Origin of the sequence: Aeromicrobium sp. Root344, from assembly GCF_001425755.1 — a bacterium.
Classification (GTDB): Bacteria; Actinomycetota; Actinomycetes; order Propionibacteriales; family Nocardioidaceae; genus Aeromicrobium.
On the sequence record NZ_LMDH01000001.1, the window covers coordinates 136 to 57180 of the forward strand.

The 57045-nt window shown below is 69.4% G+C and carries 53 protein-coding genes and 1 pseudogene (1 of these 54 only partly in view); 20 read left to right on the plus strand and 34 right to left on the minus strand.

Annotation, left to right across the window (positions count from 1 at the left end):
• From ASC61_RS00005 to nagA, 14 genes and pseudogenes are all read right to left on the minus strand, one after another.
• Window positions 1–1725, minus strand: a pseudogene (locus ASC61_RS00005) (ABC transporter ATP-binding protein); the annotation flags it as partial.
• A 59-nt stretch (window positions 1726–1784) separates the two neighbouring features.
• Window positions 1785–3170, minus strand: a complete 1386-nt coding sequence (locus ASC61_RS00010) for a GntP family permease (RefSeq protein ID WP_056207557.1) — start codon at window positions 3168–3170, stop codon at window positions 1785–1787.
• Window positions 3167–3682 (minus strand): gluconokinase, encoded by a 516-nt coding sequence (locus ASC61_RS00015; protein ID WP_056207558.1) that lies wholly within the window; start codon window positions 3680–3682, stop codon window positions 3167–3169. Before ASC61_RS00015 ends, ASC61_RS00010 begins: the two co-directional genes overlap by 4 nt.
• Window positions 3683–3730: 48 nt before the next feature.
• Window positions 3731–5263, minus strand: a complete 1533-nt coding sequence (gene ffh, locus ASC61_RS00020; RefSeq protein WP_056207561.1) for a signal recognition particle protein — start codon at window positions 5261–5263, stop codon at window positions 3731–3733.
• An 83-nt stretch (window positions 5264–5346) separates the two neighbouring features.
• Entirely contained in the window at window positions 5347–7635 is a 2289-nt protein-coding gene (locus tag ASC61_RS00025) for a [protein-PII] uridylyltransferase (protein ID WP_082530778.1), read from the minus strand.
• A 111-nt stretch (window positions 7636–7746) separates the two neighbouring features.
• Window positions 7747–8085 (minus strand): P-II family nitrogen regulator, encoded by a 339-nt coding sequence (locus ASC61_RS00030; RefSeq protein WP_056207567.1) that lies wholly within the window; start codon window positions 8083–8085, stop codon window positions 7747–7749.
• Window positions 8086–8087: 2 nt separating this feature from the next.
• Window positions 8088–9371 carry an ammonium transporter gene (locus tag ASC61_RS00035; RefSeq protein ID WP_056207571.1) on the minus strand — a complete coding sequence of 428 codons (1284 nt, stop codon included), beginning with the start codon at window positions 9369–9371 and terminating at the stop codon, window positions 8088–8090.
• A gap of 196 nt (window positions 9372–9567) precedes the next feature.
• Window positions 9568–10701: a signal recognition particle-docking protein FtsY gene (ftsY, locus tag ASC61_RS00040; protein ID WP_056207575.1), complete on the minus strand. Its 1134-nt coding sequence runs from the start codon at window positions 10699–10701 to the stop codon at window positions 9568–9570.
• A 171-nt stretch (window positions 10702–10872) separates the two neighbouring features.
• Window positions 10873–11307: an acyl-CoA thioesterase gene (locus tag ASC61_RS00045; protein ID WP_056207578.1), complete on the minus strand. Its 435-nt coding sequence runs from the start codon at window positions 11305–11307 to the stop codon at window positions 10873–10875.
• Window positions 11304–14858 (minus strand): chromosome segregation protein SMC, encoded by a 3555-nt coding sequence (smc, locus tag ASC61_RS00050; protein ID WP_056207582.1) that lies wholly within the window; start codon window positions 14856–14858, stop codon window positions 11304–11306. The genes ASC61_RS00045 and smc overlap by 4 nt, the downstream gene beginning before the upstream one ends.
• Before the next feature lie 52 nt (window positions 14859–14910).
• Window positions 14911–15111, minus strand: coding sequence for a hypothetical protein (locus tag ASC61_RS00055; protein WP_056207586.1), 201 nt, complete (start codon window positions 15109–15111; stop codon window positions 14911–14913).
• Between the two features lie 115 nt (window positions 15112–15226).
• A complete protein-coding gene (locus ASC61_RS00060; protein WP_056207589.1) occupies window positions 15227–15670 on the minus strand; it encodes a PTS sugar transporter subunit IIA in 444 nt (147 codons plus the stop codon).
• Window positions 15667–15897: a glucose PTS transporter subunit EIIB gene (locus ASC61_RS00065; protein WP_056207592.1), complete on the minus strand. Its 231-nt coding sequence runs from the start codon at window positions 15895–15897 to the stop codon at window positions 15667–15669. The genes ASC61_RS00060 and ASC61_RS00065 overlap by 4 nt, the downstream gene beginning before the upstream one ends.
• An 11-nt stretch (window positions 15898–15908) precedes the next feature.
• Window positions 15909–17111 carry an N-acetylglucosamine-6-phosphate deacetylase gene (nagA, locus tag ASC61_RS00070; protein WP_056207595.1) on the minus strand — a complete coding sequence of 401 codons (1203 nt, stop codon included), beginning with the start codon at window positions 17109–17111 and terminating at the stop codon, window positions 15909–15911.
• Window positions 17112–17226: 115 nt separating this feature from the next.
• On the opposite strand from nagA, the gene ASC61_RS00075 reads away from it, so the two are divergent.
• Genes ASC61_RS00075 through ASC61_RS00090 form a run of 4 tightly spaced genes read left to right on the plus strand, consistent with a single transcriptional unit; the run spans window position 17227 to window position 21144 of the window.
• Complete coding sequence (locus tag ASC61_RS00075) at window positions 17227–17952, plus strand: GntR family transcriptional regulator (protein WP_056207598.1); 726 nt, start codon at window positions 17227–17229, stop codon at window positions 17950–17952.
• Window positions 17953–17990: 38 nt separating this feature from the next.
• A complete protein-coding gene (locus ASC61_RS00080; RefSeq protein ID WP_056207601.1) occupies window positions 17991–19298 on the plus strand; it encodes a PTS transporter subunit EIIC in 1308 nt (435 codons plus the stop codon).
• Window positions 19299–19355: 57 nt separating this feature from the next.
• On the plus strand, window positions 19356–19847 hold the full coding sequence (locus ASC61_RS00085) for a PH domain-containing protein (protein WP_056207604.1): 492 nt from the start codon (window positions 19356–19358) through the stop codon (window positions 19845–19847).
• The gene (locus ASC61_RS00090) at window positions 19831–21144 is read left to right on the plus strand and encodes a PH domain-containing protein (protein ID WP_056207607.1); all 1314 of its coding nucleotides are present in this window, start codon (window positions 19831–19833) and stop codon (window positions 21142–21144) included. The genes ASC61_RS00085 and ASC61_RS00090 overlap by 17 nt, the downstream gene beginning before the upstream one ends.
• On the opposite strand, the gene dusB is transcribed toward ASC61_RS00090, so the two are convergent.
• The 9 genes from dusB to ASC61_RS00135 all read right to left on the minus strand — a co-directional run bounded on the left by dusB (window position 21141) and on the right by ASC61_RS00135 (window position 29800).
• Window positions 21141–22292, minus strand: coding sequence for a tRNA dihydrouridine synthase DusB (gene dusB, locus ASC61_RS00095; RefSeq protein ID WP_056207610.1), 1152 nt, complete (start codon window positions 22290–22292; stop codon window positions 21141–21143). The two genes, ASC61_RS00090 and dusB, sit on opposite strands and share 4 nt — an antisense overlap.
• A 119-nt stretch (window positions 22293–22411) precedes the next feature.
• Window positions 22412–23026 carry a response regulator transcription factor gene (locus ASC61_RS00100; protein ID WP_056207613.1) on the minus strand — a complete coding sequence of 205 codons (615 nt, stop codon included), beginning with the start codon at window positions 23024–23026 and terminating at the stop codon, window positions 22412–22414.
• A complete protein-coding gene (locus ASC61_RS00105) occupies window positions 23023–24123 on the minus strand; it encodes a sensor histidine kinase (RefSeq protein ID WP_200935356.1) in 1101 nt (366 codons plus the stop codon). The genes ASC61_RS00100 and ASC61_RS00105 overlap by 4 nt, the downstream gene beginning before the upstream one ends.
• Window positions 24124–24140: 17 nt before the next feature.
• Window positions 24141–24920 (minus strand): ABC transporter permease, encoded by a 780-nt coding sequence (locus tag ASC61_RS00110; RefSeq protein WP_056207616.1) that lies wholly within the window; start codon window positions 24918–24920, stop codon window positions 24141–24143.
• Window positions 24917–25834: an ABC transporter ATP-binding protein gene (locus ASC61_RS00115; protein ID WP_056207619.1), complete on the minus strand. Its 918-nt coding sequence runs from the start codon at window positions 25832–25834 to the stop codon at window positions 24917–24919. The genes ASC61_RS00110 and ASC61_RS00115 overlap by 4 nt, the downstream gene beginning before the upstream one ends.
• A 157-nt stretch (window positions 25835–25991) precedes the next feature.
• Window positions 25992–26576 carry a hypothetical protein gene (locus tag ASC61_RS00120; protein WP_157439320.1) on the minus strand — a complete coding sequence of 195 codons (585 nt, stop codon included), beginning with the start codon at window positions 26574–26576 and terminating at the stop codon, window positions 25992–25994.
• 25 nt (window positions 26577–26601) lie between these two features.
• The gene (locus tag ASC61_RS00125; RefSeq protein WP_056207625.1) at window positions 26602–27987 is read right to left on the minus strand and encodes a glycine--tRNA ligase; all 1386 of its coding nucleotides are present in this window, start codon (window positions 27985–27987) and stop codon (window positions 26602–26604) included.
• A 107-nt stretch (window positions 27988–28094) separates the two neighbouring features.
• Window positions 28095–28679: a hypothetical protein gene (locus ASC61_RS00130; RefSeq protein WP_056207629.1), complete on the minus strand. Its 585-nt coding sequence runs from the start codon at window positions 28677–28679 to the stop codon at window positions 28095–28097.
• Window positions 28676–29800, minus strand: a complete 1125-nt coding sequence (locus ASC61_RS00135; protein ID WP_157439321.1) for a PEP/pyruvate-binding domain-containing protein — start codon at window positions 29798–29800, stop codon at window positions 28676–28678. Before ASC61_RS00135 ends, ASC61_RS00130 begins: the two co-directional genes overlap by 4 nt.
• Before the next feature lie 120 nt (window positions 29801–29920).
• On the opposite strand from ASC61_RS00135, the gene ASC61_RS00140 reads away from it, so the two are divergent.
• The 7 genes from ASC61_RS00140 to nagB all read left to right on the plus strand — a co-directional run bounded on the left by ASC61_RS00140 (window position 29921) and on the right by nagB (window position 37308).
• Window positions 29921–31039: an ROK family protein gene (locus tag ASC61_RS00140; protein ID WP_235503435.1), complete on the plus strand. Its 1119-nt coding sequence runs from the start codon at window positions 29921–29923 to the stop codon at window positions 31037–31039.
• A 67-nt stretch (window positions 31040–31106) separates the two neighbouring features.
• Window positions 31107–32360 (plus strand): extracellular solute-binding protein, encoded by a 1254-nt coding sequence (locus tag ASC61_RS00145; RefSeq protein WP_056207636.1) that lies wholly within the window; start codon window positions 31107–31109, stop codon window positions 32358–32360.
• Between the two features lie 110 nt (window positions 32361–32470).
• Entirely contained in the window at window positions 32471–33373 is a 903-nt protein-coding gene (locus ASC61_RS00150; RefSeq protein ID WP_056207638.1) for a carbohydrate ABC transporter permease, read from the plus strand.
• Complete coding sequence (locus ASC61_RS00155) at window positions 33370–34188, plus strand: carbohydrate ABC transporter permease (RefSeq protein ID WP_056207641.1); 819 nt, start codon at window positions 33370–33372, stop codon at window positions 34186–34188. Before ASC61_RS00150 ends, ASC61_RS00155 begins: the two co-directional genes overlap by 4 nt.
• Window positions 34185–35621: a glycoside hydrolase family 3 N-terminal domain-containing protein gene (locus ASC61_RS00160; RefSeq protein WP_056207644.1), complete on the plus strand. Its 1437-nt coding sequence runs from the start codon at window positions 34185–34187 to the stop codon at window positions 35619–35621. The genes ASC61_RS00155 and ASC61_RS00160 overlap by 4 nt, the downstream gene beginning before the upstream one ends.
• Window positions 35618–36550 (plus strand): ROK family protein, encoded by a 933-nt coding sequence (locus tag ASC61_RS00165; RefSeq protein ID WP_056207647.1) that lies wholly within the window; start codon window positions 35618–35620, stop codon window positions 36548–36550. Before ASC61_RS00160 ends, ASC61_RS00165 begins: the two co-directional genes overlap by 4 nt.
• On the plus strand, window positions 36538–37308 hold the full coding sequence (gene nagB / locus ASC61_RS00170) for a glucosamine-6-phosphate deaminase (RefSeq protein WP_056207650.1): 771 nt from the start codon (window positions 36538–36540) through the stop codon (window positions 37306–37308). Before ASC61_RS00165 ends, nagB begins: the two co-directional genes overlap by 13 nt.
• Before the next feature lie 64 nt (window positions 37309–37372).
• Here nagB and ASC61_RS00175 read toward each other — a convergent pair whose 3' ends face one another.
• Window positions 37373–38449, minus strand: a complete 1077-nt coding sequence (locus ASC61_RS00175; protein ID WP_056215070.1) for an ABC transporter ATP-binding protein — start codon at window positions 38447–38449, stop codon at window positions 37373–37375.
• Window positions 38450–38600: 151 nt separating this feature from the next.
• On the opposite strand from ASC61_RS00175, the gene ASC61_RS00180 reads away from it, so the two are divergent.
• Genes ASC61_RS00180 through ASC61_RS00195 form a run of 4 tightly spaced genes read left to right on the plus strand, consistent with a single transcriptional unit; the run spans window position 38601 to window position 41542 of the window.
• Window positions 38601–39515, plus strand: a complete 915-nt coding sequence (locus tag ASC61_RS00180; RefSeq protein WP_082530351.1) for a metal ABC transporter substrate-binding protein — start codon at window positions 38601–38603, stop codon at window positions 39513–39515.
• Complete coding sequence (locus ASC61_RS00185) at window positions 39512–40288, plus strand: metal ABC transporter ATP-binding protein (RefSeq protein ID WP_056207659.1); 777 nt, start codon at window positions 39512–39514, stop codon at window positions 40286–40288. Before ASC61_RS00180 ends, ASC61_RS00185 begins: the two co-directional genes overlap by 4 nt.
• Before the next feature lie 4 nt (window positions 40289–40292).
• A complete protein-coding gene (locus ASC61_RS00190; RefSeq protein ID WP_056207662.1) occupies window positions 40293–41144 on the plus strand; it encodes a metal ABC transporter permease in 852 nt (283 codons plus the stop codon).
• Window positions 41144–41542, plus strand: coding sequence for a Fur family transcriptional regulator (locus ASC61_RS00195; protein WP_056207665.1), 399 nt, complete (start codon window positions 41144–41146; stop codon window positions 41540–41542). The genes ASC61_RS00190 and ASC61_RS00195 overlap by 1 nt, the downstream gene beginning before the upstream one ends.
• 1 nt (window position 41543) lies before the next feature.
• On the opposite strand, the gene ASC61_RS00200 is transcribed toward ASC61_RS00195, so the two are convergent.
• The gene (locus ASC61_RS00200) at window positions 41544–42104 is read right to left on the minus strand and encodes a protein-L-isoaspartate O-methyltransferase family protein (RefSeq protein ID WP_056207668.1); all 561 of its coding nucleotides are present in this window, start codon (window positions 42102–42104) and stop codon (window positions 41544–41546) included.
• 30 nt (window positions 42105–42134) lie between these two features.
• Between ASC61_RS00200 and ASC61_RS00205 the strand changes: the two genes are divergently transcribed.
• Window positions 42135–42578: a GNAT family N-acetyltransferase gene (locus ASC61_RS00205; RefSeq protein ID WP_082530352.1), complete on the plus strand. Its 444-nt coding sequence runs from the start codon at window positions 42135–42137 to the stop codon at window positions 42576–42578.
• Here ASC61_RS00205 and ASC61_RS00210 read toward each other — a convergent pair.
• The 3 genes from ASC61_RS00210 to cimA are packed head-to-tail and all read right to left on the minus strand — an operon-like array spanning window position 42547 to window position 45756.
• Window positions 42547–43341, minus strand: a complete 795-nt coding sequence (locus tag ASC61_RS00210; RefSeq protein WP_056207674.1) for a hypothetical protein — start codon at window positions 43339–43341, stop codon at window positions 42547–42549. The genes ASC61_RS00205 and ASC61_RS00210 overlap by 32 nt on opposite strands.
• Before the next feature lie 27 nt (window positions 43342–43368).
• Window positions 43369–44127: a hypothetical protein gene (locus ASC61_RS00215; protein WP_056207677.1), complete on the minus strand. Its 759-nt coding sequence runs from the start codon at window positions 44125–44127 to the stop codon at window positions 43369–43371.
• A gap of 39 nt (window positions 44128–44166) precedes the next feature.
• Complete coding sequence (gene cimA / locus ASC61_RS00220; RefSeq protein WP_268750594.1) at window positions 44167–45756, minus strand: citramalate synthase; 1590 nt, start codon at window positions 45754–45756, stop codon at window positions 44167–44169.
• Between the two features lie 195 nt (window positions 45757–45951).
• On the opposite strand from cimA, the gene ASC61_RS00225 reads away from it, so the two are divergent.
• On the plus strand, window positions 45952–46647 hold the full coding sequence (locus ASC61_RS00225) for a hypothetical protein (protein WP_056207682.1): 696 nt from the start codon (window positions 45952–45954) through the stop codon (window positions 46645–46647).
• Window position 46648: 1 nt separating this feature from the next.
• Here the strand turns inward: ASC61_RS00225 and ASC61_RS00230 are convergent, their stop codons facing one another.
• From ASC61_RS00230 to ASC61_RS00240, 3 genes are all read right to left on the minus strand, one after another.
• Entirely contained in the window at window positions 46649–48079 is a 1431-nt protein-coding gene (locus ASC61_RS00230) for an aspartate ammonia-lyase (protein ID WP_056207685.1), read from the minus strand.
• A gap of 125 nt (window positions 48080–48204) precedes the next feature.
• Window positions 48205–49305 carry a branched-chain amino acid aminotransferase gene (locus tag ASC61_RS00235; RefSeq protein WP_056207688.1) on the minus strand — a complete coding sequence of 367 codons (1101 nt, stop codon included), beginning with the start codon at window positions 49303–49305 and terminating at the stop codon, window positions 48205–48207.
• A 43-nt stretch (window positions 49306–49348) separates the two neighbouring features.
• Window positions 49349–50407, minus strand: a complete 1059-nt coding sequence (locus ASC61_RS00240) for a 3-isopropylmalate dehydrogenase (protein WP_056207691.1) — start codon at window positions 50405–50407, stop codon at window positions 49349–49351.
• Between the two features lie 491 nt (window positions 50408–50898).
• On the opposite strand from ASC61_RS00240, the gene ASC61_RS00245 reads away from it, so the two are divergent.
• The gene (locus ASC61_RS00245; RefSeq protein ID WP_056207695.1) at window positions 50899–51462 is read left to right on the plus strand and encodes an O-methyltransferase; all 564 of its coding nucleotides are present in this window, start codon (window positions 50899–50901) and stop codon (window positions 51460–51462) included.
• On the opposite strand, the gene ASC61_RS00250 is transcribed toward ASC61_RS00245, so the two are convergent.
• The gene (locus tag ASC61_RS00250) at window positions 51459–53009 is read right to left on the minus strand and encodes an amino acid permease (RefSeq protein WP_082530353.1); all 1551 of its coding nucleotides are present in this window, start codon (window positions 53007–53009) and stop codon (window positions 51459–51461) included. The two genes, ASC61_RS00245 and ASC61_RS00250, sit on opposite strands and share 4 nt — an antisense overlap.
• A 227-nt stretch (window positions 53010–53236) precedes the next feature.
• Between ASC61_RS00250 and ASC61_RS00255 the strand changes: the two genes are divergently transcribed.
• Entirely contained in the window at window positions 53237–55489 is a 2253-nt protein-coding gene (locus ASC61_RS00255; RefSeq protein WP_056207698.1) for a putative bifunctional diguanylate cyclase/phosphodiesterase, read from the plus strand.
• Here ASC61_RS00255 and yczE read toward each other — a convergent pair.
• Together yczE and ASC61_RS19515 are read right to left on the minus strand one after the other, a co-directional pair.
• Entirely contained in the window at window positions 55396–56094 is a 699-nt protein-coding gene (gene yczE, locus ASC61_RS00260) for a membrane protein YczE (RefSeq protein ID WP_082530355.1), read from the minus strand. The two genes, ASC61_RS00255 and yczE, sit on opposite strands and share 94 nt — an antisense overlap.
• Window positions 56094–56255, minus strand: a complete 162-nt coding sequence (locus ASC61_RS19515) for a hypothetical protein (RefSeq protein WP_157439322.1) — start codon at window positions 56253–56255, stop codon at window positions 56094–56096. The genes yczE and ASC61_RS19515 overlap by 1 nt, the downstream gene beginning before the upstream one ends.
• Window positions 56256–56315: 60 nt before the next feature.
• On the opposite strand from ASC61_RS19515, the gene yczR reads away from it, so the two are divergent.
• Window positions 56316–57045: the 5' portion of a MocR-like transcription factor YczR gene (yczR, locus tag ASC61_RS00265; RefSeq protein WP_056207700.1), read on the plus strand. 722 nt of this gene lie beyond the right edge of the window; 730 of the gene's 1452 nt are visible here — the first part of the coding sequence; its start codon is at window positions 56316–56318; its stop codon lies beyond the right edge, outside the window.

Below are 57045 nucleotides of genomic sequence, written 5' to 3' on the forward strand. Positions count from 1 at the left end.
TTCCTCCTCAGTCAGCTGGGACAGCACGATCTCGCGGTAGACCTCGCAGGACCGCATCAGGTCGGTGTGCGTGCCGGTGCCGACGACGCGTCCCTCGTCGAGCACGACAATGCGATCGGCGTTGCGGATCGTCGAGACGCGCTGGGCCACGATGACGACCGTCGCCTGCGCCGTGGCCGTACGCATGGCAGCGCGCAGCGCGGCGTCCGTCGCGTAGTCGAGCGCCGAGAACGAGTCGTCGAACAGGTAGATCGGCGGGCGCTTGACGATCGCGCGGGCGATCGCGAGCCGCTGCCGCTGGCCGCCCGAGACGTTGGTTCCGCCCTGCGAGATCGGCGCATCCAGCTGCTCGGGCATGCGCGAGACGAAGTCACGAGCCTGGGCGATCTCGAGGGCGTCCCACAGCTCCTCGTCGGTGGCGTCCGGCCGGCCGTAGCGCAGGTTGGACGCCACGGTGCCGCTGAACAGGAACGGGCGCTGTGGCACGAGCCCGATGGATGCCCACACGTCCTCAGGATGCAGCGTGCGTACGTCGTGGCCGTCGATGCGGATCGTGCCGGCCGTCGCGTCGAACAACCGCGGGATCAGGCCGAGCAGCGTCGACTTGCCGCTGCCGGTGGACCCGATGATCGCGGTCGTCTCGCCCGGCCGGGCCACCATGTCGATCTCGTGCAGGACGTCCTGCTCGGCGCCCGGGAACGCGAACGACGCCCCCACGATGTCGATCTCGCCGCGGTCGAGGGTGACCTGCACGGCGTCGTCTGGCGCCAGCACGCTGGGCTCGGTGTCGAGCACCTCGGTGATGCGCTCGGCAGAGACCTCCGCGCGGGGCCACAGCATCAGCATGAACGTCGCCATCATGACCGACATCAGGATCTGGACGAGGTAGTTCTGGAACGCCGTCAGGGTGCCGACCTCGAGGTCGCCGCTGCCGATGCGATAGCCGCCGAACCACGTCGCCAGGACCACCGAGACGTTCATGATCAGCATGACGATCGGGAACATCATCGAGGTCAGGCGCCCGACGGCGATCGCGACCTCCATCGTCTCGCGGTTGGCGTCGGCGAACCGCTCGGTCTCGTAGCGCTCCTTGACGAACGCCCGGATGACCCTGATGCCCATGATCTGCTCGCGCATGATGCCGTTGATGCCGTCGATCTTGACCTGCATGACCCGGAAGAGCGGACGCATCTGGCGGATCACGAGCCCGATGCTGATGATCAGGGCCGGCATGACGAGCAGCAGCAGCCCCGACAGCTCGACGTCCTGGCGCAGCGCCATGAAGATGCCACCGAAGCACATGATCGGTGCGGCCACGAGCAGGGTCAGGGCCAGGAACACGATGAGCTGGACCTGCTGCACGTCGTTGGTCGTGCGGGTGATGAGCGTGGGCGCGCCGAGCTGAGCCATCTCGCGGGCCGCGAACGTCTCGACCTTGCCGAACACCCCGGCTCGCAGGTCGCGGCCGAGTGCCATCGCCGTGCGCGCCCCGTAGTAGACCGCGACGATCGTGCAGACCACCTGGATGACCGTGACCATCAGCATCATGCCGCCGGTGCGGACGATGTAGCCGGTGTCGCCTTGGACGACTCCCTTGTCGATGATGTCGGCGTTGAGCCCGGGCAGCCAGAGGTTGGCCAGGGTCTGGACCAGCTGGAAGATCAGGACGACAGCGATGGGCCGCTTGTAGGGCGCAAGATACGTCCGCAGGAGCGGAAGGAGCATTGCTTCACCGTATCTCGCCGCCCTGTCACAAACTCACGACAGATGTCATGTCCTTGCGGCTACACCACTGCGTTGAGGCCCAGCACGACGACCAGGCCGGTCACCGACAGGACCGTCTCCATGATCGACCAGCTCTTGATCGTCTGGACGACCGAGAGTCCGAAGAACTCCTTGACCAGCCAGAACCCTGCGTCGTTGACGTGCGAGAAGAACACCGAGCCAGCACCGATCGCGAGCACCAGGAGCGACACCTCGGTGCTCCCCAGGTCCTGGGCGATCGGCGACATGATGCCCGCCGCCGTGACGGTCGCAACGGTCGCCGAGCCCGTGGCCACGCGGATCAGCACCGCGACCAGCCAGGCGAGCAGCAGCACCGAGAATCCGGAGTCCTCGACGAAGTCTGCGACGACCTGCGCGATGCCGGTGTCGATCAAGGTCTGCTTGAAGCCGCCACCGGCGCCGACGATCAGCAGGATGCCCGCGATCGGCGGCAGCGACTTGTTGAGGACGTCGCTGATGTCGTCCTTGTCCATGCCCGACGTGCGGCCGAGGGTGAAGATCGCCACGACGACCGAGATGAGCAGAGCGACGAACGGCTCACCGATGAAGTCCAGCGTCTTGCGCGCACCGGTGCCCTCGTCGAGGGCGATGTCGGAGTAGGCCTTGCCCATCATCAGCACGACAGGGAGCAGCACCGTGGCCAGCGTGATGCCGAAGCTGGGGCGGACCTCTCGCTTCTCGGTGGTCGCGTCGTAGAGGTCGCCAGCGGGGACGGGTACCCAGCGCTCTGCGAACCGGGCGAACAGCGGTCCCGCGACGACGATCGTGGGGATCGCGACCAGGATGCCGAGCGCCAGCGTGCGCCCGAGGTCGGCATCCATCTGGTCGATCGCCGCCAGGGGTCCGGGGTGCGGCGGCACGAACCCGTGCATCGCGGACAGGCCGGCCAGCGCCGGGATGCCGAGCGCGATGATCGAGCGCTCGGCACGCTTCGCGACGAGGAAGATCACCGGCATGAGCAGCACGAGGCCGATCTCGAAGAACATCGGCAGGCCGATGATCGCGCCGATCGCCGCCATCGACCACGGCAGCATCCGCGGGCTCGACTTGCCGACGATCGTGTCGACGATCTGGTCTGCGCCGCCGGAGTCCGCCAGCAGCCTGCCGAACATCGCCCCGAGCGCGATCAGGACACCGACGCCCTTGACGGTGTCGCCGACGCCGGTGCTGAAGCTGCCGACGACGTCGAGCATGTTGCGGCCGGCGATCGCACCGACCGTGAGCGAGCCGAGGATCAGGGCGAGGAACGGGTGCAGCTTGAAGAACGTGATGAGCACGACGAGCACCGCGATGCCGACGAGGGCCGCGGTGATGAGCTGCCCGGTCCCCGCGACGGCCTTGACCGGCTCGGGCGGGGCGGCGGCGATGAGTGTGCTGGCGATCATGCGGTGTCCTCCTGGGAGAGGCCGGCGCGGGCGACGAAGGCGTCCACGATCTCGGCAGGTGACGGGGTGATGTCGAAGGCCCAGCCGTTCTCGTCCTCCTGCAACGGCTCGAGCGTGCGCTCCTGCGACTCCAGCAGCGACGTGGGCATGAAGTGGTCGCGATGCTCCATCCGGGACTTGATCAGCTCGTGGTCGCCCGTGAGGTGCAGGAAGGTCGTGCGCGACGCGGCAGCGACCAGGACGTCGCGATAGGCGCGCTTGAGCGCGGAGCAGCTGATGACGCCGCCCGTGGCGTCGTGCTCGTGGAGCCAGGTGCCGATGTCGGCCAACCACGGCCAACGGTCCTCGTCGGTCAGCGGCGTGCCGGCAGACATCTTGGCGATGTTGGCCTCGGAGTGGAAGTCGTCACCGTCGGCGTAGGCCAGCGAGAACCGGTCGGCGAGCTCGTGCCCGATCGCGGACTTGCCGACACCGGAGATGCCCATGACGACGACCAGCGGCGCTTCCCCCATGACTCGACCGTATGCCCGGCAGCGCCTGCACGCCACGCGGAGGATGGGTCAGAGCAGGTCCTTGAGCTCCTTGGGCAGCTCGAACTCGTCGTTGCCGCCGGCCGGGAAGCCGAAGGCGCTCGCGCCGTCCTGCTTGGTCGCGCCGGCGGCCTCGGCGGCGCGCTTGGCCGGATTGCCGGAGACGCGCTTGCCCTTCTTCTTCTGCTGCGGCTTCTGCTTCGCACCGGCACGCTTGCCGACGCCCGGCATGCCCGGGATGCCGGGCATGCCCGGCACGCCGCCGCCCTTGGACATCTGCTGCATCATCTTGCGCATCGCGAAGAACTGGTCGACGACGTTGTTGACGTCCTTGACCTGGGTGCCCGATCCCTTGGAGATGCGGGTGCGGCGGGAGCCGTCGATCAGCTTGGGGTTGTCGCGCTCGGCCGGCGTCATCGACTTGATGATGGCCTTGATGCGGTCGAACTCGCGCTCGTCGAAGTTGTTGATCTGGTCCTTGTACTGCCCCATGCCGGGGATCATGCCCATGATCTTGGACATCGAGCCGAGCTTGGCGATGCCCTCGAGCTGGGTCAGCAGGTCGTCCATCGTGAACCTGCCGCCGAGCATGCGCTCGGCGTCCTTGGCGGCCTGCTCGGTGTCGAGCGCCTTCTCGGCCTGCTCGATCAGCGTGAGCATGTCGCCCATGTCGAGGATGCGCGACGCCATGCGATCGGGGTGGAACGCGTCGAAGTCGGTGAGCTTCTCACCGGTCGAGGCGAACATGATGGGCCGGCCGGTGATGGAGCGCACGGACAGCGCGGCGCCGCCGCGGGCGTCGCCGTCGAGCTTGGTCAGCACGACACCGGTGAAGTCGACGCCTTCGAGGAACGCCTCGGCGGTGACGACGGCGTCCTGGCCGATCATCGCGTCGATGACGAACAGCACTTCGTCGGGATCCACTGCTGCGCGGATGTCAGCGGCCTGCTGCATGAGCTCGGCGTCGATGCCGAGGCGGCCGGCGGTGTCGACGATGACGACGTCGTGCAGCGTGCGCCGAGCCTCGGCGAGACCGTCGGTGGCGACCTTGACCGGGTCACCCACGCCATTGCCCGGCTCAGGGGCGTAGACCGTGACGCCGGCCTGACCGCCGACGACCTGGAGCTGGTTGACGGCGTTGGGGCGCTGGAGGTCAGCCGCGACGAGCATCGGCGACTTGCCCTGGCCCTTGAGCCACAGGCCGAGCTTGCCGGCGAGGGTCGTCTTGCCGGCACCCTGGAGGCCCGCGAGCATGATGACGGTCGGCGGGTTCTTGGCGTACTGGATGCGCCGGGTCTCGCCGCCAAGGATCGTGACGAGCTCGTCGTTGACGATCTTGATGACCTGCTGAGCGGGGTTGAGCGCCTGGCTCACCTCGGAGCCGCGGGCGCGCTCCTTGACGTTGGCGATGAACTCGCGCACGACGGGCACGGCGACGTCGGCGTCGAGCAGCGCGACCCGGATCTCACGCGCGACGGCGTCGATGTCCGCTTCGGAGAGCCGACCCTTGCCGCGCAGGCTCTTGAACGCTGACTGCAGGCGATCTTGCAGGGTGTCGAACATACGTCGGTCGTCATCCTCGAGTGGGAGAAAGGGGTTCGGTCAACTCTAACCGAGTCGTCATGGCCGCTCCCCTCACGGGAGGTCTAGGCGAGGGCGGTGGCCAGGCCGTCGCGCAGGGTCGTGGCGGTGGCGTCGTCGAGCGGCTGGCCGTCACCGTCGACGACGTAGAAGACGTCACGCACCTCGTCCCCGTACGTCGACATGTGCGCCGAGCGGATCGACAGCCCCAGCGAGGCGATGTGGTCGCACACGGTCCACACCAGGCCGCGTCGGTCCTGGACGCGTACCTCCACCAGCGTCGCGGTCTCCGACAGCCGGTCGAGCAGGCGTACGCGCGCGTCGGGCGCGTCCGGGATCGAGGTCAGCTCGAGGCGCCCCGAGAGGTCGAGCTCGCCGGCCATCGCCGGCCGCAGGCGGTCGGTGAGCCGCGCCGCGTCGACGTCAGCGCGCGACACCTCCCAGAGCGACACCGCGGCGTCGCCGAGCGTGACGGTGCGTGCCGAGCGGATGGCGAGACCAGCGAGCGCCAAACCGCCGGCGAGGTCGGCCATGACGCCCCGCCTGTCGGACGTCACGATCGTCAGCAGCGAGCCGCCTTGGTGCGGCTCGACGGTGAGGGTGAAGTCGGCCGGCCCCATGGCGCCGTGGTCCGGGATCGGGACGTCGGCCGGCCAGCCCTCGTAGTCCTCAGCGGTCGGCGACGTGACGGACTCGTCGAGCACACCGCGCACCTTCTCGACCAGACCCTCGGTCAGCCCCTGCCGCCAGGGCGACCACGCAGCCGGGCTCGTGGCCTGCGCGTCCGATGCCGTCAGCGCGGCCAGGAGGTCGAGGAAGTCCTCGGTCTCGACGATCTCTGCGACATTGGCGGCCGTGGACGGGTCCTCGATGTCGCGCCGCGTCGCAATCGTCGGCAGCAGCAGGTGCCACCGCACGAGCTTGCCGACGACCGCCGCGTCGTCGTCGCTGAAGCCCCAGCGGCGGGCGATCTGCACGGCCATCGGCTCGCCGACCTCGGAGTGGTCGCCCTCGGCACCCTTGCCGATGTCGTGCAGCAGCGCCGCGACCGCCAGCAGGTCCGGGCGTGCCACGTCACGCTTGACCTTCGCGGCGTACACACACGTCTCGAGGCTGTGCCGGTCGACCGTGAACCGGTGGACCGGCGAGGACGAGCCCCGCAGGCGGATCGCGACCCACTCGGGCAGGAGCAGGTCGACGACTCCGGCGAAGTCGAGCTCGTCCCACACGCGTACGAGGCCCTGCCCCGAGCTCAGCAGGTCGACCATGAGCCGCGAGGACGAGGGCGACCAGGGGTCCGGCAGCTCACCCATCGACCCGGCGAGGCGCGCCGCCGAGCCGGGGCTCAGCGGAAGCCCGGCGCGTGCGGCTGCTGCGGCGGCCCTGAGCGCGACCTCGGGGTCCGTCGTCGGATCGGCCCTGCCCGTGACGATGACCTCGCCGTCGAGGATGCCGACCCCTTCAGCCAGCGGAGCGACCGCGGGCCCGGTCGGCGTGATGCTGCGCTTGGCCGGCGGGGCCAGCGCCTCGTCGATCTTGTGCCACGACAACGACGCGAGGTGGGCGATGCGGCGGCCGAGCTGGCGCGCGTGCAGGTCGAGCTCCTCGGCGCCCATGCCGAGGAATCGTGCGACGTCAGGGATGACCTCGGCGTCGAGCCGCTCCATCCGGCGGCCCACGGTCTGGTGCAGCGCATCGCGGACGTCGAGCAGATCGGACCGCAGCGACTCGGACTCGCCGTGCGGTACGTCGATCAGCCACGTCGCCACGAGTGCCCGCAGGATGACGCTGTCGCGCAGCCCTCCCCCGGACTCCTTGAGGTCGGGAACCGCAGCGTGTGCGAGCCAGCCGGCGCGTTCGATCCGAGCGTTGCGAGCTTGGCGGACCTCCTCGACACGCGTGCGGGCGTCGCGTCGCCAGTCGGCGAGCACCTGCGAGCGCAATGCCATCACGAGTCCCGAGTCGCCGGCCACCGTACGAGCGTCGAGCATGCCCATCGCGGCGCGGTGATCCGTCGCTGCGGCGTCGCGCATCTGAACCGTGTCGCGTACCGAGTGGTCGAGCGCGACGCCGTCGTTCCAGAGCGGGTACCAGATCGCCTCGGCCACCTCACGGACCACGGCCTCGTCGACGGACGGGTCGTGGAGCAGCACGACGTCGAGGTCGCTGAACGGGGAGAGCTCCGAGCGGCCATAGCCACCAACCGCGACGAGCGCCAGTCCGGGACCTTCCCGGGGATCACTGCCGTCGGTCGGCACGGCCTCGGCGAACAGCTGGCGGAGCCGGCGATCGGCCTCGAGCGCTCGGTCGCTTCGCTGCTGGGCGAGAGCGGCCTTGTCGAACTCGTGGGTCACGGTGGTGATCGTACGCAGCGTGCCGTGCACCGGTGGCGCCGGACACACAGCACAGAGCCGCCGCAACACCCGGTGAGGCGTTGCGGCGGCTCCGTTGATGGTCGTCAGCCCTCAGAGAGCTGCCTCGTCCGTCTCACCCGTGCGCACCCGCACGACCGAGTCGACCGGGATGACCCAGACCTTGCCGTCACCGATCTTGCCGGTCTGTGCCGAGCCGGTGATCGTGCTGACCACGCTGTCGACGTCGGCGTCGTCGACGACGACCTCGAGGCGGATCTTGGGGACCAGGGAGACGTCGTACTCAGCACCGCGGTAGACCTCGGTGTGTCCCTTCTGCTGGCCGTAGCCGCTCGCCTCGGTCACCGTCATGCCGGCGACACCCGCTGCGGCGAGGGCCTCGCGGACCTCTTCCCACTTGTGCGGCTTGATGACCGCAGTAACCAGCTTCATGTTCAGACTCCCGTCTTCAGGGCGGACCCACCGATGATTCCGGCTTCGTCGTACGCGGTCTCCAGGTGCTCGACCTGGTCGATGCCGAGGACCTCATCCTCTTCGCTGATGCGGAACCCGATCGTCACGTCGATCAACTTACCGATGATGTACGTGAGGACGAACGAGTAGACGAGGACGACGCCGGCAGCAGCGACCTGCTTGCCGAGCTGGCTGAAGTCTCCGCCGTAGAACAGTCCGGCATTCGCCTTGCCGCCAACCGTGGCGAACGAGCCCTGGGCGAACAGGCCGATCAGGACGGTGCCGGTGATGCCGCCGACGAGGTGGACACCCACGACGTCGAGCGAGTCGTCGTAGCCGAACTTGTACTTCAGGCCGACGGCCAGCGCGCACAGGATGCCAGCGATGATGCCGACCGCGATGGCGCCGAGCGGCGAGACCGTGCCACAGGCCGGGGTGATGGCGACGAGGCCGGCAACGGCACCCGAGGCACCACCGAGGCTCGTGGCCTTCTTGTCGCGGACGACCTCGACGAGCAGCCAGCCCAGCATGGCGGCGGCAGTGGCGACGCCCGTGTTGACGAACGCCAGGCCGGCGATTCCGTTGGCAGCGACGGCCGAGCCGGAGTTGAAGCCGAACCAGCCGAACCACAGGAGGCCGGTGCCGAGCAGGACGAACGGCAGGTTGTGGGGACGCATCGGGTCGCGCTTCCAGCCGACGCGCTTGCCGAGCACCAGCGCGAGGGCGAGACCGGCAGCACCGGCGTTGATGTGGACCGCGGTACCACCCGCGAAGTCGAACGCCTTGAGGTTGTTGGCGATCCACCCGCCGGGACCTCCGCTGACACCGAAGTCGAAGACCCAGTGCGCGACCGGGAAGTAGACGATCGTCATCCAGACGACGATGAAGACCGCCCAGGCGCCGAACTTGGCACGATCGGCGATCGCACCGCTGATCAGGGCGACTGTGATGATCGCGAACATCAGCTGGAACGCCACGAAGACGTACTCAGGCAGCGTGCCGTATGCGGTGTTGAGACCGATGTTGTTGAGACCGACGCGGTCGAATCCGCCGAGCCACTTGCTCCCGCCGGGACCGAATGTCATCGAGTAGCCGTAGAGGACCCACAGCACCGGCACGATCGCCAGGGCGAGGAAGCTCATCATCATCATGTTGAGCACGGTCTTGGAGCGGACCATGCCGCCATAGAAGAACGCCAGTCCTGGCGTCATGAGCAGGACCAAGGCCGAGCTGGCCAGAATCCACGCGGTATCGCCGGTATCCATGAAACCTCCGAAAGAAGTGTGTTTCGCTGCAGGGCGAGATACGACCTGTTGCGACACAGACTGGTGTCAGGGGATTTCGGTATGCGCCCACCAATGTTGCATCTGGATCACGAATGCCATCGCTGTGTAAACAGCGTGTTACGCCCAGCGTGGAGCCCGGATCGGGGCCCTGTGAGATCTTCCGGCCAGGACGCGGTCAGGCCAGCAGCGCGTCGACGAACTCCTCGGCGTCGAACGGCGCCAGGTCGTCCGCTCCCTCGCCCAGTCCGACGAACTTGACCGGCACACCGAGCTCACGCTGCACCGCGATCACGATGCCGCCCTTGGCGGTGCCGTCGAGCTTGGTCAGCACGATGCCGGTGACGTCGACGACCTCGCCGAACACGCGCGCCTGGGTCAGTCCGTTCTGGCCCGTGGTGGCATCGATGACGAGCAGCACCTCGGTGACGGGCGCCTGCTTCTCGATGACGCGCTTGACCTTGCCGAGCTCGTCCATGAGCCCCGACTTGGTGTGCAGGCGACCGGCGGTGTCGACCAGCACGACGTCGAGGCCGTCGGCGATGCCGCGCTGCACGGCCTCGAAGCCCACGCTTGCCGGGTCGCCGCCCTCAGGCCCCCGCACGGTCGGCACGCCGACGCGTTCGCCCCAGGTCTGCAGCTGGTCCGCGGCCGCCGCGCGGAACGTGTCGGCGGCGCCGAGCACGACGGTCTTGTCCTCGGCGACCAGCACACGCGCCAGCCGGCCGACGGTCGTGGTCTTGCCGGTGCCGTTGACCCCGACGACCAGCACGACGCCGGGCTTGCCGTCTGAACCGGTGTCGACGAGCGTACGGTCGAACGAGGGGTTGATCAGTGCGACGAGCTCCTCACGGAGCGCAGCCTTGGCGGCGGCCGGGTCGTCGATGCCCTCGACGCGTACGCGGGTCTTGAGGTTGGCGACGAGCTCGTCGGTCGCGGTGACGCCGACGTCGGCGGCGAGCAGGGTGTCCTCGAGCTCCTCCCACGCGTCGTCGTCGAGCGTCGACCGGCTGAGCACGGCCAGCAGTCCCTTGCCGAGCGTGCCCTGCGAACGGGCGAGGCGGGCGCGCAGGCGTACGAGACGGCCCTGCGGTGCCTCGGGACGCTCGATCGTGCTGACGGGTGCGACCGACTGCTCGTCCTCGAGGTGTGGCTCGGGATGCTCCGGGTGCTCGATGACCTCCTCGGTGATGCGGTCGAGCTCAGACGGCGGCGGCAGCTCCTTGCGGCCCCGGCCGACGACGAGCGCGATGCCGGCGCCGAGCACGACGACGACGGCAAGGATGATCAGGAGCAGCACAGGCGTGGTCACGCCCTGATCCTATGCAGAACGCCGCCGCATGCACTCGCTCCGCCCCGCGTCGCCCCGCCCTCGGCGCGGGCTCGGCGCGCCGTCGGCGGTGGATCTTCCACCGTATGAGCGGTCATACGGTGGAGAACCCACCGCTCAGAGGCTTTAGGTGGAACATCCACCGCCCGAGGGTCAGGGGAGGACGAGCGGGGAGACCGCGGCGCGGATCGAGTCGGGGATCGGCGTGACCTTGCGGGTGGCCGCGTCGACATAGACGTGGACGAAGTGGCCGATCGCGGCGGGCTCGTCGCTGTCGCCCTGGAAGAGCCCGATGCGATAGACGATGCTCGACGTGCCGAGCTTGGTCACCGCGAGCCCGGCCTGCACGTCACCGGGGAAGCCCAGCTCACGCAGGAACTCGCACTGCGTCTCCGCGACGAGGCCTACGGCGTCGAGCCGGCGGATGTCGGTGCCGGTCGCCTCGATCAGGAAGCCATTGACCGCGGTGTCGAAGAACGAGTAGTAGACGACGTTGTTGACGTGGCCGTAGACGTCCTCGTCGGCCCACCGTGTCGTGATGGTCCGCAGGACACCGAAGTCAGTACGCAGCCGGGGCTCCGGCGTCAAGACGCGGTCTCTTCCTCGCGCAGGCGCTGGCTGATGACCGCCGAGACGCCGTCACCGCGCATCGAGACGCCGTAGAGCGCGTCGGCGACCTCCATCGTGCGCTTCTGGTGCGTGATGACGATGAGCTGGGAGTTGGCGCGCAGCTCCTCGTAGAGGTCGAGCAACCGGCCGAGGTTGGCGTCGTCGAGCGCCGCCTCGACCTCGTCGAGGATGTAGAACGGGCTGGGGCGAGCCTTGAACAGCGCGACGAGGAACGCGACGGCGACCAGCGACCGCTCACCGCCGGACAGCAGCGACAGCCGCTTGACCTTCTTGCCCGGCGGACGGGCCTCGACGTCGATGCCGGTCGTCAGCATGTTCTGCGGATCGGTGAGGATCAGCGAGCCCTCGCCGCCCGGGAACAGGCGGGAGAACACGTCCTGGAACTCGCGCTCGACGTCGTACCAGGCCTCGGTGAAGACCTGCTCGACCTTGGCGTCGACCTCCTCGACGATCTCGAGCAGGTCCTGACGCGTCTTGCGCAGGTCGTCGAGCTGCTCGGACAGGAACTGGTGCCGCTCCTCGAGCGCCGTGAACTCCTCGAGGGCGAGCGGGTTGACCTTGCCCAGCATCGCCATCGACCGCTCCGCGTTGCGCAGCCGCTTGACCTGGGCCTCGCGCTCGTACGGGATCGGCTCCGCCGGCAACGAGTCGTCCTCGCCCTCGACCGTGATCGGCGGGACGAGCTGGTCGGGTCCGTAGTCGGCGACCAACGTGTCGACCTCGAGGCCCAGCTCTTCGAGTGCCCGGCCCTCGAGCCCCTCGAGGCGCAGTCGCATCTCGGCGCGCGCCATCTCGTCCTTATGCACGGAGTCGGTCAGCCCGTCGAGCTCGGCGATCTGCTCACGGAGCTGGACGCGTACGGTCCGCAGCGTCTCCTCACGACCCGTGCGGGACGCCTCGATCTCGGCGCGCAGCGCGGCAGCCTGGGCGATCGACTGCTCGAGCCGGGCCAGCACCTGGTCGCTCGCGAGGATGACTGCCTTGGCCGTCTCGGCCTCGCGCAGCTGGCGCTCACGACGCTCCTTGGCCTTGACCCGTGCCTCGCGCTCGGCCTCGGCCGCCTCGAACAGCGCGGTGACCTGCCCCTCGAGTGCCCTGGCGCGCTCCTCGTTGGTGCGCAGGGCGAGTCGGGCGTCGGTCTCGGCCCGGCGGGCCCCGGAAGCCTTGTCGGCCAGCTCCTCGAGCAGTGCGGTGTCGGGCTCCTCCTCAGGGGCCGCCTCGGCCTGAGCCAGTCGGTCCTCGAGCTCGGCGAGGCCCGAGAGGTCACCGGCCTGCGACTCCTCGGCCTTGGCGATCGCGGCGGCGAGGCGGTCAGCCTCCCCACGTGCAGCGCGGGCGGTGGCGCCGAGGTGGCCGAGGTTCTCCGCGACAGCGGCCATCGTGGCGTCGGACTCGTGCAGCCTGCCGAGGGCGGCGTCGACGCGCTCCTGGGCGACGACACGCTTGGCGTCAGCCGCCTCGTGCTCGAAGCGCAGCCGTTCGAGCGTGTGGCGGGCCCGCTCGAGATCGCTCTCGGCCTGCGAGATCGCGGCCTGCACCTCGATCAGGCTCTGCTTGGACGTCGATCCACCGGCCGCGAAGTGGGCGCCCAGGACATCGCCGTCGCGGGTCACCGCGGTGACGTCGGGCGCGTGCCGGATCAGCTCTTGCGCCTGCTCAAGGGTGTCGACGACGGCGAACTTGAACAGCAGCCGGCGCAGCGCACCTTGCAGCGGTGCCGGCCCGTCGACGGTGTCGATCGCGTACGTCGCAAAGTCCGGCAGGCCGGGCCACGTCGAGTCGTCGACCTCGCCGCCGCCGAGCAGCATGCCGGCGCGGCCGAGGTCCTCGGACTTGAGCTTCTCCATCGCCGACACAGCGGTGTCGAGGTGGTCGACGGCGACGGCATCGGCGGCTGAGCCGAGTGCGGAGGCGATCGCCGTCTCGAATCCGGCGCGTACGGTCAACAGTGCGGCCACCGAGCCCAACAACCCGTTGATCTCGTCGGTCGCCGCGAGCAGGGCCCCGGCACCGTCCTTGCGGGCCAGGCCGAGCTCGAGGGCTTCCTTGCGGGCGGCGAACCCGGCCTGCTGGCGCTCGGCCTCCTGCGACTGCGCGCTCAGCGAGGCGAGGTGCTCGGTGACCTCGGCGAGCTCGTCCTCGGCCGCCTCGAGCTCCTGGTCGAGCCCGGACTCCCCCGCGTTGAGCCCGGCGATCTGGTTCTCCAGGTTGGTGAACTCACGGTGCGCCTCGACCGCGCGGTTCTCGGCCTCCTCGCGCGCGGCGGTGAGTCGGCCGATCTCCTCGCCGGCGGCCGTGGCGCGACTCTTGAGGGCGTTGACCTGGCCGTGGAGGCGGGCCAGTCCCTCGCGCTGGTCGGCAGCGGCGCGCAGCAGACCGGCGACCCGGCGCTCCTCGGCGGTGTAGGCGGCCTCGGCCTCGTTGCGCTCGGAGATGACGGCCTCGAGGGCCTCGGTGGCCGCGGTCACGCCGGCGCTGAGCTGCTCGAGCTGTTCCTGGGCCCGGCGGGCGTCCGCCTCGAGCTCTTCGGGCTCCCGCCCGACGCGCCGGTCCTCGGCCTCGACGGCCGCAAGGCGTACGCGCTCGTTGGCGAGCCCCGCCGTGCCGCGGATGCGTTCGCGCAGGCCCGAGAGGCTGTACCAGGTCTCCTGGGCCGCGGACAGCCGTGGCGAGTCCTCGCGGAGCTGGTCCTCGAGCTCGGTCTCCTGCTCGCGGGCCGCGGCGATCGCCTGCTCGACGGCCTGGCGGCGCTCCTTGAGTGCGGTCTCGTCGGCGAGCTCCTCGGCGATGACCGAGCGGGCGCTGACGATGTCGTCGGCCAGGATGCGGGCCCGCGCGTCGCGGACGTCGGCCTGGATCACGGCGGCACGACGAGCCACCTCGGCCTGCCGCCCCAGCGGCTTGAGCTGTCGGCGCAGCTCGGTCAGCACGTCGTTGAGCCGGGTCAGGTTGCCCTGGGTCGCATCGAGCTTGCGGAGCGCCTTCTCCTTGCGCTTGCGGTGCTTGAGGACACCGGCGGCCTCCTCGATGAAGCCACGGCGTTCCTCGGGCGTCGCGCGCAGGACGCCGTCGAGCTGGCCCTGGCCGACGATGACGTGCATCTCGCGGCCGATGCCGGAGTCGCTCAACAGGTCCTGGACGTCGAGGAGCCGGCAGGTGTTGCCGTTGATGGCGTACTCGGAGCCGCCGTTGCGGAACATCGTCCGCGAGATCGTGACCTCGGTGTACTCGATCGGGAGCGCGCCGTCGGTGTTGTCGATCGTGAGGACGACCTCAGCACGACCCAGGGGCGGACGGCCGGACGTACCGGCGAAGATGACGTCCTCCATCTTGCCGCCACGCAGCGACTTGGCGCCTTGCTCGCCCATGACCCACGACAACGCGTCGACGACGTTGGACTTGCCCGATCCGTTGGGGCCCACGACGCACGTGATGCCGGGCTCCAGCTGGAGGGTCGTCGAGGACGCAAAGGACTTGAACCCACGCAACGTGAGGCTCTTGAGGTACAACGCTGACTCCTACGACGACGACCGGTTGGGGTCAGACTAGACCGCTGGGACTTCAGTGAGCGGCAGGCTCCATCAAGTCGCCGGCGGTCACGTTGTCGACACGCTCACGGATGGTCCGGAGCAGTCCGTCGTTCTCGACCTTGAGGCGCATGATCTCGGCCTCGAGGTCGGCGATGCGACGGTGGAGTGCGGCGGTTTCGCGCAGCTGATCGGAGGTGGGGCCTCCGATGTAGCCGATGAGTGCTTTGGCCATGAAGAATCTCCGCGGAAATGGAACTGAGGGGAAGGGGCAGATGAGGCTGATCTGCGTCTGCCAGTCTCCCACCGCAGCCCATTCGGGTCAACTTCGAGGCACCCGTTCACAGCCCTCAGACAGTGAAGATCTCGTCGCCCACGCGTACGGCTCCCGTGGCGCCCGCCTGCACACTGTCGGGCGCCGAGTCCATCACGACGACCGGCACGACCGGCGAGCGTCCACCGGCCTCGATCTCCGCGGGATTCCAGCGCACGATCGGCGTACCGGCGGTCACCTCGTCACCCTCGGCGACAAGCAGCTCGAAACCTTCGCCGTCGAGCTGGACCGTGTCGATGCCGAGGTGCACGAGCAGGCCCTTGCCGTCGGCGGTGAGGAGCACGAACGCGTGCGGGTGCAGCTTGAGCAGGCGGCCGTCAGCCGGAGCGACGACAGTCGACTCCGTGCGCTCGGGATCGATCGCGACCCCCGACCCGACGATCTGCTGCGCGAAGACCGGATCGGGCACCTCCGCGAGTGCGACGACGGTGCCGGACACGGGCGCTGAGACGGAGGTCAATCGAGGTCCTCGATGTCGCTCGCCAGCGTGTCGGCGACGGGGCCGACCACGACCTGCACGACGTTGCCCGACACGACCACGCCGTATGCACCGGCGGCCTTGAGCGCGGCCTGGTCGACGAGCGAGGCGTCCTCGACCTCGGTGCGCAGCCGCGTGATGCACGGCTCGATCTCGACGATGTTGTCGCGTCCGCCGAGTCCGGCGACGATCTCTTCGGCTGTGACCATGGGAAACCCTCCTAGAGCTGCCCGGACGCCACGGTGGCGTCCGGTCCTTCGTGGATCGTGTCATCGGCGGACCAGGCACGCGCCCCGCCGAGCCACGTCGTCCGGGCTCGCAGGTCGTCACCCAGGAGCACGAGGTCCGCACGCGCTCCCGGTTCGAGCCGGCCGAGATCGGCGAGTCCGAGCGCATCGGCGGGCGTACGCGTCGCTGCCCTGATCGCGTCGACCATCGTGATTCCGGAGTCGACGGCGTGGCCGAGGTTGGCGTCGAGCGGTTCGTCGGCGCCGGCGATCGTGCCGTCGGCGCGCAGCGGCGGGCTGCCGGCGATGACCTCGAGCTGGTCGCCGCCGAGCTCATAGACGCCCGGCGGCATGCCGAGCGCGGCCACGGCATCGGTCACGAGCATGACCCGGCCGGCCGCCGCTACGAAGGCCAGCCGTACGGCTGCTGGTTCGACGTGGTGGCCGTCGACGATCATCCCCACCGTGAGCCGGGGGTCCGTGAGCGCGGCGCCGACGACGCCCGGCGCGCGGTGGTGGAACGGGCTCTGCGCGTTGTAGAGGTGCGTCACGAGGGTGGCGCCGGCGTCGGCGGCGGCGCGGACCTGGTCGTCGGTGGCGTCGCTGTGGCCCACGGCGACCCTGATACCGGCAGCCACGAACGCTTCGATCGCCTCGCGGGCGCCCTCACGCTCAGGCGCCAGCGTGACGTACGAGATCGCGTCGCGGAGCTCGAGCAGCGGGGCGATGCGCCCGGGCGTGGGATCGACGAGCAATGCCTCGCGGTGAGCCCCGCGCCGCCTGGGCGACAGGAACGGACCCTCGACGTGTGCCCCGAGGAGGCGGGTCGCTCGGCCGTCGGCGTTGCTGGTCCTGCGGGCCGCTTCGTAGCGAGTCACCTGCGCGACGAGCTGGTCGACCGTCGCCGTGATGAACGTGGGGACCATGGCCGTGACGCCCGTCGACAACATCCGCACCGCGACCTCACGAACCTGGTCGGCACCGGCGTCCGCGAAGTCGACCGAGAACGCGCCGTTGATCTGCGCATCGATCAGGCCCGGCGCGAGGATCCCCTCGTCGAGGACGACCTCGGGCGTACGAGATGGCGCACCGCGTCCGACATCGCTGATCCGGTCGCCGTCGACCTCGATCCACCCCTCACCAGACTCCTCGTCCGGCAGCCCGACGAGTCGCTGGGCGTGTACGAGTGTCGTCACCGTCGAGCCTCGATTCGTCTGCGTAGGGGTTGACATACCGGGCGATATCCATCCATTCTCACTGGTACGTACCGGATCGTACCAGCGGTTCGGACGCTCGTCGAGGGAGTTGCACATGCTGAACGACAGCCTGCTGCCGAAGCACGTACAGCTCCGCGCCGCACTCCTCAAGACCATCGAGGAGGACCTCCAGCCGGGTGCGATGATCCCGTCCGAGCGCGATCTCACGACGCGCTACGACGTCAGCCGGGCGACCGTCCGGGCTGCGATCAGCAGCCTCGTCAACGAGGGTCGGCTGACGACCGTGCCGGGTCGCGGCACCGTCGTGACCCGTCCACGCGTGGAGAGCAACCTGCACCTCGCGTCGTTCACGCAGGACATGCGCCAGCGCGGTCACCGGCCCAGCACCGAGGTGCTCTCCGCGGCCGTGGTCGAGGCCGGCGAGGCGACCGCGAAGGCGCTCGGCATCGGTGCGGGCGACCCCGTCTGGGAGATCGAGCGGCTCCGACTGGCCGACGACGAGCCGATGGCGCACGAGGTCAGCTGGTACCCGGAGGCCATCGTCCCCGCACTGGGCGACGAGGACCTGAGCGGCTCCATCTACGCGATCCTCGAGGCGACGTACGGCGTCGTGATCACCGACGCGCAGCAGACCACATGGGCCGAGCAGGCCGGGCACACGTACGCCCATCTGCTCGAGGTCGCCGAGACCGCACCCGTCATGGTCTTCGACCGCGTCGGTTCCTCCAACGATGGACCCGTCGAGCAGACCATCAGCCGCTACCGCGGCGATCGCTACCAGTTGTCGATGAGCCTCCAGCGGGGCCCGTCCGCACGTTGAGTCCGAAGCATCACCAACACACCGAGGGGAACTGCAAGATGACTGCCATTTCCACCGGGCGACGAGGCTTCAACCTCGCGCCCATCCAGAAGTTCGGCCGCAGCCTGATGCTGCCGATCGCTGCCCTGCCGGCAGCTGCGCTGCTGCTCCGTCTCGGCCAGCCGGACCTGCTCGGCGCAGACGGCTGGGGCTGGGTCAAGGTCGCCGCGGTGGTGGGGGCAGCCGGCAACGCCCTGTTCGCCAACCTCCCGCTGCTCTTCGCGGTCGGCGTGGCCATCGGCCTGGCCAAGAAGGCCGACGGCTCGACCGCACTGGCGGCCGTCGTCGGCTATCTGGTGTTCAAGGGCGTCGGGGACGCCGTCTCACCGTTCGTCCTCGACCCGCCCGCGAAGGGCGGCACCCAGGAGCTGGTCAACTACGGCGTGCTGGGCGGCATCGTGATGGGCATCGTCACGGCCTTGCTGTGGCAGCGCTACTACCGGATCAAGCTGCCCGACTACCTGGCGTTCTTCGGCGGCCGGCGCTTCGTCCCGATGATCACGGCCGTCGCCGCGATCCTGATCTCGGTGCTGTTCAGCCTGGTCTACCCGGCGTTCAACGAGGGGCTCAAGAACGTGTCCGACTGGGTCGCCGACAACGACGTCATCGGCGGTTTCGTCTACGGCACGCTCAACCGCCTGCTGATCCCGCTCGGGCTGCACCACATCCTCAACTCCGGCCCGTGGTTCCTGTTCGGTGACTACAAGGACGCCACTGGCGCGGTGAGCCACGGCGACATCTACCGCTTCCTTGCGGGTGACCCAGAGGCCGGGTCGTTCATGACCGGGTTCTTCCCGATCATGATGTTCGCCCTGCCGGCTGCTGCGCTGGCGATCTGGCAGGAGGCCAAGCCGGCACAGAAGAAGGCCGTCGGCGGCATCATGATCAGCGCCGCGCTGACCAGCTTCCTCACCGGCGTGACCGAACCGCTCGAGTTCTCGTTCATGTTCGTGGCGTGGCCGCTGTACGTCATCCACGCGGTCTTGACCGGCACGTCGATCGCCTTGACCAACGCGTTGGACATCCACGACGGGTTCGGGTTCTCCGCCGGCCTGTTCGACTTCCTGCTCAACTGGAACATTGCGACGAAGCCGGGGCTGCTGATCCTGATCGGGCTGGGCTATGCGGCCATCTATTACTTCCTGTTCCGGTTCGTGATCCGCAAGTGGAACCTGCGGACACCCGGCCGGGACGAGGACGGCGACAACTCCTCGATGGAGGGTCTGATCGACCAGCCGATGGACCGGCCGGCGACCTCCGAGGCGCCGCCCGCGACGAGCACGTCGGCACCACCGCCGACGACCTGACCGACCGGAGCGCCCGCCGTGCACACGTACGGCGGGCGCTCCGCGTAGGGTCGCGATGTGGATGACCTCTTCACGCCCCCGTCAGGTGACTGGCAGCGGGTCTCACCCAAGCTCGCCACGATCCGCCGCATCCTGATCCTGATCCCCTCGAGCGTGCTCGTGATCGCCGGCGTGCTGCTGTCGCTCCTGCTCGCCGACTTCCAGTGGATCGGTGGACTGCTGAGCGTGCTCGCCCTCGGCGGTGCCGTCTGGGGCTGGCTGTGGGCGGGGCGCAACCAGCGGAGCTGGGGCTATGCCGAGAACGCCGACGACCTGCTCGTGACCCGCGGCGTCATGTTCAAGCGGCTCGTCGCGATCCCGTACGGCCGCATGCAGTTCGTCGATGTCGAGGCCGGCCCGCTCGCCCGGGCGTACGGCGTCGCCACCGTCACGCTGCACACCGCGAGCCCGGAGACGGCGGCGGACATACCGGGACTGCCGGCCGCCGAGGCGACCCGGCTGCGCAACCGGCTGACCGAGCTCGGAGAGGCCCATGGCGCCGGAGTCTGACGTCGCCACCGAGGCGGTCGGCCTCCGCACGCATCCGCTGACGTCGGTCGTGCAGGGCGCGCTGTGGGCTGCTGCCGCATCCGTCGGCCTGATCGGCTCGATCTTCACCGGCGACGGCTGGGGCGACATGAGCGCCGTGCTCAGCCTGGTGATCTCGCTCGTGGGCGGCCTGCTCCTCGGCATGGGCTTCGGGTTCCTGACCTGGCTGTTCACCCGGTACGTCATCGACGGCTCCGAGCTGCGGATCAACAGCGGCATCGTCACCAAGGCATCGCGGCGCATCCCGTACGAGCGCCTCCAGTCCGTCGACATCGCCGAGCCGCTCGTCGCGCGCATCTTCGGCCTCGCCGAGCTGCGTATCGAGATGGCCGGCGGCAAGGACTCGCGGACGTCCCTGCGGTTCCTGCGTCTCGCCGATGCGCGCGACCTGCGCCGGGTCCTGCTCGCGAGGGCACACGGAACGGCTCCGGACGAGTCCCCGGTCGCGGAACAGCGCACCATCATCACGGTCGTGCCCCCTGAGCGCATCGTGATCGGCACGGTGCTCTCATTGGACTTCCTGTTCGCCGCGGCCGGCTCGATCGCCCTCATCGTCGGGGCGATCTGGTTCGGACAGCTCGTCGTCGCACTCGGCGGCATCATCCCGCTGGGCACCTGGCTCGCGCAGATCATCGCCAAGCGGATCCTGCAGCAGTGGGAGTTCGCGCTGTCCCGCGGCCACGGCGGGCTGCGGATCGAGCGCGGGCTGCTGTCACGGACGTCGCAGACCATCCCGTACGCACGCGTGCAGGGCATCGCCATCAAGGAGCCGTTCGTCTGGCGCCGGCTGGGCTGGCTGCGGCTCGAGGTCGACGTCGCGGGCTACGCCGCGCACGGGAACGACGAAGGTGTCGCCTCGTCGTCGATCCTGCTGCCGATCGCTGACCGGACCCTGGCCGAGTCGGTGATCGCGGAGCTGATCCCCGGGTTCGACGTCGACGTGCCGCGCACGGCTGCACCTCGACGTTCCCGCCCGTTCGCCCCGATCGGCTGGCGCTATCGCTGGGTCGGCGCCAACGAGCGTACGTTCGTGGCTCGCGAAGGCTGGATCGAGCGTACGACCAGCATCGTGCCGCACCACAAGACGCAGTCCGTCGAGCTGCGTCAGGGGCCACTGCAACGCCGTCGGCGTCTCGCGACCGTCGAGGTGCACACGCCGCAGGGCCCGGTCGATGCCGACGGCCGCAACCTCGACGCCGACGAGGCTCGAGGCGTCGTGCTGGCCCAGCTTGCGCGCGCCCGCGCAGCGAGGAGCTAGCCTCCGGAGGTGCCGTCCTCGGCGTCGGGGTCGATCGGCGCGATCATGTCGCGGGAGTCGAGCCAGCCGTCGGGGACCGACACCTTCTTGGGCGTCCCCTGGCGGCCCCGGGGTGTGCCAAGCTCGTCGAGCGGATAGGGCTCGGTCGGGTCCAAGCGCGCGAGCAGCTCGTCGAGATCGGCGTAGGACGACACCATGCCGAGCCGGCTGCGTACGTCCTTGCCGGCGGCGAAACCCTTGAGGTACCACGCGATGTGCTTGCGGAACTCGATGCAGCCGCGCTCCTCGCCCATCAGGTCGCCCAGCAGCTCAGCGTGCCGGCGCATGACCGCGGCCACCTCGCCGAGACGAGGCAGCCCGACCACCTGCTCGCCGGCGAACGCCGCGGCGAGGTCGCGGAACAGCCACGGACGGCCGAGGCAGCCACGACCGACGACGACGCCGTCGCAGCCGGTCTCCTCGACCATGCGGATCGCGTCGGCGGCCTCCCAGATGTCGCCGTTGCCGAGCACCGGGATGTCGACGGCGGCCTTGAGCTCGGCGATCGAGTCCCAGTCGGCGCGGCCGGAGTAGTGCTGCACCGCGGTGCGGCCGTGCAGCGCGATCGCGGCGCAGCCGGTGTCCTGTGCGATGCGGCCGGCGTCGAGGTAGGTCAGGTGGTCGTCGTCGATGCCCTTGCGGGTCTTCATCGTGACCGGCACGCCGTAGGGGCTCGCTGCCTTGACCGACGCCTCCAGGATCTCGCCGAGCAGAGTGTCCTTCCACGGCAGCGCCGCTCCCCCGCCCTTGCGCGTGACTTTGGGGACCGGGCAACCGAAGTTGAGGTCGACGTGGTCGACGCCGTGGTCGGCGCACAGGATCTCGACGGCACGGCCGATGGTCTGCGGGTCGACGCCGTAGAGCTGGACGGACCGGAACGTCTCGTTGGCGGCGAACGTCAGCATCGACAGGCTCGTCCGGTCACCCTCGACGATGCCGCGCGAGGTGATCATCTCGCAGACGTACAGGCCGGCGCCCTGCTCGGCGCAGAGCTGGCGGAACGCCGCATTCGTCACGCCGGCCATCGGGGCGAGCACGACGGGGTTGGGGACCTCGAGGTCTCCGAGCCGAAGGGTGCGCGGCAGCGTGGCGGTGGACATGTCACCCATTGTCTCAGGCGCCCTGCTCCCGGCTCCCCACGAGCGGTGGATTCTCCACCGTATGGACGCCCAAACGGTGGACAATCCACCGCCAGAACGCAAAAGGTGGAGAATCCACCGCCGAAGGGTCAGTGCGGCAGGAGCCAGCCGTTGTCGACGGCGACGCGCACGGCTTCGGCGCGCGTACGGGCGCCGGTCTTGCCGATCGCGCTGGACAGGTGGTTGCGCACCGTGCCCTCGGACAGGAACAGCGTCCCGGCGATCGCCGCGACCGTGCCACCGCTGCGAGCCGCCTGCAGGACGTCCGCCTCGCGCTCGGTCAGCGGGGAGTCGCCCTGTGTCAACGACTCGGCAGCGAGCGTGGGATCGACGACGCGCAGCCCGCTGTGCACCCGTCGTACGGCATCCGCGAGCTGCCGTGCGGGCGTGTCCTTGACGACGAAACCGCTCGCACCGGCCGACATCGCCTGCTTGAGGTAGCCGGGCCGGCCGAACGTCGTGACCATCAGGACGCGGCACGACGGCACGGCGTCGCGCAGCAACCGGGCGGCGGCCAGTCCGTCGATGCCCGGCATCTCGACGTCGAGGAGGGCCACGTCGGGACTGGACTCGATCGCGGCGTCGACGACCTCGTCGCCACGGGCCACCTCGGCCACGACCTCGAGGTCGTCCTCGAGCTGCAGCAGGGCCGCCAGGGCACCTCGTACGAGCGCCTGGTCGTCGGCGATCAGCAGCCGGATCATGCCGGCACCGACACCGTCAGCGAGAAGCCTCGGTCGCCCGGGCCGGCGCTCGTGGTCACCGTCGCGCCCGCGAGCCGGGCGCGTTGGCGGAGCCCTTCGAGCCCATTGCCGCTGCCGTCGTCAGGGCACGGTCCACGGCCGTCGTCGCTGACGCGTATGCGATCGGGATCCAGCTCGACCTCGCACCGCGTCGCCTGGCTGTGCCGGATGACGTTGGTGACGCCCTCGCGCAGGGTCCAGGCGAACAGCTCGCGCCACCGCGAAGGCACGTCGTCGGCCACCGTCGGCAGTGACGGCTCGATGCCGGCGGACTCCAGAGCCATACGGGCCGACGCGATCTCGCCAGGCAGCGAGATCCCCCGGATGCCCTGGGCGGTCGAGCGTACGTCCGCCAGTGCGTCGCGCGACAGCCGCTGCAGGTCCTCCAGCTCGGCTCGCGCCCGCACCGGATCGTCGTCGAACAGCCGCTCGGCGAGCTCGGCCTTGACCGAGATGACCGTCAGCGAATGGCCGAGGATGTCGTGCAGGTCGCGGGCGATGCGCGCACGCTCCTCCTGGACCGCGAGCTCGGAGAGGTCCTGCTCGGCGGCCATGAGCTTGGCCTGGCGCTGCCACGCGAGGCGGAAGGACCAGACCGCCGCAGCAGCCAGGAGCACCGCGAAGTTGTTGCCGTGCGCCGACCAGTCCTCCACGGCGTACGAGGCGGCCGTGATCCCCGCAAACATCACGATGACGACCGCGAGCGCCTCGAGCTTCGGCAGGATCGCCACTGCCAGCGCGGTGATGAACACCAGGCAGGTCGTCGACGAGTCGCCTGCGCCGGGGACGATGACGGCGAAGCAGGCCACCAGGACTGCGATGTAGGTCCACGCGTGGAGCCGGCGGCGATGCAGGTGGAACTCCGGGATGTGAGCCAACCCGTAGAGATACACCGGGACGAACACCGCCAGCGACGCCAGACCCGTCCAGCGCTCGAGCTGGTTGTCGTTCCTGATGAGCGCGCCGAGGGGGTTGCCGAGGAAGAACAGCCAGATGCCGGCCCCCAGGAGCCGGCCGAAGCGGGCGCGGTCCTGGGGGTCGGTGTCGTGTGTGGCCACGGGCCCAAGGCTAGCCATCAGACGCGCTGCGTGTCCTTGCTCATCCGCCAGGCCGCGCCGCCCACGAAGATCGCGGTCCAGACGGCGATGTTGAGCACGGCCAGCGACACGTTGCCGTCGGAGCCGAACGGGGCCCGCGACAGCACCCCCACGCCGTACGCCGGAGTGAACTTCGCGAAGTCCTGGAAGCCTTGGCTGAAGTTGTCGAGCGGCGTGAACAGGCCGCCGGCCAGCGCCAGCAGGGCGAGCGAAGGGCCGAGCAGCTGCATGACGTTCTCGCTCGGCAGCAGGTAGCCCATGAACAGCCCGAATGCGGCGAACACCAACGTGCAGCCCCAGCCGATCACGCCGCAGAGGATGAGCCGCCCGAACGGCAGGTCGGCGCCGCGCAGGTTGCCGACCACGAACACGGCCACGATCGCGGCCGCCCCCATCGTCATGGCGACGAGCACCTTGATGCCGACGTACGCGACGGGCTTCAGGGGCGTCAACCGCAGCTGCCGGCTCCAGCCGAGGGCGCGTTCCGTGGCCACCATCGCCCCGCCCGCGGTGGTCGCGATCATGGCGCCGTAGACCGCCATGCTGACCATGATGTACGCCGTGGTGTTGCCGTGCCCGACGCGCTCGGTCCGGTACGACGCGTCCGATCCGAACAGCAGGAAGAACACGCTCGGTGCGATGAGGGTGAAGATCATCGAGCGCTTGTTGCGCAGCATGCGCTTCAGCTCGAGGGCGTAGAACGTCGGCGAGAACCCGCCGAACGGAGGGATGCGACGGGTCTCGGCGGCGATGCTCATGCGAGGGCTCCTTCTGGAGTGAGGGCGTCGTCGCCGGTCAGCGCGACGAACGCCTCTTCGAGGTTGCGGGAGGTGATTTCGAGGTCACACGCGGTGGTGTGGTTGAGCAGGTAGCGCGCGATCGCGTCGCTGTCGGAGCCGTGGATGAGCACCGATTCGCCGCGGACGTCGATCGAGTCGACGCCCTCGACCTTCGCGATCGCGTCGGTGTCAGGGGCGTGCCACGTCGCCCGGACCGTGCGCCCGGCCGACAGCGCCTTGATCTCGGCGGCCGTGCCGTCGGCGACGATCTTGCCCTTCCGGACGAGCACGATGCGGTCGGCGTACGCGTCCGCCTCCTCGAGGTAGTGCGTCGCGAAGACCGTCGTACGACCACGGGCGGCATCCGACCGGATCGCCGCCCAGAAGTCGCGGCGGCCCTGGACGTCCATGCCGGTCGTCGGCTCGTCGAGGATCAGCAGGTCGGGGTCGGACAGCAGCGCCAGCGCGAACCGCAGGCGCTGCTGCTGACCGCCGGACGCCTTGCCCACCATCCGGTCGCCGATGTCGAGGATGCCGGCGCGGTCCAGGACCTCGTCGACCGGGCGGGACGGCCTGAAGAGCGAGGCAGTGAGCTCGACCGTCTCGCGGACCGTGAAGTCCTTCAGCAGGCCACCGGTCTGCATGACCGCCGCGACCCGGCCCAGGGCGACCGCCCTGCGGGGGTCGCCGCCGAAGATCTGGACCGAGCCCTCCGACGGCTGTGACAGCCCGAGGATCATGTCGACCGTCGTGGTCTTGCCCGCGCCGTTGGGTCCCAGGAACGCGACGACCTCGCCGGGCTGGATCTGCAGGCTCAGACCGTCGACCGCGGTGACCGGGCCGAACCTCTTGACGACGCCGTCGATGCTGACGGCGGGAGTGGATGAGTTCATGCTCTCATCGTGGTGCCGCAGCAGCGCCCCGCCCTGATCGTTAGGTCACGACGTGACCATGACAGGTGTCACGGCCTTGGTCGCCGGTCCCCGAGATGTGGATCGCAGTGCACCACGCGCGCCGCGCCGACGGTGCACTCGGATCCGAATCTCGGTCCTACGGGGTCCAGGTGATGGCGTCCTTGGTCGAGCCGGTCTGGAGGTCGACCGACACCAGGGCCTTGCCCTTGGGCACCAGGTAGACCAGGCACAGCTTGGCCGTCGCCCCCGGCAGGAAGCTCTTGGGCAGCGTCGAGTTCTTGCAGGGCTTGAAGTTGCCGACGATCTGGTTGGCCGGCAGGTTCGTGTTGCTCGAGTCGTGCGCGAAGATCGGCAGGGCAGCGCCACCGAGTCCGGCCGGCCCCTCGTTCTTGACCGTGAGGTCGACGTAGAACGGGGTGGACGCCTCCGAGGCGGCATCGAGGGAGAAGAACGCGAAGTCCCGCTTGATCGAGCCCTTGCGGACCGCGGCGACGGTCACCGTGATCGCGCTGGCCGCCTTGTCGCCGACCTGGTAGACCACGCTGGCCGGCTTGTCCTCGGTCAGCGTCGTGCCACCCTTGGTGAGGGTGACCCCCTTGGGCACCTCGAACCCCTTGGGCACCGGCACCTCGTCCGACTTCTTGCCACCGTCCGACGAGCCACCGCAACCGGCGACGAACGCGAGGGCGGCGACGGCCGCGACGAACCTGAATGACTTCACGCGCCGATTGTCGCCCACGAGTGGATCAGCAGCCCGGCAGACGCGCCGCGAGCCACGACGTCACCTGGTCGAGCGCGATGCGCTCCTGGGTCATCGAGTCGCGCTCGCGGATCGTCACCGCCTGGTCGTCAAGCGTGTCGAAGTCGACCGTGATGCAGTAGGGCGTACCGATCTCGTCCTGACGGCGATAGCGCTTGCCGATCGCCTGCGCGTCGTCGAAGTCGACGTTCCAGAAGCCCCGGAGCTCAGCGGCCAGGGCCCGCGCCTTGGGCGACAGGTCCTCGTTGCGCGACAGCGGCAGCACGGCGGCCTTGACCGGCGCGAGCCGCGGATCGAGCTTGAGGAGCGTACGGGTGTCGGTGCCGCCCTTGGCGTTGGGCACCTGCTCCTCGACGTAGGCATCGATCAGGAACGCCATCATGGAGCGGTTGACGCCGGCTGCGGGCTCGATGACGTACGGCGTCCAGCGCTCGTTGTTGGGCTGGTCGAAGTAGATCAGGTCCTTGCCGGAGTGCTCGCTGTGCGTCTTGAGGTCGAAGTCGGTGCGGTTGGCGATGCCCTCCAGCTCGCCCCACGTGGAGCCGGCGAACTCGAAGCGGTACTCGATGTCGACCGTGCGCTTGGAGTAGTGCGAGAGCTTCTCCTGCGCGTGCTCGTAGAGCCGCAGGTTGTCGGGGTTGATGCCCAGCCCGGTGTACCAGTCCATGCGGGTCTGGATCCAGGTCTCGTGCCACTCCTCGTCGGTGCCCGGCTCGACGAAGAATTCCATCTCCATCTGCTCGAACTCGCGCGTGCGGAAGATGAAGTTGCCCGGCGTGATCTCGTTGCGGAAGCTCTTGCCGATCTGGCCGATGCCGAACGGGGGCTTCTTGCGCGACGTGGTCATGACCTGCGCGAAGTTGATGAAGATGCCCTGGGCCGTCTCGGGCCGGAGGTAGTGCAGGCCGTCCTCGGACTCGACCGGGCCGAGGTAGGTCTTGAGCAGACCGTTGAACATGCGCGGCTCGGTCCACTCGCCGCGGGTGCCGCAGTTGGGGCACGCGATCAGGTCCATCGTGACGGTGTCGGGGTCGTCGATGCCCTTCTTCTCGGCGTACGACTCCTGCAGGTGGTCCTGACGGAAGCGGTTGTGGCAGTGCCGGCACTCCACGAGCGGGTCGACGAACGCGGCGAGGTGGCCGGAGGCCTTCCATACGTCGGTCGGCAGGATCACCGACGAGTCGAGGCCGACGACGTCGTCGCGGCCCTGCACCATCGACCGCCACCACTGGCGCTTGATGTTGTCCTTGAGCTCGACGCCGAGCGGCCCGTAGTCCCAGGCGGACTTGGTGCCGCCGTAGATCTCCCCACACTGGTAGACGAAGCCGCGGCGCTTGCTGAGGCTGATGACGTTGTCGACGGTCGATGCCATGGGGAGGTGTTTCCAATCCGGCTGGGTGTCGGCGGGCCTGAGTGCGTCATCGTGATGACGTACGCCCGAGGGTCCGGCCCACTTTAGTCGCCGGGTCGGCAGCCGGTTCAGCGGCTCAGGCCGAGGGTCGCGATCAGGTCCTCATGAAGCTCGAACCACACCCGATGACACGAGTCGACGTCGGTTCCGGTGAGCCAGGCCGGATCGTCGTCGGCCCTGAACAGTGCCGTCGTGAATCGGCGGTGATAGCCCGCGAAGCGGCTCAGACCAGCCACCAGGTCGTGCTCGAGTCCGTGAAGCCGTTCGGCGACCACGGACAGCTCCTCCCAGGACCGTTCGAAGGTCTCCGGCGCCGGATCGAGCTGCACGTTCGAGCAGGCGGCACTCACGGTGGCGTTGAGCGGCAGGAACCGTTCATGGACCACGGCGACGCTCTCGCGGCTCGCAGTCGTGTCGAGCTCCGCTGCGAGCTGGGTCTCGTTGACCAGGCGCCCCGCCTCCGTCAGGGACCAGCCGGCCAGGTCGCCGAACGCGCTGTGGGTGATCCACCCATCTGAGGCAAACTCCTCCAGCCTCGCGCCGGTGGCCTCCACGTCGAGGTCGAACCGTCCGGCAACGGCCCGCTCGTCGGCAAACCCCTTGAGCCGGACGGCGTGCAGCGTGAGCAGCTCGACGGGCGAGACGTGACTCACGGGGCGCTCGAGACGGTGCCATGGTCGCCATCGACGACGACCCACTCCATGCCTGCGAGACGGGCCCGCGCGCCGTCGGCGCCCACCACGGCGGGGATGCCGAGCTCGCGGGCCACGATCGCCGCGTGCGAGAGCGCACCGCCGGTCTCGGTGACGACCGCGGCGGCGATCCCGAACAACGGTGTCCACGCCGGGTCTGTCGTCCGGCACACGAGCACGTCACCGGGCTCGACCGCACCGAATCCGTCGAGGTCTCGCACGACGCGAACCCTGCCGGAGACTCGTCCAGGACTGGCGCCGACGCCCTGCACGATCGCGTCACCGACCGGCGCCTCGGGACGTTCACGTGGACCGATGACGCCGGTGATCGGCCTCACCTGCAGCAACCACAAGGTGCCGCCGGCGATGGCCCACTCGACATCGACGACCGTGCCGTGGACCGCCTCGGCCCGAAGCGCCGCTTCAGCGACTTCTCGGGCCTGCTCGGCACTGAGTACCGGACGACGTCGGTCTGCCGCCGCGACGGCCGTGCGTCGCAGTGCACCCTCTCGATGGTCGAGTCGGGTCGCCTTGGAGCCGGTGGTCGTCTCGATCTCTCCCCCATCCACGAGGGTGAAGGCATCGGGGACGACCCGGCCGCTGACGACGGACTCCCCCAGACCCCAGGCCGCTTCGATCGCCACGGCACGAGCACCGGAGCGAGGGTCCTGGGTGAACGCGACGCCGGCCAAGTCAGCAGGGACGAGCTGCTGCACGATGACCGGGACGTGCGACTCCACCGGCGCCTGCATACGGCTCGCATACGCACGCGCGCGGCTGCTTCGGCCGGAGGCACGACACGTCGCGATCGCCGCGAGGGCCTGATCCACGCCGACAACGCCCAGGACGGTCTCGAGCTGGCCCGCGAACGAGGCCGCAGCCGTGTCCTCGGCGAGGCCGGACGAACGTACGGCGAACGGGCCGGTCAGGCGCGCCATGGCCTGGGCGACCTCGTCGGGGTCCGGATCATCCAGCACCACGAATCCCGGAGGAACGTGCGCCCCCGACCGGAGAAGACGTCCAAGCCCGTGCGCCTTGGAGCCACAGTCTGCCTGGGCCCGTCCCAGATCCACGAGGGTCACGATCCCACCGTACAAACCGGCACCTCAGCGACCGTTCGATGAGCCTGGTCGCCCGAGGATTTACGCATTTGTCACCGGAATCTCTTGACCCAGACTTTGTTAGTACGCTTTATTAACTATGTGACCCAGATCAACGAGGCCCGTACGCGCAGCACCGCCGGCCGCCGACCCGTCGGCAAGGTACGCCCGGCGGACACCCGCCGGCACCACCGGGCGTTGATCCTGCAGCAGCTCGTCGACGAGGGCGCACGCAGCCGCGCCGACCTGGCCCGCGAGACGTCCCTGACGCGCGTCACGATCTCCGACCTCGTCGCCGAGCTGATCGACGAAGGATTCGTCAGCGAGCTCGGCACTCGCCCCGGCACCCACATGGGCAAGCCCGCGACCCTCGTCGGCATCTCGGAGGAGGCGCCCGTCACGATCGCGCTCGACCTGTCGGCCGCCGGCCAGCTGTCTGGCGGCGTCGTCGACCTCGACGGCCACATCCTGGCGCGCGAGCAGGTCCCGTTCGTGCGCGGCGATGACGTCTCGGTGATCTCCGACCTCGCGATCCGCCTGCGGACCGCCACGACCCGCCGCATCCTCGGCGTCGGCATCGGCACCCCCGGCATCGTCGACGCCGACGGCACGGTCGTCCTGGCCCCCAACCTCGGGTGGACCGACTTCGACCTCGCCGGTGAGCTGTCGACGGCGATCGGCCTCCCCGTGCACGCCGGCAACGACGCCAACGTCGCGGCCGTCGCCGAGAGCGCGTTCGGCGCCGGCGACGACGGTGGTCTCCTGCTCCTGACGGTCGGCCAAGGTGTCGGTGGCGGCGTCATGATCGACGGTCGCGCCCTCTCGGGCCCTCTGCAGTCGGCCGGGGAGATCGGCCACGTCGTGGTCGACCCGAACGGTCGCCAGTGCGCCTGCGGCAACCGCGGCTGCCTCGAGACGTTCCTCGCCGCACCCGCGCTGCGCCAGCTCGACAACGACGCCGCCCGCGCCGAGGTCGGCACCCGGCTCGCCTCGGTCCTGACTCCCGTCGTGACGACGCTCGGCATCGCCGACGTCGTGCTCTACGGCCCCGCCGAGCTGCTCGAGGGCGCCCTGCTCGACGCCGTGCGCAGCGCGCTCGCGCACCAGACCCTTCCTTTCGTCGCGCAGCGGGTGCAGATCCGCCTGGCTCCGCTCGACGACGAGCTCGTGCTCACGGGCGCGGCAGCGCTCGTGCGCTACCGCGAGCTAGGGGTGGTGTGACCTGCCGACAGTGCTCGACCCAACTTCGCAACGTACGACCAGGAACGATCCGAAAGAGGACAGAACCATGAAGCTCACCAAGATCGCGGCAGCGACGGCGGCATCCGCCCTCGCGCTGACCGCACTGGCCGCCTGTGGTGGCAGCAGTGACGGCGACAAGGCCGAGGGCGGGTCCGACACCGTGACCCTGTGGCTCGCCGGCAAGGAGGACACCCCCAAGAAGGTGGAGGACTGGCTCGTCAAGGAGTTCGCCGCGCAGCACAAGGGCAAGAACCTCAAGGTCCAGCACATCGACTGGGGCGAGCTCATCCCCCGCCTCAACACCGCACTGCAGAGCGACAAGACGCCCGACGTCGTCGAGGTCGGCAACACGCAGGCCGCGACGTTCACGAGCGTCGGCGCGTTCACGGACCTGACCGACAAGCTCGACCAGCTCGGCGACAACATCGGCCCCAAGAGCTTCGTCGAGGCCGGCACGTACGACGGCAAGGTCTCGGCCGTCCCCTACTACTGGGGCTCGCGCTACATCTTCTACAGCAAGAAGGCGTTCAAGGACGCCGGCATCGAGGTCCCGACGACCCTCGCCGGTTTCAACGACGCCGCCACGAAGCTCAAGGCCGAGGGCGGCGACAAGTACTCCGGTTTCTGGCTGCCGGGCCAGGACTGGCGCAACGGCATCAGCTGGATCTTCGCCAACGGCGGCGACATCGCCAAGCAGGAGGACGGCACGTGGGTCGCGACCCTCTCCTCCCCGGAGAGCATCAAGGGCCTGACGGAGCTGCAGGGTCTGTACGAGAAGGCGACCACGGCACCCAAGGACGGCAAGGACGCCGAGCCCTGGACCGCGTACAACAACGGCGAGGCCGCGATGTTCATGGCGCCGAGCTGGGCGCGGTGGAGCGTCGACAAGAAGAAGGCGGCCGATCTCGGCGGCTTCGCCCTGCCGGGCACCGAGGGCGGCGCGGCACCCGTGTTCGCCGGCGGATCGAACCTCGGCATCTCGGCCAAGTCCAAGAACCAGGACCTGTCGTTCGACCTGCTCAAGCTGATCTACAGCGACGAGTTCCAGCAGCAGCTGGCCAAGAACGGCCTCGGCCCGGCCAACGACAAGTACACCGGCCTCATGGGTGACGACGAGTTCGCCAAGGCCGCGGTCGCCGCGGCGAGCAACTCCAAGCTCACCCCGGCGTCGCCGGAGTGGGCCTCGGTCGAGAGCGCCAGCATCATGGAGGAGTTCTTCGGCAAGATCGCCAGCGGCGAGGACGTCACCAAGGCGGCCAAGGCCACGGACGACAAGCTCAACGCCGCACTCAACAAGTAGGACCGCAACTCCCGCTGAGCCTGACGTTTCTGCGGCGACACGCCGAGGAACCACAACAGAAACGTCAGGCTCAGCGCGTGCGCCATCACCACGAGGAAGGGAGGGACAGCATGAGCAGCACACGGCTGAGGCGCAAGGCCGGACCGTACGCCCTGCTCGTCCCGGCGATCCTCGTGCTCGTCGTCGGCATGGCGTACCCGCTCGGCCGTCAGCTGATGCTGTCGTTCCACGAGTTCGGCCGGGCCCAGCAGTTCGGGCAGCCCGCGCCGTGGGTCGGCCTGGACAACTACCGCGAGCTCGTCACGGATCGCACGATGTGGACCGTCATCGCCCGCTCGCTGGCATTCTGCTTCGTCAACGCGTCGATCACGATGGTCCTCGGCACGTTGGTCGCGGTGCTCATGAAGCGCGTCGCCACCGCGCCGCGCCTGATCCTGCAGATCAGCATGCTGCTGGCCTGGGCCATGCCGGTCATCGCGGCGATGACGGCGTGGCAGTGGCTGTTCGACACCCGGTACGGCCTGGTCAACTGGTCGCTCCGCAAGGTCGGGTTCGCCAGCTTCGACGGCCACAACTGGCTGATCGACCCGCTCTCGTTCTTCTTCGTCGCCAGCGTCATCATCATCTGGATGAGCGTGCCGTTCGTCGCCTTCACGGCGTACGCGGCGCTGACCCAGGTCTCGGAGGAGACGCTCGAGGCGAGCCACCTCGACGGGGCCACCGCGATCCAACGGTTCCGCCACATCGTCTATCCCACGATCAAGCCGGTCCTGACGATCGTCGCGCTGCTGCAGATCGTGTGGGACCTCCGGGTGTTCGCGCAGATCAACTTCCTGCAGAACGTCGGCGGCACCCCGAGCGAGACGCACCTGCTCGGCACCTACATCTACTCGCTCGGCATCGGCCAGAACGACTACGGCTCCGCGTCCGCGATGGCCATGTTCGTCCTCGTGCTGACGCTCGTCCTGACCGTCCGCTACGTGTGGTCACTGCTCAAGGAGGAACCCCGATGAACGCCCGAGCCCGCCTGTGGGGCGTCGTCGCGATCGTCCTCGCCGTGATCTGGGCGTTCCCGGTCTACTGGATCGGCAACAGCGCGTTCCAGCCCGTCGAGGCGCTCCGCTCCCCCAACCCGTCGTTCCTGCCCGACTTCAGCGCGTCGGGCTTCGGCCGGGTGTTCGACGACTCGTTCGTCGACTCGCTCAAGCTCAGCCTGACCGTCACGCTGCTGGCGATCGTCGCCGCGGTGCTCTGTGGCTTCGTGGCGGCCGTGGCGATCTCGCGCTTCCGATTCCGCGGACGGCGCTCGTTCATCTTCACGGTGCTGGCGATCCAGATGATCCCGCCCGAGGCACTGTTCATCTCTCAGTACAAGATGCTCAACGACTGGGGCCTGCTCAACAGTGTCGTCGGCCTCGGCCTGCTCTACAGCGCCTTGATCCTGCCGTTCACGGTGTGGATGCTGCGCGGGTTCGTCGACGGCATCCCGATCGACCTGGAGGAAGCCGCGATGACCGACGGCTGCAGCCGCACGCGGGCGTTCTTCACGATCACGTTCCCCCTGCTCGCGCCCGGCCTCGTGGCGAGCAGCGTCTACGGCTTCCTGCAGGCCTGGAACGAGTACACGCTCGCGGTCGTCGTGATGGACCCGTCCAACCGGACCCTGCCGCTGTGGCTCAAGGGACTGACCGACGTGTCCAACGAAGCAGTCGACTGGCCCGCGGTGATGGCGGGCGCGACGCTCGTCGCGACACCCGTCATCATCTTGTTCATGATCGTGCAGAACCGGATGACCTCGGGCATGGTCGGCGGGGCGGTCAAGGGATGACCGAGACACGACGGCGGGCGTACGGGGTGATGCTCGGTGCCTTCGCCGGGCCCGCGGTGCCGGACTGGCTCGCCGGCGCGTACGCCCAAGGGCTCGCCGGGGTGTGCCTCTATGGCAACAACATGGCACCCAACGCCGATCTCGCCGATCTCGCCCGCGCCGTACGCGACATCGACCCGTCCGCGGTCCTCGCCCTCGACGAGGAGGGCGGCGACGTGACCCGTCTGCACGCCCGCACGGGCAGCCCCTACCCCGGCAACGCAGCCCTCGGCGCGTACGACGACGTCGCCGCCACACGGGCGGTCGCCGCGGGCATCGGCGCCGAGCTGGCCCACGCCGGCGTCTGGCTCGACCTCGCACCCAGCGCCGACATCAACAGCAACGCCGGCAACCCCGTCATCGGCACGCGCAGCTTCGGCGCCGATCCCGGGCTGGTCGCTCGCCACACCGCGGCGTACGTCTCAGGGCTCGCCTCGCAGGGTGTCGCGGCATCGGTCAAGCACTTCCCCGGCCACGGCGACACGAGCACCGACTCGCACCTCGGCCTCCCCCGCGTCACCGCGCCGGCCGACGTGCTCCGCGCCCGCGAGCTGGTCCCATTCACGGCAGTCCTCGACGACGCCGCCTCGATCATGTCGTCGCACGTGCTGCTGGAGGCGTTCGACGACCAGGAACCCGCGACGCTGAGCCGCGCCGTGCTGACCGGGCTGCTGCGCGACGAGCTGGGTTTCGGCGGCGTCATCGTGACCGACGCCCTCGACATGGCCGGGGCCAGTGCGGTGCACGGCATCGGGGGCGCAGCGGTGCTCGCGCTCGCCGCGGGTGCCGACCTGCTGTGCCTCGGTCCCGAGCAGACGGAGTCGCCCCGAGCGATCGAGGAGTCCGTCGACGCGGTCTGCCTCGCGGTCGACACGGGTGGGCTGCCGCTCGCGAGGCTCGCCGAGGCGGCCAAGCGCGTCGATGCCCTTCGCGAGACGTGGAGCGGCATTGCGGTGCGGCCCGACGCGCACGAGGTCGTCGTCGCGGCCCGCGAGGCGGCGGGCCGGGTCGCCACGAGCCTCACCGCCGGCGCACCCCGTCTGGGCGGTGCCGCAACCGTCGTACGTGTCGACACCGGCACCAACCTCGCCGTCGGCGACACCGCGTGGGGCGGGCTCGACCTCGGCGGCGCCCGCCTCGACCTGACCGCCGACGACGTCGCGGGACGGGCGCCGATCGACGGAGACGTCGCTGTCGTCGTCCGCCGCGCCACGGCCGTGCCCGTCGTGTGGGCGTGGATCCAGGACCAGCTCGCTGCGAACCCGCGCACGGTCCTGGTCGAGCTCGGCTGGCCCGACCCCGCACTCGATGCCTACGACCGGGTCGTACGCACCTACGGCTCGGCCGCGGTGCTCACCGAAGCCCTGGCCGCGGCGATGCGAGGCACCCGATGAAGGTCCGATTGGGTCTCGACATCGGTGGCACGACCGTGCACGGCATCGCGGTCGCCGCCGAGGAGCCCCACGACATCGTCACCGAGGAGACGCACCCGACCCGCAAGGGCGGCGAAGGCGTCGTCAGCGGGGCCCTCGACATGGTGGCAGCGCTGCGCGCGGCGCTCCCACCCGATGCCGAGGTCGTCAGCATCGGGCTCGGTGTGCCTGGCGTCGTCAACGCCGGCGCCGTGACCCACGCGGTCAACCTCGGGCTGGACGGCGAGCCGCTGGACCTCGCCGCGGCCGTCTCGGCGGGCTCTGACGGCGTGCCGACCTCGGTCGAGAACGACGTCAAGGCGGCAACGCTCGGCGGCCTGCAGTGGCTGCGAGAGCAGGGCTCCGACGTCGACGACCTCGCACTGCTCAACGTCGGCACCGGCATCGCCGCCGGGCTGCTGCTCGACGGCCGGCTTCGCCACGGTTCTCGGGGCATGGCCGGCGAGATCGGCCACCTCGTGCACGACCCCACCGGCCCGCTCTGCCCCTGCGGGCGCCGCGGCTGCCTCGAGCTCTATGCCTCGGGCAGCGGCGTCCGCCGCCAGTGGGCGGGCACCGCAGCGGAGCTGTTCGAGGCAGCCGGGGCGGGCGACCCCGACGCGGGCCGCATTCGCGACGAGCTGATCTCCGGCATCGCCCAGGCCATCACGCTGCTGGCCTACAGCGTCGATGTCAGCTGCGTCCTCGTGACCGGCGGCGTCGTGTCGGCCACCCCGGCCCTGCGCGAGGCGATCCTCACCCGCCTGCGCGAGGACGAGAACACCTCACTCGGCCGTCTGGCCGGGATCGCCGAACGCGTACGGTGGTTGCCCGCCGGGCATCCAGCCGGCGCGCTGGGCGCCGCGCTGCTCGGCGCGGGAGACGAGGAGGTTCGTTCGTGGAGGTCGTGATCGTCGCGGACCGAGAGGCCGCAGGAGCACTCGTCGCCGACATCGTCGTCACGCACGTACGCCCGGGCGCGGTCCTCGGGCTGGCGACCGGCTCGTCACCGTTGCCGGCCTATCGAGAGCTGATCCGGCGCCGCAGCGAGGGAACGCTGAGCCTTGCCGAGTGCCGGGCCTTCCTGCTCGACGAGTACGTCGGCCTGCCCCGCACGCACCCGGAGTCGTACCACTCGGTCATCCGGCGCGAGTTCACCGCCGAGGCCGGCCTGGACCGCGTCGACGGGCCGGACGGCGAGGCCCAGGACATCCCGGCCGAGGCGGGGCGCTACGAAGCCGCGATCAGCGCGGCCGGCGGCGTCGACGTGCAGCTGCTCGGCATCGGGACCGACGGCCACCTCGGCTTCAACGAGCCCGGCTCGTCGCTCGCGTCCCGCACGCGGGTCAAGACCTTGACCCAGCAGACGCGGGTCGACAACGCCCGCTTCTTCGACTCGATCGACGACGTGCCGCGGCACGTCATCACCCAGGGTCTTGGCACGATCCTCGACGCCCGGCACCTCGTGCTCATCGCCACGGGCGAGGGCAAGTCCGCTGCCGTGGCCAGTGCCGTCGAGGGCCCCGTGTCGGCGTTCTGCCCGGCGTCGATCCTGCAGCTGCACCCGCGGGCGACCGTCGTGGTCGACGAGGCCGCGGCGGCCGGCCTGCAGCTCGCCGACTACTACCGCGAGGCGTGGGACAACAAGCCTGCCTGGCAACGCTTCTGACGCCGGCTCGGTCCTTGAGCTCGTCGAGAGGACGCCCTCCCGACGAGCTCAAGGACCGCAGGCGTCAGCTCAGGCGGCGGCCCGACTCCGTGGCGAACACGTGGAGGCCGGACGGGTCCTCGGGCGCGAGGTGGATCGTCTCGCCCTTGGCCGGGGGCTTGCGCCAGTCGGCGCGCGCCACGATGGTCTGCTCCGTGCCGTCGACGTCGGCACGACCGTAGACGTAGGCGTCCGCGCCGAGCTCCTCGACGACATCGACCTCGACCTTCAGGCCCGTGCTGCTGACGACCAAGTTCTCCGGCCGGACGCCCAGCGTGACGGTCGTCGCGTCGGCGTCCGCGAGTGCATCGCGGCCGACCGGCACGACGGAGTCACCGAACCGGACTCCCCCGTCGACGACGGGGAGCTCCATGAGGTTCATGCTCGGCGAGCCGAGGAACCCGGCCACGAACAGGTTGGCGGGGCGGTCGTACATCTCGCGCGGAGCGGCGCACTGCTGCAGGACGCCGTCCTTGAGCACGGCGACGCGGTCACCCATCGTCATGGCCTCGACCTGGTCGTGCGTGACGTAGACCGTCGTCGTACCGAGCCGGCGCTGCAGCTGCGCGATCTGCGTGCGCGTCTGGACGCGCAGCTTGGCGTCGAGGTTGGACAGTGGCTCGTCCATCAGGAACACCCGCGGCGAGCGGACGATCGCCCGGCCCATCGCGACGCGCTGGCGCTGACCGCCGGACAGGGCCTTGGGCTTGCGGTCGAGGTACTCGGTGATGTCGAGCATCGCCGCCGCCTCGGCGACCCGCTTGCTGATGTCGGACTTGTTGGTGCCGGCGATCTTGAGCGCGAAGCCCATGTTCTCGGCGACCGTCATGTGCGGGTAGAGCGCGTAGTTCTGGAAGACCATCGCGATGTCGCGGGCCTTGGGCGGCAGGTCGGTGACGTCCTGCTCACCGATGAGGAGACGACCTTCGTCGACCTCTTCGAGTCCGGCCAGCATGCGCAGCGACGTGGACTTGCCGCAGCCGGAGGGACCGACGAGCACGAGGAACTCGCCGTCCTCGACGTGGAGGTCGAGCTGGTTGACCGCTGGGCGGTCCTGACCTGTGAAGACTCTGGTGGCCTTCTCGAACGTGACTGATGACATGCTGATGTTTCCCTTCACCGGCAGGTACGTGCCGGACGATCCGAGTGATGGGTGATGTGGTGGTGCCCGCTCATCCTACAGTGAGCCACGTCACGCTCCGTCCGGGTGCGTTCAGTTGACAATGATTCCCAACTACTTGAGAATCGTTCTCATGAAGAAGTCCCTCGCCCTGCTCGGCGCGCTGCCCCTGGTCCTCCTCCTTGCCGCGTGCGGCAGCTCCGCGAAGGGCAACGACGACACGACCAGCGTGGTCGCGTCGTTCTACCCGTTCGCGTACGTCGCCGAGCAGGTCGGGGGCTCTCACGTCAACGTCTCCAACCTGACGGCGCCCGGCGTCGAGCCGCATGACCTCGAGCTCAAGCCGAAGCAGGTCGGGGACGTCCAGAACGCCGATCTCGTGATCTACGAGAAGCACTTCCAGGCGGCCGTCGACGACGCCGTCAAGCAGGCTGACCGGTCGACCAAGGACACCGTCGACGTCGCCTCTGTCGTCACGCTCAAGCAGCTCCAGCCCGGGGCCGCCGAGGAAGGGCACGACCACAGCGACGAGGATCCGCACACCTGGCTCGATCCGCAGAACATGGTCGCGGTGACCAAGGCCGTGGAGGCCAAGCTCTCGGCCGTCGACCCCGACCACGCGTCCGACTACGCCGCGAACGCCTCGAAGCTGGAGGGCGAGCTGGAGACCCTCGGCTCCGACTTCGCGTCCGGGCTCAAGACGTGCAAGAACCGCACCATCGTCACGAGCCACGCCGCGTTCCAGTACCTCGCCGCCCGCTATGACCTGACGCAGGTGCCGATCGCCGGCATCGACCCGGCCAACGAGCCGTCGCCTGCGCAGCTCGCCGACATCACCGACCTGGTGCGCAAGGAGAAGATCACCACGATCTTCACCGAGGAGCTCGTGAGCCCGGCCATCGCCGACACGATCGCCAAGGAGGCCGGCGTGAAGACCGCTACGCTCGATCCCATCGAGGGTCTGTCCGACGCGACCAAGGACCAGACGTACCTGACGCTCATGCGCAAGAACCTCGAGACCCTGAGGAAGGCGAACTCCTGTTCATGAGTGAGCGCAGCACGCAGCCGCTGAAGGCACGCGGCGTGAGCGTGGCACTCGATGGTCGGCCTGTCCTGCGACAGGTCGACCTCGACGTGTCCGCGGGTGAGTTCGTGGCGCTGCTGGGCGCCAACGGATCCGGCAAGTCGACGTTCGTACGAGCCGCCACCGGTCTCGTGCCGATGAGCAGCGGCACGGTCGAGCTGTTCGGCACGCCGCTCGACCGGTTCCGTGACCGGCACCGGCTCGGTTACGTCCCGCAGCGTTCCCGCGCCGTCGCCGGCGTACCCGCCACGGTGCACGAGGTCGTCATGAGCGGCCGTCTCGCGCACCGGCGGCTGCTCGGCTGGAGCACCAAGGCCGACGCGGCTGCCGTCACCGCCGCGATCTCGCGGGTCGGGTTGCCCGACCGTACGCGCTCGTCGCTCAGCGAGCTGTCCGGCGGCCAGCAGCAGCGCGTCCTCATCGCCCGGGCTCTGGCCTCCGAGGCCGAGCTGCTCGTGATGGACGAGCCCACCGCGGGCGTCGACCACGACAACCAAGAGTCGCTCGCCGAGCTGCTCGGCGGTCTCGTGCACGAGGGCACCTCGGTGCTGCTCGTGGCGCACGAGCTCGGACCCCTGCGTCCCCTGATCGACCGGGCGATCGTCCTGCACTCCGGCGAGGTCGCCTACGAAGGACCCTGCGAGGGTCTCGTCGGCGAGGACCACGCGCACGTCCACATGCACACCGGCCAGCCGCCGGTTCCCGAAGGGCTCACCGGCGAGGGCGTCTGGAGGTGACCACATGACAGAGATGCTCAGCTACGAGTTCATGCAGCGGGCGTTGATCGCCGCGGTGTTCACCGGCCTCGCGGCACCCGCGATCGGCACGTTCCTGGTCCAGCGGCGGCTCGCCCTGCTGGGTGACGGCATCGGTCACGTCGCGCTGACCGGTGTCGCGCTCGGCCTGCTGACCAACGTCGCGCCGGTGCTGACGGCGATCGTCGTCGCCATCATCGGCGCGATCATCATCGAGCTGCTCCGCATGTTCGGCCGCACCAGCGGCGACGTCGCCCTGGCGATGCTGTTCTACGGCGGCATCTCGGGCGGTGTCCTGCTAATCAACCTCGCAGGCGAGAGCGCCGCGACCCTCAACACCTTCCTGTTCGGCTCGATCACCACGGTCTCCAACAGCGATCTCGTGGTCGTCGCGCTGCTGGCCGTGCTGGTCATCGGTCTGGCCGTCGGCCTCTCGCCCCAGCTGTTCGCGGTGTGCCAGGACGAGGAGCACGCGCAGGTCAGCGGCGTGCCCGTACGCGTCTACAGCATCCTCATCGCGGTGCTCGCCGCCGTGACGATCACGGTCGCGATGCGCACGGTCGGGCTGCTGCTGGTGTCGGCGCTGATGGTCGTACCGGTCGCCGCGTCCCAGCAGCTGACCCGGAGCTTCCGCACGACTCACCTGGCAGCCATGGCGATCGGCCTGTTCGCTGCCGTCGGCGGTGTCGTGTCGAGCTACCAGATCAACACGCAGCCCGGTCCCACGATCGTGCTGCTCGCCCTCGCGGTGTTCGCGGTCGCGGCACTGTTCGGCGCTGCCGCACGACGCGTCCGCGGCCGCCGGCACCCGGTAGATTTCGCACGAGGAGACATCTGATGGTCGAAGCCCCCCGCAACACCCGACAGCGGCGCGCCGTCGTCGCGATCCTCGAGGACCTCGACGGCTTCGCCAGCGCGCAGGAGATCCACGACATCCTCAAGAAGCGCGGCGAGTCGGTCGGCCTGTCGACGGTCTACCGCAGCCTGCAGGTGCTCGCCGACGCCGCCGAGGTCGACGCCCTGCGCAACGACGACGGTGAGGTGCTCTACCGCCAGTGCAGCGCCGGGCACCATCACCACCTGGTCTGCCGGTCCTGCGGACGTACCGTCGAGGTCGAGGGCCCGACGGTCGAGCGCTGGGCCGACAAGATCGCCGAGGAGAACGGCTTCCAGGACGTGGCACACACGCTGGAGATCTTCGGTACGTGCAACAGCTGCGCCAGCGCCAGGTCCTAGCTCAGCGGATCAGCGGCACGAACCGGTAGAGCCCGTGGCGGGTCACCTCGGGCGTACGCTCGGCGTCGATCGCGACCCTGGTCATCGATCCGTCCACCGGGATCACCAGGACCCCGCCGGGCGCGAGCTGCTCCACGAGCTCCTGTGGGAGGCCGTCGCTCATCGCCGACACCAGGATCCGGTCGAACGGTGCCTCCTCGGGGCGCCCGAGCCGGCCTTGCACGGCGGTCTCGATACGGGTCCAGGGCATCTCCTCGCGAGCAAGGTTCTCCCGGCTCCGCTCGACGAGCTCCGGCACGATCTCGCAGCCGATGACCGTGCCGGAGGCCCCGACGAGCCGGCCCAGCAGCGCCGTCGTCCAGCCGGTGCCGGACCCGACGTCCAGCACCCGCATGCCCGGGTGCACGTCGAGGAGCTCCAACATGTCCGCCACCGTCGACGGCTGCGAGCAGGTCTGCCCGTGGCCGACCTCGAGCGCCTGGTCCAAACCCGCCGAACCACGCTGCCGCCGCGGCAGGAAACGTTCGCGCTCGACCATCCGCATGACCTCGGCCGCGTCCATGCCCGGACCGTACCCTTCTAGGCTGATGACATGACCCCGCGTTGCGTGACCGGCGATGCGCTGACCGCGCAGGACGTCTATGACATCTGGAAGATCCGCGACGCCGTGTTCGCCGTCGAGCAGCAGGTCGACGAGGAGGATGTCGACGGCCGCGACCTGCTCGCCACGACGACCCACCTCTGGTTCGAGGACGCCGACGGCCCGACCAGCTATTTGCGGGTCTACGTCGCCGACGACGGCGTGCGCCACATCGGCCGGGTCTGCACCCGCAAGGACCAACGCGGGAAGGGCCTCTCGGGACAGCTCATGTCCGAGGTGACGCGCTTGTGGGGCGACGGCGAGCTGCAGCTCAATGCCCAGGCGTACCTCGAGCGCTGGTACGAGTCGTTCGGCTACGCACGCGCCGGTGACGACTACCACGAGGCCGGCATCCTGCACACGCCTATGTCGCGGACTCCGTCGACTGCCCGCTGACGTCGGCAGTCGCCTTCTGGACCGCAGCCTCGAGTCGCGAGCGCAACGAGCGCTCGTAGGTGTTCACGGCATTGCTGGCCGTCACGTACTCGGACGCCGCGCTGATGTAGGTGTTCCGACCGGAGTCGAGGTCGTCGGCGCCCCTCTTGGCGTCCTTGATGATCGCCTTGAGCGCGTCCCGGACCTGGTCAGCCGTGGTCTCCTGCCCGTCGGGCACCGCGACCTTGTCGAACCTCGCCAGGACCTTGCTGAAGCCGGGAATGAGCTTGGTCCGGATGGGTCCTCCGTCGGGCAGCGTGCGCTCTGACACGAAGCTGTCGATCTTGACGTCGAGCGCGGTGTTGGCGGCCTTGACGAAGGGCTGGCCGACGATGGCCTCGTCGAGCACCTTCGAGACCTCCTCGTACGGTTGCTTCAGCGTCTTCTGCGTCTTGACCGCGGCGAGGTACGTCGTCGAGTGGGTCTTGCCCCACGCCGGCGCGTCGCCGAGCGTGGGGGCCTTCGCGACTGCGGCGTCGAAGGCCACCTTCACCCGGGCGGCATCGTCGAGCTGCCGGGTGTTGAGCGCCGACTGGACCGATGAGCGGTAGGCCGACACCTTCTTCGTGTAGACCGAGGCCACCCGGGCGGCCTCGGCGACGTCGTCGTCGCGGTGCTGCTTGCGGATCAAGAAGAATGCGGTCGTGCCGACCGCGGCCACGAGCACCAGGCTGAAGGCCACGATGCCGGCGATGATGACGTTGCGTCTCCCCCGGGAATCCATGTCCTCACGCTATCGAAGACGGCATGTCTACGACGCGGCGGTCACCTCGGCGACGGCCTCGGCGACGTCGCCCTTGACCTGCGTCGCGTAGTCGCTGACGGCATCGGCCACCGCCTGGAACTCGTCCTGATAGCTGAACGAGAAGTTCTGCCGGCTGTCGATGCGAGCGGCGAGGACCGAAGCCTGGTCGATGACGTACTGCGCCGCGTCGTGCACCTTCGCGGCCAGCTCCTCCTGTCCCTTCGGCACGGGCACGCGGTCGAAGGCGTCACGGGCGCTCACGAACGCCGGGATGAGCTCGGCGCGGACGCGTGAGCTGGTCGTGATGAACCCGTATCCGACATAGTCGGTCGCCCGCAGCGCCAGCACCTTGCGCGCTGCGGTGATGAACGTCAGTGCCACGTCGGCCTTGCGCAGCGTGGCGCTGAGGCGCTTGAACGGCCGGAGCACGGTCGCCTCGGTCTGCGCGGCCTCGGCGTACGACGCGGAGTGCTCGCGCCCGTACGCCGGCGCGTCTCTGAGCCGCGGCGGATCGACCATCGCCCGGTCCAGCACCTTGCTCAGTGCGCCGGGATCACTCGCGTCCGCCTTGTCGACCTTGGCGATGATCGACGAGCGGAACGCATCGACCTCGGCGAGATAGCTCTGCGCGACCGACTCGGCCTCCTCGACCTGGTTCGACTGCCGCTGGTCCTGCACGATGACCAGACCCCCGATGACGATCGCGATCAGGATCGTCAGGACGACCGGCAGGGCGACCGCGACCTTGCGCGCGGGGACGTTCACCCACACACCGTCCCAGCGCCGCCGTGCCGGGTCAATGAATCAGCCGTTGGTGCGTGACGCCACGCCGTGACGCCGCAGGCCGTAGGTCAGCGCGTCGACGAGGGCCTCCCACGAGGCCTCGATGATGTTGGCACCCACACCGACGGTGACCCACGAGTCCTTGCCGTCGGACGTCTCGATCAGCACCCGGGTGACAGCGTCCGTGCCGTGACCCTGGTCGAGGATCCGGACCCGGAAGTCGATCAGGTGGAACCGGGCGACGTCGGGATAGACCTGCTCGATCGCCTGACGCAGCGCGTGGTCGAGCGCGTTGACGGGACCGTTGCCCTCACCGATCACGGCCAGCCGCACGCCGCCCGCGACGAGCTTGACCGTGGCCTCGGCGACGGCGTCGTCGCCACGGGCGGACTCGGCCAACACGCGCCAGGACTCGACGTCGAAGTAGGACGGCCGGGCGCCGTCGATCTCCTCGGCGAGCAGCAGCTCGAACGAGGCGTCGGCAGCCTCGAACGTGTAGCCGGCCTGCTCCATCGCCTTGACCCGGTCGGTGACCCGCGCCAGTCGCACAGGGTCGTCGGCGAGGTCGAAGCCCAGCTCCTTGCCCTTGAGCTCGATCGTCGCGCGACCGGCCATCTCCGACACCAGGAGCCGCATGTCGTTGCCGACGAGCGCCGGATCGATGTGCTGGTAGAGGTTGGGGTCGACGCGGATCGCGCTCGCGTGCAGCCCGGCCTTGTGGGCGAACGCTGAGACACCCGTGTAGGGCTGGCGGGCCGACGGCGGGTAGTTCGTGATCTCCGCGATCGCGTGCGAGATCCGCGACGCGTCGGCGAGCGCGCCTTCAGGCAGCACCGTCATGCCGAGCTTGAGCTCGAGGTTGGCGACGCACGTGATGAGGTCGGCGTTGCCCGTACGTTCGCCGTAGCCGTTGACGCAGCCCTGCACGTGGGTCACCCCGGCCTGGACCGCAGCCATCGAGTTGGCGACCGCGCAGCCCGTGTCGTTGTGCGCGTGGATGCCGAGGCGTACGCCCGTGGCGGTGGCCACGTCGGTGACGATCTCGGTGACCCAGTGGGGCAGCATGCCGCCGTTGGTGTCGCACAGGATGACGACCTCGGCACCGGCGTCACCCGCAGCGCGTACGACCTCGAGGGCGTAGTCACGGTTGGCGCGGTAGCCGTCGAAGAAGTGCTCGAGGTCGACGAAGACCCGCTGGCCCTCCTCGCGCAGGTAGGTCACGGTGTCGCGCACCATCGCGAGGTTCTCCTCGAGCGTCGTGCGCAGCGCCTCGGTGACGTGGCGGTCGTGGCTCTTGGCGACCAGCGTCACGACCGACGCGCCCGAGTCGCGCAGCGCCTGGATCAGCGGGTCCTCCGACGCCTGGACGCCCGCCCGCCTGGTCGCGCCGAACGCCGCGAGCGTCGCGTGCTTGAGGTCGAGCTCCTTGGCCGCCAGGGCGAAGAACTCGGTGTCCTTGGGGTTCGAGCCGGGCCAGCCACCCTCGATGTAGCCCACGCCGAGGTCGTCGAGGTGACGGGCGATGTGCATCTTGTCCTGCACGGAGAGGTTGAGGCCCTCCTGCTGGGCGCCGTCGCGCATCGTCGTGTCGTAGACGTGGAAGTCGCTCACGCTCTGGTGTCCTGCGTTCACTGCTGTGTCCTTCGTTCCGGTCGGCATCTCGGTCGGTCGACGCTCGTTCCGACAACAAAAAAGCCCCCCAGGGAATGGGAGGCAGCGCGTCGGGGGCTTGGTGTCAGTGCCCGGCGCGCCTGTCGATAATGATCGAGATGCTCTGCATGCGGCTCAGTCTAGACTGATCGACCTATGACCGCCAGACCCGTCCCACTCGACGTGGAGCCGACCGTCATGTACGCCGTGATGACCCCCGAGCCGCTGGAGTCCGAGGACCTGATCCCGCCGCCGTCGCCGGAGCTGCTGCGCCACTACGGCTCGTCCGAGGTCGCGATGCGCCGTCTGCGGTCGCGCCACCACCAGCGGCTCATCCTGCGGCAGACGACCCTCGAGGACGCCGCGTTCGCGATCCGCGACGCCCGCATCGACGCCCTGTTGCTCGCCGAGGAGCACGACGGCGTCGTGATCGACCTGAGCATCCCGCGGGTCGTCGAGTCCCGCTCCGACGAGGTGTCGCTCGCGCACGCCACGCAGTGGTACACCGTCGACTACGAGGGGCTGGCCGCCGGGCGGGTCCGCACGGTCGGCCTCGCCTCGTTCGGGCTGCCCGAGATCGTGCTCGACGGCGTCGACGATTCGGCGCACGCGATGTACACCGCGGTGCTCGCCGGACTCGTGCATCGCCTCCTCGCGGAGTGGCCGGCCAACGATCCCGTCGGCCGGGCCACCGTGACGCTGCGCGACATCGCGTACGGACTCGGCGACGCTGAGGCGGCGTCGACGCCCAAGGGTCGGTCGATCGACGTCGAGATCGCGTACGACCCCGACGACCGCCTGCTCGTCGTCACCCTCGACGGCAGTCCCGCCGAGGCACTCTTCGCGCCGTGACTCAGCCGGCCGGCTCGTCGAGCTTGGACCGCTTGGGCGCGAGGTGTGCCAGCGTCTCCGGACGCAGGATCGCCTCGAGCTTCTCCGGCGGCAGCAACCCGCGCTCCAGGACGATCTCGGCCACGCCGCGGCCGGTCGCCAGCGCCTCCTGCGCGACGTCGGTCGCCGCGGAGTAGCCGATGTAGGGGTTGAGCGCCGTGACGAGTCCGATCGAGTTCTCGACCTCGCTGCGCAGCAGCTCGACGTTGGCCGTGATGCCGTCGACACAACGCGACGCCAGCACGAGGATCGCCTCGCGCAGCCGGGAGATGCCGGCCGACAGCGAGTAGCAGATGACCGGCTCGAACGCGTTGAGCTGCAGCTGCCCACCCTCGGCAGCCATGGTGACGGTCACGTCGTGGCCGATGACCTGGAACGCGACCTGGTTGACGACCTCGGGGATCACGGGGTTGACCTTGCCGGGCATGATGCTCGACCCGGCCTGCACGGCCGGCAGGTTGATCTCGTTGAACCCGGCTCGCGGGCCCGACGACAGCAGGCGCAGGTCGTTGCAGATCTTGGAGAGCTTGACCGCAACTCGCTTGAGCGTGCCCGACAGCTGCACGAACGCACCGCAGTCCTGCGTCGCCTCGATGAGGTCGACGGCGCTCTCCAGCGGCAGGCCCGTGATCCGCGAGAGGTGGTCGCAGGCGGACGGGACATAGCCGGCCGGAGCGTTGAGCTGGGTGCCGATCGCTGTCGCGCCGAGGTTGATCTCGTGCAGCAGCAGCACCGCCTCGGAGAGCCGGCTGCGGTCCTCGGAGATCATCAACGAGTAGGTCCGGAACTCCTGGCCGAGCGTCATCGGCACGGCGTCCTGCAGCTGCGTACGGCCCATCTTGAGGACGTCGTGGAACTCGTCGGCCTTGGCCGCGAACGAGGCCTCCAGCACGGCCATGGCGTCGAGCAGCGCGTGCGTCGCCAGGATGATGGCGATCTTGACCGCGGTCGGGTAGACGTCGTTGGTCGACTGGCTCAGGTTGACGTGCTCATTGGGGTGGATGACGTGGTAGTCGCCCTTCTTGTGCCCCATCAGCTCGAGCGCCCGGTTGGCGATGACCTCGTTGGCGTTCATGTTGGTCGACGTGCCGGCCCCGCCCTGGATGACGTCGACGATGAACTCGTCGCGCAGCTCACCGCTGCGGATCTCCTCGCACGCCTGGCGGATGGCGTCGTAGCGCTCGTCGTCGAGCAGTCCCAGGTCGTGGTTGGCAGCCGCAGCCGCCTCCTTGACCGCAGCCAGCGCCTCAACGAGGAACGGGCTCGTGCCGATCGGGATGCCGGTGATGGGGAAGTTCTCGAGGGCGCGGAGTGTGTGCACTCCCCAATAGGCCTCGAGGGGGACGTCACGGTCGCCGATCAGATCGTGTTCGGAACGCGTGGCAATGGTCATGTGCAGCCTCCAGTACGGGGCGCGTCGTTGAGCCCCACATGGCGACCATAGAGCAATCGGACGCTCACGTGCGGGAGGGGCTGACTGTACTCGCCAGTACAGTCAGCCCCTCCCCGTGCGAGCTGCTATGCAGGGACGATCTGGTGGAGCCAGCCGTGGCGATCGGCCGCGCGGCCGTACTGGATGTCGACCAGCGCCGAACGGATGTCCGTGGTGATCTTGCCGGCCTCGCCGTCGCCGCTGACAGCCTCGCCGCCGTCCCACTTGAGCGAGCTGATCGGGGTCACGACGGCAGCCGTGCCGCACGCGAAGACCTCGGTGATCGAGCCGTCGGCCGTGCCGTCCCGCCACTCGTCGATGCTCACCCGGCGCTCGACAACGTCGTAGCCGAGGTCACGGGCGATCTGCAGGATCGAGTCTCGGGTGACACCCTCGAGGATCGAGCCGGAGAGCTCGGGCGTGACGATCGAGCCGTCGGAGTGGACGAAGAACAGGTTCATGCCGCCGAGCTCCTCGACCCACTTGTGCTCGGTCGAGTCGAGGAACGCCACCTGGGCGCATCCGTGCTGCGTCGCCTCCTGCTGCGGGAGGAGGCTCGCGGCGTAGTTGCCACCGCACTTGGCCGCCCCCGTGCCGCCGGTGCCTGCGCGGGAGTACTCGGACGAGAGCCAGATCGACACGGCCTCGACACCACCCGGGAAGTAGGCGCCGGCGGGCGAGGCGATCACGGCATAGGTCACGTGCTGGCTGGGCCGCACGCCGAGGAACACCTCGGAGGCGTACATGAACGGTCGCAGGTAGAGGCTCTTCTCGCCGCCGGACGGTGCCCACGCGCGATCGGCCGTGACGAGGTCACGGATCGAGCCCAGGAACCAGTCGGTCGGCAGCTCAGGCAGCGCAAGGCGGTGAGCCGAGCGCTGCATGCGCTCCGCGTTGGCCTCGGGCCGGAACGACCAGATCGAGCCGTCCTCGTGGACGTACGCCTTGAGGCCCTCGAAGATCTCCTGCGCGTAGTGCAGGACGGCAGTCGCCGGATCGAGCATGAGCGGGCCGTAGGGCACGACGCGGGCATCGGCCCAGCCGGTGCCGGGGGTCCACTCGGCCAGGAACATGTGGTCGGTGAAGTGGTTGCCGAAACCGGGGTTGTCGAGGATGGCCTCGCGCTGTCCCTCGGTCTTCGCGTTGGGGTTGGGCTCGAACCGGCTCGCGAAATGGTTGGAAGTCATAGTAATCACGGTAGTCCTATTTTGGGTCAAAGGTAAGCGGTCATTAACCGACCGCTACGCCCTCGGCCACACGTGAAGCTATGGCCCCTCCCACCTCCTCGGTGCTGCGCGGTGCCGCGCCTCGTTCGGCGATGTCGGCCTCGACCGCGGAGCTGATGCGGGCTGCCGCCTCCGGCAGGCCGAGGTGCTCGAGCAGCAGGGCACCGGAGAGGATCGCGGCGGTCGGGTCGGCCTTGTGCTGGCCGGCGATGTCGGGGGCCGAGCCGTGGACCGGCTCGAACATGCTCGGCGCCGTGCGGTCGGGGTTGACGTTGCCGCTGGCCGCGAGGCCGATGCCACCCGTGATCGCTGCGGCGAGGTCTGTGAGGATGTCGCCGAAGAGGTTGTCGGTGACGATGACGTCGAACCGCGCCGGATCGGTCACGAGGAAGATCGTGGCGGCGTCGACGTGGAGGTAGTCGACCGCGACGTCGGGGAACTCGCTCGCGACGGCGTCGACCGTGCGGGTCCACAGGTGACCGGCATGGACCAGCACGTTGTTCTTGTGGACCAGCGTCAGCTTCTTGCGCGGCCGCGCCTGTGCACGGGCGAACGCATCACGGACGACGCGCTCGACGCCGTACGCCGTGTTGATGCTGACCTCGGTCGCGAGCTCATGGGGCGTGCCGACACGGATCGCGCCGCCGTTGCCGACGTAGGGACCCTCGGTGCCCTCGCGCACGACGACGAAGTCGATCGCACCGGGGTCGGCCAAAGGTGTCGGGACGCCCGGGAACAGCCTGGAGGGCCGCAGGTTGACGTAGTGGTCAAGGGCGAACCGCAGCTTGAGCAGGAGGCCGCGCTCGAGGACGCCGGAGGGGACGCTCGGGTCGCCGACGGCACCGAGCAGGATCGCGTCGTGGCCGCGAATCTCCTCGAGCACCGAGTCGGGCAGGGTCTCCCCCGTGGCGTGCCAGCGCTTGGCGCCGAGGTCGTACTCGGTGCTGCTGAACGCGGCGTCGTGGTCGGCGGCGACGAGGTTGAGGACCTGGAGCGCCTGGGCGGTCACTTCGGGGCCGATGCCGTCTCCGGGCACCACTGCGAGGGAAAACGAGCGAGTCATGGGCGTCATTCTAGGCAGGCAAGTCTCAGGATATGAAACCTGCGTCTTGGTATGTGGTCAGTTGTCGTCGGGACGTTCGGACGACTCGAGCTCGGTGGTCGAGGCTTCGTCGCGCAGGTGCGCGGGGCCCCACTCCATCAGTCGGGGTTCCATGGCGATCTCCTTCGGTGTCGGACGTGGTGCGGGTCCGGCGACGTTCCGCCGTTCCACCAGACACGTGTCCGGAGATCATCCGAGGAGAGTACGAAAAGCGTGCGATCAGATCGTGATCAAGCACCCCTGCGGCGGAACGGCGGGCCAACGCCGAAACTCCGCGGCAGGGTGTAGCCCTAAGAGGCCCTGCCGCGGCAAGCGATTACTACGAGCTGCTTCCGCATGGTCCAGCCAGTGTAGACACGCGTACGTCGTCCTGTCCGGCAAACGTGGGGCGTGTCTCAGGGCTCGGGACGAGACGCGCGTGCTCTGTCCTCGGATCGTGACAGACTGGCCAGGTGAGTGCCCCCGCTGAAGTCCCCGCGCTCGTCTCGAGCACTCTCGACCTGTCCCGCCAGCGCGGGTTCATCACGTCGATCCGCAACGAGACCGGCCGACTGCTGGCTTCGCTGGCCGCGTCCCGCACGGGCACCCTCGCCGAGCTCGGCACGGGCTGCGGCGTCGGGTCTGCCTGGCTCTCCAGCGGTGCGCCCAAGGATGCGCGGGTCGTCAGTGCCGAGCTCGACCCGGCTCTCGCTGGTGACGTGCAGAAGATCTTCGCCGACGTCGACAACGTCGACGTCATCGCCGGCGACTGGTCAAGCCTCGAGCAGTACGCCCCGTTCTCCCTGCTCTTCGTCGACGTCCGCGAGGTCATGCAGGACATCGACGTCATCGCCGACCTGCTCGAGCCCGGGGGCATCGCCGTCCTCGACGACTTCGTGCCGTCGGCGTTCTGGCCGCCGATCGTCGAGGGCCGCGTCGACACCGTGCGCGAGCAGTGGCTCACCGACGAGCGCTTCGCCGCCGTCGAGATGCTGATCGACGTCGACGCCTCGCTGATCATCGCGACGCGGCGCTAGCGATATCCGGCTCGGTGCGCCCCAGGTTGGCGAGCGCCGGGAGCTGACGGCTCGGGCACCGGTGGAGCCGGCGGCAGCTCCTCGCGATTGCCCAAGGCGCTGTGGCGGATGCCGTACGTCAGATAGACCAGCAGGCCGAAGACCATCCAGACGGCGAAGTAGCCCCAGGTGGACCACGTGAGGTTGAGCGACAGCCAGATCGTGGCGAGCAACGACAGGATCGGCACCCATGGCACGAGCGGGACGCGGAACCCCCGCTCCAGATCAGGCTGCGACCGCCGCAACCGGATCACCCCGACGGCGCAGAAGGCGAACGCGAACATCGTGCCGAGCACCAACAGGTCGGCCAGCTTGGCCGCAGCCGGTGCGAGCGCGAGCCCGGCAGCTGCGATTCCGGCAACGGCGGCCGCGCGCGACGGCGACGATCCGATCCCCACGCGGGCGAGGCTGCGAGGCAGCAACCCGTCGCGCCCCATCGCGAACAGGACGCGGCTCTGCGCGATGAGCACGACCAGGACCACGGTGGTCAGCCCGAACATGGCCCCGACGTTGATGACGTTGGCGCTCCAGCCGGAGCCGACCGAACGCAGCGCGTCGGACACCGGCGCACCGGTGTCGAGCTCAACGTAGGGACGTACGCCGACAAGCACCGCGGCCATCGCGACATACAGGGCGGTCACGATGCCGATCGACGCCAACATGGCCCGGGGAACAGATCGCCGAGGATTGCGGGCGTCCTCTGCCGCCGTGGCGATGAGGTCGAAGCCGATGAAGGCGAAGACGATGATGCCCGCCGCCGTGAAGATGCCGGTCACGCCGAATGCGTCGCCCGATCCGCCCAGCAGGCTCTGCAGCACCGTGCCGCGATCGTCCGCGCCTGCCTTCACCGCAGGGACGAACGGGGTGTAGTTCGCCGAGTCGATGTGGCGGGCGCCGACCACGATGACCACGATCACCGCCGTCAGCTTGGCCGCCACGATCGTGGCGAGGACCCGGCCGGAGAGCTTGGAGCCGACCATGACCAGGAGGGCCAGCACGACCACGACGATCGCCGCGATCCACCCCGTGCCCGTGTCCACCGACGAGTGCTCCGCGACGAAGCTCGGGACCGTGACGTCGAAACCCTGCAGCGTCGAGTCGAAGTAGGCGGCCCAGACCCGCGAGACGACGGCCGCCGCCACCACGAGCTCGAGGACCAGCGCCCAGCCCACGACCCAGGCCCACAGCTCACCGAACGCGACGTAGGCGAACGTGTAGACGCTTCCGGCCGTCGGCAGGATCGAGGACAGCTCGGCGTACGACAAGGCAGCCAGCAGGCACACGACCGCAGCGATCAGGAACGACACGATGACAGCGGGACCGGCCATCGTCGCCGCCTGCCTGCCGGCGAGCGAGAAGATGCCGCCGCCGATCATCACGCCGAGCGCCAGGACGATCAACAGCCCCGTGCCGAACACGGCGGGCAGCCGGTGCCGGGCATTGCTGATGCGCAGCATCGCGAGCTCGGGCGGGAGTCGACGGGCTCTGCCGATCGGAGCGTCGGCCATGCACGCACACCCCCACCGCTCAGCGCCACCAGTCGGTGACCGCACTGCGAGAAACGTACCGGCGCACGCCCCGACCTGTCAGCCGTGCACCTCCTCGCCAGACGTGAATTCACGCCTGAGCCGCAGGCGATGTGCGGGAGGTCGCGCCAACGATCCCGTTGTGAGCCAAGATGGTGACCACGAGCCCACGGCAACTGCCAGGGACGACCGACAGCGGGAGGAGGGCCATGACCCGGATCTATCTGGTGGCCGGCGCGATCGCGACCGCGCTCTACCTGTTGGGGCCGACCACCGTGCTGTACGACGCGATCGGCGCCTCCTGCGTCGTGGCGATCCTCGTCGGCGTGCGGATCAACCGGCCGGCCAAGGCGTTGCCCTGGTACCTCATGGCCGCGGGACAAGGCGCGTGGGTGGCAGGCGACCTGTTCTACGACCTGCCCGACCTCGTCCGCACCAACCCGCCGGCGTCCGACCTCGCCTACCTGACGGCCTATCCCCTGCTCATCGTCGGACTCGCGGTGCTGGTGCACAGCAGGCGCCCCACCCGCGACACGCCGGGCCTGATCGACAGCGCGATCGTCATGCTCGGCCTCGGACTGCTGTCGTGGGTGCTCGTCGCGGACCCGATCGTGGACGACGCCAGCATCGCGTGGGTCGACCGGGCGATCGCTGCGGCCTATCCGGCCGGGGACATCCTGCTGCTCGCCCTGGTCGTACGCCTCGTGTCGGTCCCCGGCAGTCGATCGCCGTCGTTCCGGCTGCTCGTCGCCGCGTTGATCCCGCTCATCACGGCTGACACCGTGTTCGCGATGGAGATCGGATCATCCGACACCCGGGTGCTCGACGTCATGTGGCTGGGCTCCTACCTGCTCTGGGGCGCGGCGGCTCTGCATCCCACGATGGCGCAGCTGTCGACGCCGTCCGGCGTCCGGACCGCCCCGTTCACCGCCAACCGACTCGTGGCGCTGGGCGCCGCCGTCCTGGTCGCCCCCGTCCTGCTGATCGCGCAGCTCACCCACGGCCTGCACGTCGACACCTGGACCATCGTGCTGGGCGCGAGCGTCCTGTCGATCCTCGTGGTGGCGCGGATGGCCTACAACATCGAGGAGATCCGCTCGACCGCTCGCCAGCGCGACCAGCTGCGCTCCGACCTGTTCCACGAGGCGTCCCACGACTCGCTCACCGGGACCGCCAACGGCCCTTACCTGCGGCAGCAGATCGGCGCAGCGCTGCGACGAGGCCGGCGTGACGGCAGCTCGGTCGGCCTCCTCGTGGTCGACATCGACGAGTTCGACGAGATCAACGACCGCTTCGGGCATGGCGTCGGCGACCTGGTGCTGCGTGCCGTCGCCCAGCGGCTGCGTGAGCTCGTGCGTGACGTCGACGTCATCGCGCGGCTCGGCGGCGACCAGTTCGTCGTCCTGCTCGACTCCGTCGCCTCGGATCACGACGCCATGATCCTGGCGGCCCACCTGTTGCCGACGATCAACCAACCGGTCGACGTGGCTGGCCACACGATCCCCATCACGGCAAGCATCGGCGCCACGACCAGCATGGACGGCGGCACCGAGCCCGATCAGCTGCTGCACGAGGCCAACGTGGCCATCCGGCGAGCGAAGATCTCCGGCCGCGGCCGCATCGAGGTGTTCGACAACCGCCTGCGGTCAGAGCTGCGGGAACGCAGCACGATCGAGGCGGACCTGTGTGCGGCGCTCAAGGACGGCCGGATCTCCTTGCACTACCAACCCGTCGTCGCCGTGCACACCGAGATCGTCGAGGGCTACGAGGCGCAGCTCCGCTGGGACCATCCCACTCGCGGCCTGCTCGGGCCCGAGGCGTTCCTGCCGGTCGCCGCCACGTCGGACCTGATCTGCGAGCTCGACCGCTGGACGCTCCGCGAGGCCACGGCCGAGCTCTCCGAGCTGACGGCGGCCGACCCCGACCGGTTCGCCGACGTCACGGTCTCGGTCAGCATCTCCGGGCGCATGCTCGCCTCCCCCACGCTCCTGCAGGACGTCGACGAGGCGCTGAGCGCGTCCGAGCTCGCGCCGCACCGGCTGACCATTGGCGTCACCGAGATGGCTCTGGTCGACGTGCCCAATGCGATGCTGCCCTTGAGCGCGTTGCGCCACGCGGGGGTGTTCGTCAGCATCGACGACTTCGGTACCGGGCGTACGCCCATCGGTCAGATCCAGCATCTTCCCGCCGACGCCATCAAGATCCACTCGACGCTCATCAACTCGGCGGAACCGGGCGCTCGCGACCTGCTGGCGCTGCTGGTCAACGCCGCGCACGGCTCCGGCCTGCTCGTGGTGGCCGAGGGCGTCGAGGACGCCGGGCAGCTCGTCGATCTCAGACAGCTCGAGTGCGACTCGGCGCAGGGTCTCTACTCGGCCTCGGCAGACCCGACGGACGAGCCCGTGATCGTGCACCCGTCGGTGCGCGGTGTGCCGCGACTGCGCATCGTGCCGGACCAATGAGGCCGGCCCGAACCGTCTGACGACTGCGGGGCCTGCGTCAGCGGGAGGAAGAACTGCACGATGGGCCCGATCGTGAGCGCGTACAGGACCGTGCCGATCCCCACGGTCCCGCCCAGCACGAAGCCGATGGCCAGGACAGACACCTCGATGACGGTGCGCCAGAAGCGCACGCTGCGCCCAGTGCGCCGCACGAGTCCCAGCCAGAGGCCGTCGCGCGGTCCGGGCCCGAGCTGGGCGCCGATGTAGATCGCGCCGGCAAGGCCGTTGCCGACGACGCCGCCCACGAGGAGCAGGCCGCGTAGCCAGACGTTGTCGGGCTGGCTGATCGCCGCGATGCCGGCGTCGGCCGCCAGCCCGATCACGATGACGTTGAAGACCGTGCCGATCCCCGGCATCTGGCGCAGCGGGATCCACAGCAGGAGCACGACGGCGCCCACGAGGATGACGACCTGCCCGAAGGTCAGCGGCAGGTGGCCCGCCAGTCCTTCGTGGAAGACGTCCCACGGGTCCAGACCCAGAGTCGACTCGACCATCATCGCCATCGTGAAGCCGTAGAGGCTCAGTCCGAGGAAGAGGCGAGCAAGACGGTTGACCATGTCTGCCATCACACCAGACTCCGGTAGCGGCCGTGCAGGTCGACCTCCTCTCGATGGCTGCGCGGAGGCGGGCGGAGCCCGTAGCCGTCGCCGCGAAGCGTACGGACGAGCACGACCGCCAGCGCGGCGAACGCGAGGGCGAGGAGGACCAGGACGAGGATGTGGTTCATGTATCCAGTCTCGGGCCAATTGGTCTGGTAATACATAGCCAATTGTGAAACAGTGGCCTTGTGCCGATCGCTCTCTCCGCCTCCCGTCTCGCTGCACTGCTCGGCGGGAGCGAGGCGACTGGACCTGCCTACAAGGACATCGCGGAGAGGATCCGGCTGCTCGTCGTGGACGGCCGCGTGCCCGACGGGAGCCGGCTGCCGTCGGAGCGCGCTCTCGCCGACGCCCTCGGGGTCAGCCGGACGACGACCACGCGCGTCTACGCCGAGCTCCGAGACACCGGGCTGCTGCACTCACGCCAGGGCTCGGGCAGCATCGTGCGCCTGCCCCTCTCCCCCTCGCACGCGAGCAGCCTGATCGTCGCGCCGGACGACGCCCACACGATCGCCATGACGTTCTCGGCACCCTTGGCGCCACCCGGGATCGCACGGGCCTTCGAGGCTGCCGCCGCCAAGCTGCCCGGCCTCCTCGCCACGAGCGGCTACCTCCCGGACGGGCTGCCGGCGCTGAGGGAGATCATCGCGCAGCGCTACACCGACCGCGGGCTGCCGACCGATCCCGGGCAGATCGTCGTCACCAGCGGGGCACAAGGCGCCATCTCCCTGCTGGGGCGCGCCATGCTCCGGCCCGGCCAGCGCATGATCGTCGAGGGCACGAGCTGGCCGCACGCCCCCGAGTCGTTCAGCTCGCTGGGCGCCCGGCTCACGTCGATGCCGGTCGGAGACACGCCGTGGGACACCGCGGCGCTCGGCGAGGCGGTGCGGAGCGCACCTCACGCGGCGGCCTACATCA

What these genes read in the sequence shown, in the direction of transcription:
- ASC61_RS00010 (WP_056207557.1), bottom strand. Translation starts at nt 3,170, where the DNA reads ATGATCGCCAGCACACTCATCGCCGCCGCCCCGCCCGAGCCGGTCAAG.
- ASC61_RS00015 (WP_056207558.1), bottom strand. Translation starts at nt 3,682, where the DNA reads ATGGGGGAAGCGCCGCTGGTCGTCGTCATGGGCATCTCCGGTGTCGGC.
- ffh (WP_056207561.1), bottom strand. Translation starts at nt 5,263, where the DNA reads ATGTTCGACACCCTGCAAGATCGCCTGCAGTCAGCGTTCAAGAGCCTG.
- ASC61_RS00030 (WP_056207567.1), bottom strand. Translation starts at nt 8,085, where the DNA reads ATGAAGCTGGTTACTGCGGTCATCAAGCCGCACAAGTGGGAAGAGGTC.
- ASC61_RS00035 (WP_056207571.1), bottom strand. Translation starts at nt 9,371, where the DNA reads ATGGATACCGGCGATACCGCGTGGATTCTGGCCAGCTCGGCCTTGGTC.
- ASC61_RS00055 (WP_056207586.1), bottom strand. Translation starts at nt 15,111, where the DNA reads ATGGCCAAAGCACTCATCGGCTACATCGGAGGCCCCACCTCCGATCAG.
- ASC61_RS00065 (WP_056207592.1), bottom strand. Translation starts at nt 15,897, where the DNA reads ATGGTCACAGCCGAAGAGATCGTCGCCGGACTCGGCGGACGCGACAAC.
- ASC61_RS00075 (WP_056207598.1), top strand. Translation starts at nt 17,227, where the DNA reads ATGCTGAACGACAGCCTGCTGCCGAAGCACGTACAGCTCCGCGCCGCA.
- ASC61_RS00080 (WP_056207601.1), top strand. Translation starts at nt 17,991, where the DNA reads ATGACTGCCATTTCCACCGGGCGACGAGGCTTCAACCTCGCGCCCATC.
- ASC61_RS00090 (WP_056207607.1), top strand. Translation starts at nt 19,831, where the DNA reads ATGGCGCCGGAGTCTGACGTCGCCACCGAGGCGGTCGGCCTCCGCACG.
- dusB (WP_056207610.1), bottom strand. Translation starts at nt 22,292, where the DNA reads ATGGGTGACATGTCCACCGCCACGCTGCCGCGCACCCTTCGGCTCGGA.
- ASC61_RS00100 (WP_056207613.1), bottom strand. Translation starts at nt 23,026, where the DNA reads ATGATCCGGCTGCTGATCGCCGACGACCAGGCGCTCGTACGAGGTGCC.
- ASC61_RS00110 (WP_056207616.1), bottom strand. Translation starts at nt 24,920, where the DNA reads ATGAGCATCGCCGCCGAGACCCGTCGCATCCCTCCGTTCGGCGGGTTC.
- ASC61_RS00115 (WP_056207619.1), bottom strand. Translation starts at nt 25,834, where the DNA reads ATGAACTCATCCACTCCCGCCGTCAGCATCGACGGCGTCGTCAAGAGG.
- ASC61_RS00125 (WP_056207625.1), bottom strand. Translation starts at nt 27,987, where the DNA reads ATGGCATCGACCGTCGACAACGTCATCAGCCTCAGCAAGCGCCGCGGC.
- ASC61_RS00145 (WP_056207636.1), top strand. Translation starts at nt 31,107, where the DNA reads ATGAAGCTCACCAAGATCGCGGCAGCGACGGCGGCATCCGCCCTCGCG.
- ASC61_RS00150 (WP_056207638.1), top strand. Translation starts at nt 32,471, where the DNA reads ATGAGCAGCACACGGCTGAGGCGCAAGGCCGGACCGTACGCCCTGCTC.
- ASC61_RS00155 (WP_056207641.1), top strand. Translation starts at nt 33,370, where the DNA reads ATGAACGCCCGAGCCCGCCTGTGGGGCGTCGTCGCGATCGTCCTCGCC.
- ASC61_RS00160 (WP_056207644.1), top strand. Translation starts at nt 34,185, where the DNA reads ATGACCGAGACACGACGGCGGGCGTACGGGGTGATGCTCGGTGCCTTC.
- ASC61_RS00165 (WP_056207647.1), top strand. Translation starts at nt 35,618, where the DNA reads ATGAAGGTCCGATTGGGTCTCGACATCGGTGGCACGACCGTGCACGGC.
- ASC61_RS00175 (WP_056215070.1), bottom strand. Translation starts at nt 38,449, where the DNA reads ATGTCATCAGTCACGTTCGAGAAGGCCACCAGAGTCTTCACAGGTCAG.
- ASC61_RS00180 (WP_082530351.1), top strand. Translation starts at nt 38,601, where the DNA reads ATGAAGAAGTCCCTCGCCCTGCTCGGCGCGCTGCCCCTGGTCCTCCTC.
- ASC61_RS00185 (WP_056207659.1), top strand. Translation starts at nt 39,512, where the DNA reads ATGAGTGAGCGCAGCACGCAGCCGCTGAAGGCACGCGGCGTGAGCGTG.
- ASC61_RS00190 (WP_056207662.1), top strand. Translation starts at nt 40,293, where the DNA reads ATGACAGAGATGCTCAGCTACGAGTTCATGCAGCGGGCGTTGATCGCC.
- ASC61_RS00195 (WP_056207665.1), top strand. Translation starts at nt 41,144, where the DNA reads ATGGTCGAAGCCCCCCGCAACACCCGACAGCGGCGCGCCGTCGTCGCG.
- ASC61_RS00200 (WP_056207668.1), bottom strand. Translation starts at nt 42,104, where the DNA reads ATGGACGCGGCCGAGGTCATGCGGATGGTCGAGCGCGAACGTTTCCTG.
- ASC61_RS00205 (WP_082530352.1), top strand. Translation starts at nt 42,135, where the DNA reads ATGACCCCGCGTTGCGTGACCGGCGATGCGCTGACCGCGCAGGACGTC.
- ASC61_RS00210 (WP_056207674.1), bottom strand. Translation starts at nt 43,341, where the DNA reads ATGGATTCCCGGGGGAGACGCAACGTCATCATCGCCGGCATCGTGGCC.
- ASC61_RS00225 (WP_056207682.1), top strand. Translation starts at nt 45,952, where the DNA reads ATGACCGCCAGACCCGTCCCACTCGACGTGGAGCCGACCGTCATGTAC.
- ASC61_RS00230 (WP_056207685.1), bottom strand. Translation starts at nt 48,079, where the DNA reads ATGACCATTGCCACGCGTTCCGAACACGATCTGATCGGCGACCGTGAC.
- ASC61_RS00235 (WP_056207688.1), bottom strand. Translation starts at nt 49,305, where the DNA reads ATGACTTCCAACCATTTCGCGAGCCGGTTCGAGCCCAACCCCAACGCG.
- ASC61_RS00240 (WP_056207691.1), bottom strand. Translation starts at nt 50,407, where the DNA reads ATGACTCGCTCGTTTTCCCTCGCAGTGGTGCCCGGAGACGGCATCGGC.
- ASC61_RS00250 (WP_082530353.1), bottom strand. Translation starts at nt 53,009, where the DNA reads ATGGCCGACGCTCCGATCGGCAGAGCCCGTCGACTCCCGCCCGAGCTC.
- ASC61_RS00255 (WP_056207698.1), top strand. Translation starts at nt 53,237, where the DNA reads ATGACCCGGATCTATCTGGTGGCCGGCGCGATCGCGACCGCGCTCTAC.
- yczE (WP_082530355.1), bottom strand. Translation starts at nt 56,094, where the DNA reads ATGGCAGACATGGTCAACCGTCTTGCTCGCCTCTTCCTCGGACTGAGC.
- ASC61_RS19515 (WP_157439322.1), bottom strand. Translation starts at nt 56,255, where the DNA reads ATGAACCACATCCTCGTCCTGGTCCTCCTCGCCCTCGCGTTCGCCGCG.